This is a genomic window from Bradyrhizobium iriomotense (genome assembly GCF_018130765.1).
GTDB lineage: Bacteria > Pseudomonadota > Alphaproteobacteria > Rhizobiales > Xanthobacteraceae > Bradyrhizobium > Bradyrhizobium iriomotense_A.
In genome coordinates, this window is record NZ_JAFCJZ010000015.1 from 172193 (window position 1) to 228608 (window position 56416).

The 56416-nt window shown below is 64.2% G+C and carries 51 protein-coding genes and 1 pseudogene (1 of these 52 only partly in view); 20 read left to right on the top strand and 32 right to left on the bottom strand.

The genetic code is table 11. The features are described from left to right. The 3 genes from JQ635_RS24905 to JQ635_RS24915 all read right to left on the bottom strand — a co-directional run. Nucleotides 1–1020, bottom strand: the 5' portion of a protein-coding gene (locus JQ635_RS24905) for a cyclic nucleotide-gated ion channel (RefSeq protein WP_211412417.1). 87 nt of this gene lie to the left of the window's left edge; only the first 1020 of its 1107 coding nucleotides appear in the window; the start codon lies at nt 1018–1020; its stop codon lies off the left edge, out of view. Nucleotides 1021–1168: 148 nt separating this feature from the next. Continuing rightward, nucleotides 1169–1387 (bottom strand): hypothetical protein, encoded by a 219-nt coding sequence (locus JQ635_RS24910; RefSeq protein WP_211412418.1) that lies wholly within the window; start codon nt 1385–1387, stop codon nt 1169–1171. Nucleotides 1388–1647: 260 nt separating this feature from the next. Next, on the bottom strand, nt 1648–3093 hold the full coding sequence (locus JQ635_RS24915) for a TAXI family TRAP transporter solute-binding subunit (RefSeq protein ID WP_211412419.1): 1446 nt from the start codon (nt 3091–3093) through the stop codon (nt 1648–1650). 405 nt (nt 3094–3498) lie between these two features. On the opposite strand from JQ635_RS24915, the gene JQ635_RS24920 reads away from it, so the two are divergent. Together JQ635_RS24920 and JQ635_RS24925 are read left to right on the top strand one after the other, a co-directional pair. Continuing rightward, nucleotides 3499–3846 carry a DUF3307 domain-containing protein gene (locus tag JQ635_RS24920; RefSeq protein WP_211405462.1) on the top strand — a complete coding sequence of 116 codons (348 nt, stop codon included), beginning with the start codon at nt 3499–3501 and terminating at the stop codon, nt 3844–3846. A gap of 357 nt (nt 3847–4203) precedes the next feature. After that, nucleotides 4204–4602, top strand: a complete 399-nt coding sequence (locus tag JQ635_RS24925) for a hypothetical protein (protein WP_211412420.1) — start codon at nt 4204–4206, stop codon at nt 4600–4602. Here the strand turns inward: JQ635_RS24925 and JQ635_RS24930 are convergent. Both JQ635_RS24930 and JQ635_RS24935 read right to left on the bottom strand, forming a co-directional pair. Beyond that, nucleotides 4599–4922 (bottom strand): YkgJ family cysteine cluster protein, encoded by a 324-nt coding sequence (locus tag JQ635_RS24930; protein WP_246583724.1) that lies wholly within the window; start codon nt 4920–4922, stop codon nt 4599–4601. The genes JQ635_RS24925 and JQ635_RS24930 overlap by 4 nt on opposite strands. Further along, complete coding sequence (locus tag JQ635_RS24935) at nt 4919–5617, bottom strand: helix-turn-helix transcriptional regulator (RefSeq protein ID WP_183249310.1); 699 nt, start codon at nt 5615–5617, stop codon at nt 4919–4921. The genes JQ635_RS24930 and JQ635_RS24935 overlap by 4 nt, the downstream gene beginning before the upstream one ends. A gap of 113 nt (nt 5618–5730) precedes the next feature. Between JQ635_RS24935 and JQ635_RS24940 the strand changes: the two genes are divergently transcribed. Next, complete coding sequence (locus JQ635_RS24940) at nt 5731–5991, top strand: hypothetical protein (protein ID WP_211412422.1); 261 nt, start codon at nt 5731–5733, stop codon at nt 5989–5991. Between the two features lie 35 nt (nt 5992–6026). Next, complete coding sequence (locus JQ635_RS24945) at nt 6027–6755, top strand: glutathione S-transferase family protein (RefSeq protein WP_211412423.1); 729 nt, start codon at nt 6027–6029, stop codon at nt 6753–6755. 312 nt (nt 6756–7067) lie between these two features. On the opposite strand, the gene JQ635_RS24950 is transcribed toward JQ635_RS24945, so the two are convergent. The 10 genes from JQ635_RS24950 to JQ635_RS24995 form a co-directional block, all read right to left on the bottom strand. Further along, nucleotides 7068–8219 (bottom strand): ABC transporter substrate-binding protein, encoded by a 1152-nt coding sequence (locus JQ635_RS24950; RefSeq protein WP_211405420.1) that lies wholly within the window; start codon nt 8217–8219, stop codon nt 7068–7070. A gap of 79 nt (nt 8220–8298) precedes the next feature. Next, a complete protein-coding gene (locus JQ635_RS24955) occupies nt 8299–8718 on the bottom strand; it encodes an acyl-CoA thioesterase (protein WP_211412424.1) in 420 nt (139 codons plus the stop codon). A gap of 24 nt (nt 8719–8742) precedes the next feature. Further along, on the bottom strand, nt 8743–9504 hold the full coding sequence (locus tag JQ635_RS24960; protein ID WP_211412425.1) for an SDR family NAD(P)-dependent oxidoreductase: 762 nt from the start codon (nt 9502–9504) through the stop codon (nt 8743–8745). Between the two features lie 25 nt (nt 9505–9529). After that, the gene (locus JQ635_RS24965; protein ID WP_211412426.1) at nt 9530–11413 is read right to left on the bottom strand and encodes a feruloyl-CoA synthase; all 1884 of its coding nucleotides are present in this window, start codon (nt 11411–11413) and stop codon (nt 9530–9532) included. Then, nucleotides 11410–12219, bottom strand: coding sequence for a crotonase/enoyl-CoA hydratase family protein (locus tag JQ635_RS24970; RefSeq protein WP_183249324.1), 810 nt, complete (start codon nt 12217–12219; stop codon nt 11410–11412). The genes JQ635_RS24965 and JQ635_RS24970 overlap by 4 nt, the downstream gene beginning before the upstream one ends. Nucleotides 12220–12353: 134 nt before the next feature. Next, complete coding sequence (locus tag JQ635_RS24975) at nt 12354–13034, bottom strand: DUF2270 domain-containing protein (protein ID WP_211412427.1); 681 nt, start codon at nt 13032–13034, stop codon at nt 12354–12356. A 342-nt stretch (nt 13035–13376) separates the two neighbouring features. Next, nucleotides 13377–13835 carry a DUF3237 domain-containing protein gene (locus JQ635_RS24980; RefSeq protein WP_211412428.1) on the bottom strand — a complete coding sequence of 153 codons (459 nt, stop codon included), beginning with the start codon at nt 13833–13835 and terminating at the stop codon, nt 13377–13379. Nucleotides 13836–14038: 203 nt separating this feature from the next. Then, complete coding sequence (locus tag JQ635_RS24985; protein WP_211412429.1) at nt 14039–15358, bottom strand: TRAP transporter large permease; 1320 nt, start codon at nt 15356–15358, stop codon at nt 14039–14041. Nucleotides 15359–15360: 2 nt separating this feature from the next. Next, nucleotides 15361–15870 (bottom strand): TRAP transporter small permease, encoded by a 510-nt coding sequence (locus JQ635_RS24990; RefSeq protein ID WP_211412430.1) that lies wholly within the window; start codon nt 15868–15870, stop codon nt 15361–15363. A gap of 273 nt (nt 15871–16143) precedes the next feature. Continuing rightward, nucleotides 16144–17160: a TRAP transporter substrate-binding protein gene (locus tag JQ635_RS24995; protein ID WP_211412431.1), complete on the bottom strand. Its 1017-nt coding sequence runs from the start codon at nt 17158–17160 to the stop codon at nt 16144–16146. Nucleotides 17161–17413: 253 nt separating this feature from the next. On the opposite strand from JQ635_RS24995, the gene pobA reads away from it, so the two are divergent. Beyond that, nucleotides 17414–18583 (top strand): 4-hydroxybenzoate 3-monooxygenase, encoded by a 1170-nt coding sequence (gene pobA, locus JQ635_RS25000; protein ID WP_211412432.1) that lies wholly within the window; start codon nt 17414–17416, stop codon nt 18581–18583. A 310-nt stretch (nt 18584–18893) separates the two neighbouring features. Next, nucleotides 18894–19313 carry a PaaI family thioesterase gene (locus JQ635_RS25005; protein ID WP_211412433.1) on the top strand — a complete coding sequence of 140 codons (420 nt, stop codon included), beginning with the start codon at nt 18894–18896 and terminating at the stop codon, nt 19311–19313. A gap of 185 nt (nt 19314–19498) precedes the next feature. Here the strand turns inward: JQ635_RS25005 and JQ635_RS25010 are convergent, their stop codons facing one another. Further along, nucleotides 19499–20383 carry a LysR family transcriptional regulator gene (locus tag JQ635_RS25010; RefSeq protein ID WP_211412466.1) on the bottom strand — a complete coding sequence of 295 codons (885 nt, stop codon included), beginning with the start codon at nt 20381–20383 and terminating at the stop codon, nt 19499–19501. 122 nt (nt 20384–20505) lie between these two features. Here JQ635_RS25010 and JQ635_RS25015 point away from each other — a divergent pair, with 122 nt between their 5' ends. After that, nucleotides 20506–21135 (top strand): pyridoxamine 5'-phosphate oxidase family protein, encoded by a 630-nt coding sequence (locus JQ635_RS25015; RefSeq protein WP_211412434.1) that lies wholly within the window; start codon nt 20506–20508, stop codon nt 21133–21135. Nucleotides 21136–21312: 177 nt separating this feature from the next. On the opposite strand, the gene JQ635_RS25020 is transcribed toward JQ635_RS25015, so the two are convergent. The 3 genes from JQ635_RS25020 to JQ635_RS25030 are packed head-to-tail and all read right to left on the bottom strand — an operon-like array spanning nt 21313 to nt 24858. Next, nucleotides 21313–22044 carry an ABC transporter ATP-binding protein gene (locus JQ635_RS25020; protein WP_211412435.1) on the bottom strand — a complete coding sequence of 244 codons (732 nt, stop codon included), beginning with the start codon at nt 22042–22044 and terminating at the stop codon, nt 21313–21315. Next, entirely contained in the window at nt 22041–23810 is a 1770-nt protein-coding gene (locus JQ635_RS25025) for a branched-chain amino acid ABC transporter ATP-binding protein/permease (protein WP_211412436.1), read from the bottom strand. The genes JQ635_RS25020 and JQ635_RS25025 overlap by 4 nt, the downstream gene beginning before the upstream one ends. Nucleotides 23811–23817: 7 nt before the next feature. Next, entirely contained in the window at nt 23818–24858 is a 1041-nt protein-coding gene (locus tag JQ635_RS25030; RefSeq protein ID WP_211412437.1) for a branched-chain amino acid ABC transporter permease, read from the bottom strand. A gap of 177 nt (nt 24859–25035) precedes the next feature. Here JQ635_RS25030 and JQ635_RS25035 point away from each other — a divergent pair, with 177 nt between their 5' ends. After that, nucleotides 25036–25557 carry a MarR family winged helix-turn-helix transcriptional regulator gene (locus tag JQ635_RS25035; RefSeq protein ID WP_211412438.1) on the top strand — a complete coding sequence of 174 codons (522 nt, stop codon included), beginning with the start codon at nt 25036–25038 and terminating at the stop codon, nt 25555–25557. Between the two features lie 285 nt (nt 25558–25842). On the opposite strand, the pseudogene JQ635_RS25040 reads toward JQ635_RS25035, so the two are convergent. Next, nucleotides 25843–26017 (bottom strand): annotated as a pseudogene (locus tag JQ635_RS25040) (MOFRL family protein); the annotation flags it as partial. A 140-nt stretch (nt 26018–26157) separates the two neighbouring features. Here JQ635_RS25040 and JQ635_RS25045 point away from each other — a divergent pair. The 7 genes from JQ635_RS25045 to JQ635_RS25075 are packed head-to-tail and all read left to right on the top strand — an operon-like array spanning nt 26158 to nt 33562. Continuing rightward, a complete protein-coding gene (locus tag JQ635_RS25045; protein WP_211412467.1) occupies nt 26158–26427 on the top strand; it encodes a helix-turn-helix domain-containing protein in 270 nt (89 codons plus the stop codon). Between the two features lie 34 nt (nt 26428–26461). Then, a complete protein-coding gene (gene hyfB / locus JQ635_RS25050; RefSeq protein ID WP_211412439.1) occupies nt 26462–28468 on the top strand; it encodes a hydrogenase 4 subunit B in 2007 nt (668 codons plus the stop codon). Next, nucleotides 28465–29421, top strand: coding sequence for a respiratory chain complex I subunit 1 family protein (locus tag JQ635_RS25055; protein WP_211412440.1), 957 nt, complete (start codon nt 28465–28467; stop codon nt 29419–29421). Before hyfB ends, JQ635_RS25055 begins: the two co-directional genes overlap by 4 nt. 2 nt (nt 29422–29423) lie before the next feature. After that, nucleotides 29424–30086 (top strand): hydrogenase-4 component E, encoded by a 663-nt coding sequence (locus JQ635_RS25060; protein WP_211412441.1) that lies wholly within the window; start codon nt 29424–29426, stop codon nt 30084–30086. Beyond that, nucleotides 30083–31522 (top strand): hydrogenase 4 subunit F, encoded by a 1440-nt coding sequence (locus tag JQ635_RS25065; protein ID WP_211412442.1) that lies wholly within the window; start codon nt 30083–30085, stop codon nt 31520–31522. Before JQ635_RS25060 ends, JQ635_RS25065 begins: the two co-directional genes overlap by 4 nt. Nucleotides 31523–31525: 3 nt before the next feature. Continuing rightward, on the top strand, nt 31526–33034 hold the full coding sequence (locus JQ635_RS25070; protein ID WP_211412443.1) for an NADH-quinone oxidoreductase subunit C: 1509 nt from the start codon (nt 31526–31528) through the stop codon (nt 33032–33034). Nucleotides 33035–33037: 3 nt separating this feature from the next. Beyond that, a complete protein-coding gene (locus tag JQ635_RS25075) occupies nt 33038–33562 on the top strand; it encodes an NADH-quinone oxidoreductase subunit B family protein (RefSeq protein WP_211412444.1) in 525 nt (174 codons plus the stop codon). A 127-nt stretch (nt 33563–33689) separates the two neighbouring features. Here the strand turns inward: JQ635_RS25075 and JQ635_RS25080 are convergent, their stop codons facing one another. From JQ635_RS25080 to JQ635_RS25125, 10 genes are all read right to left on the bottom strand, one after another. Then, nucleotides 33690–34973 carry a glycerate kinase type-2 family protein gene (locus JQ635_RS25080; RefSeq protein ID WP_211412445.1) on the bottom strand — a complete coding sequence of 428 codons (1284 nt, stop codon included), beginning with the start codon at nt 34971–34973 and terminating at the stop codon, nt 33690–33692. 193 nt (nt 34974–35166) lie between these two features. After that, nucleotides 35167–36396 carry an ABC transporter substrate-binding protein gene (locus JQ635_RS25085; protein ID WP_211412446.1) on the bottom strand — a complete coding sequence of 410 codons (1230 nt, stop codon included), beginning with the start codon at nt 36394–36396 and terminating at the stop codon, nt 35167–35169. Nucleotides 36397–36563: 167 nt separating this feature from the next. After that, a complete protein-coding gene (locus JQ635_RS25090; protein ID WP_211412447.1) occupies nt 36564–37793 on the bottom strand; it encodes an ABC transporter substrate-binding protein in 1230 nt (409 codons plus the stop codon). 257 nt (nt 37794–38050) lie between these two features. Beyond that, on the bottom strand, nt 38051–39277 hold the full coding sequence (locus JQ635_RS25095; RefSeq protein WP_211412448.1) for an ABC transporter substrate-binding protein: 1227 nt from the start codon (nt 39275–39277) through the stop codon (nt 38051–38053). 120 nt (nt 39278–39397) lie between these two features. After that, complete coding sequence (locus JQ635_RS25100) at nt 39398–40633, bottom strand: ABC transporter substrate-binding protein (protein WP_211405446.1); 1236 nt, start codon at nt 40631–40633, stop codon at nt 39398–39400. Nucleotides 40634–40663: 30 nt separating this feature from the next. Continuing rightward, nucleotides 40664–41683, bottom strand: a complete 1020-nt coding sequence (locus JQ635_RS25105) for a branched-chain amino acid ABC transporter permease (protein WP_211405447.1) — start codon at nt 41681–41683, stop codon at nt 40664–40666. Between the two features lie 2 nt (nt 41684–41685). After that, nucleotides 41686–42564, bottom strand: coding sequence for a branched-chain amino acid ABC transporter permease (locus tag JQ635_RS25110; protein ID WP_211412449.1), 879 nt, complete (start codon nt 42562–42564; stop codon nt 41686–41688). Nucleotides 42565–42577: 13 nt separating this feature from the next. Beyond that, nucleotides 42578–43291: an ABC transporter ATP-binding protein gene (locus tag JQ635_RS25115; RefSeq protein WP_097660017.1), complete on the bottom strand. Its 714-nt coding sequence runs from the start codon at nt 43289–43291 to the stop codon at nt 42578–42580. Continuing rightward, nucleotides 43288–44085: an ABC transporter ATP-binding protein gene (locus JQ635_RS25120; protein WP_211412450.1), complete on the bottom strand. Its 798-nt coding sequence runs from the start codon at nt 44083–44085 to the stop codon at nt 43288–43290. The genes JQ635_RS25115 and JQ635_RS25120 overlap by 4 nt, the downstream gene beginning before the upstream one ends. A gap of 66 nt (nt 44086–44151) precedes the next feature. Continuing rightward, complete coding sequence (locus tag JQ635_RS25125) at nt 44152–45018, bottom strand: IclR family transcriptional regulator (RefSeq protein ID WP_183243060.1); 867 nt, start codon at nt 45016–45018, stop codon at nt 44152–44154. Between the two features lie 130 nt (nt 45019–45148). Between JQ635_RS25125 and JQ635_RS25130 the strand changes: the two genes are divergently transcribed. From JQ635_RS25130 to pimD, 5 genes are all read left to right on the top strand, one after another. Continuing rightward, nucleotides 45149–47245, top strand: a complete 2097-nt coding sequence (locus JQ635_RS25130; protein WP_211412451.1) for a 3-hydroxyacyl-CoA dehydrogenase NAD-binding domain-containing protein — start codon at nt 45149–45151, stop codon at nt 47243–47245. 145 nt (nt 47246–47390) lie between these two features. Beyond that, complete coding sequence (gene pimA, locus JQ635_RS25135; RefSeq protein WP_211412468.1) at nt 47391–49073, top strand: dicarboxylate--CoA ligase PimA; 1683 nt, start codon at nt 47391–47393, stop codon at nt 49071–49073. After that, a complete protein-coding gene (locus JQ635_RS25140; protein WP_211412452.1) occupies nt 49070–50257 on the top strand; it encodes an acetyl-CoA C-acyltransferase in 1188 nt (395 codons plus the stop codon). Before pimA ends, JQ635_RS25140 begins: the two co-directional genes overlap by 4 nt. Before the next feature lie 150 nt (nt 50258–50407). Then, the gene (gene pimC / locus JQ635_RS25145) at nt 50408–51598 is read left to right on the top strand and encodes a pimeloyl-CoA dehydrogenase large subunit (RefSeq protein ID WP_211412453.1); all 1191 of its coding nucleotides are present in this window, start codon (nt 50408–50410) and stop codon (nt 51596–51598) included. A 181-nt stretch (nt 51599–51779) separates the two neighbouring features. Further along, nucleotides 51780–52922, top strand: coding sequence for a pimeloyl-CoA dehydrogenase small subunit (gene pimD / locus JQ635_RS25150; protein WP_211412454.1), 1143 nt, complete (start codon nt 51780–51782; stop codon nt 52920–52922). Nucleotides 52923–53243: 321 nt separating this feature from the next. Here pimD and JQ635_RS25155 read toward each other — a convergent pair whose 3' ends face one another. Both JQ635_RS25155 and JQ635_RS25160 read right to left on the bottom strand, forming a co-directional pair. Beyond that, complete coding sequence (locus JQ635_RS25155; RefSeq protein ID WP_211412455.1) at nt 53244–54335, bottom strand: TRAP transporter substrate-binding protein; 1092 nt, start codon at nt 54333–54335, stop codon at nt 53244–53246. A 484-nt stretch (nt 54336–54819) separates the two neighbouring features. Then, the gene (locus JQ635_RS25160) at nt 54820–55908 is read right to left on the bottom strand and encodes a TRAP transporter substrate-binding protein (protein WP_211412456.1); all 1089 of its coding nucleotides are present in this window, start codon (nt 55906–55908) and stop codon (nt 54820–54822) included. Nucleotides 55909–56416 lie beyond the last annotated feature (508 nt).

Sequence of the window (56416 nt, forward strand, 5' to 3'; positions counted from 1 at the left end):
GACGAGGTCGAGCACCAGCAGCCGCGACACTTTCGTGGTCGAGACGTTGGCGCCGCGCAAATTGTTGCCGAGCAGCGCCATCTCGCCGAAGAAGGCGCCCTCGCCGAGCTGCACCTTCTTGCCGGGCAGGTCGACCTCGACCTCGCCGGCGGCGATGAAATACATGCAGTCGCCCTGCGCGCCCTTGCGGATGATCATGGTCCGCGCCGGCAGCTCCATGGTCCGCAGCATGTGGGTGACGTCGGCAATGGCGGCAGGTCCGAGCGCCGCGAAGAACGGCACCTTGCTGACCGATTCCCAGGTCTTGAGGAAATTGTCGCGCCGGGTCTCCGCGGCAAAGCCGGTCGCCAAAATACCGGTCCAGAGGCCGAACACGCCGAGGCCGGAGATCATCACCAGCGCCGCCACGATGCGACCCAGCGGCGTGACCGGCACGACGTCGCCATAGCCCGTCGTCGTCAGGGTTACGACGGCCCACCACAATGCCGCCGGGACGCTGCCGAACGTTTGCGGCTGCACATCCCGCTCCAGGAAATGTTCGGCGACCGAGGCGAGGAAGACCACCATCAGGAAGATCACGAGCACGCTGACCAGCGGCCCCGATTCCAGCACCAGCACGCGGCGGAGCTGTCGCAGGCCCGGAATGCCCGGCACCACCTTCAGCACCCAGAGCACGCTGAGCAGCCAGGCCGTCTTCGGCTCGATGCCGAGAACCAGCGCGGCCGGCACGGCCAGCGCCCCAATCGCGTCGACGATACCGGCGGAGGAGGACATGTAAAGCGCAAGGCGCCCCGTTCGCGCCATGTGGCGCAGCCGGACCAGCCATTCGAACACGAAATAGACGAGACAGGCCCAGAGCAGGCCGGTGACCCAGCCGCTCGCCTCATTGGCCCGGTTGTCCGTCAGCAGCACCATGCTGAGTATGCCGACGCCGACGGCCACATAGGCCGCCTTGGTCATGTTGCGGCCGGCTGTGGCGGCCGCAAACTGGGCCAGAGCGGAGATCAGCGGCTTGGACATGCGGGAAGGCGGCTCGGTCTTGGTTCTTGCGGGCCCGGCTGGGACCGCGGCGCCAAAGTGCCCGCCCGTGTCGGGGCCGTCAACGACGGCCGCGCGCGCTGCAGCATCGTCGAATCGGGGGAGAGGGGGCCGGCTGCGGGCCGAGCCGTTACCTGAAATGCGGTGGCTCGTCGTAGCCGCGGCGGCTGCTGAAGAACAGCAGGACCATCAGGCCGATGCCGACGATGACGGAGAATCCGGCCCCCAGGGCGAGGGCCACATAGCCTTCCGTCGGGATCGGGTCACCTTCGACCGCCATCGCGGAATAAGCGAAATAGCCCACCGCCGCCAGCATTCCCAGAAGGAAGATCATGAGGAGCATACGCATGGTGCGTGTCTCCGGTTGCATCAGGTAACCAAAGGTTGTGGATCGGACCGGTTCCAGGCGGCCGGCCGTTGATCGAGCGGGGCGGCGCTCGCCAGCAGTCTCGTGCCCCGGACGCAGCGCAACACGCAGTGATGCGCTGCAGAGCCGGGGCCCATGCAGCAGCGCACGGTGCGGCTTCCTGGGTCCCGGCTTGGCGCTGCAACGCCTTCGGCATTGCAGCTTGTCCGGGACACGAGAGCGGGGGACCCCGCCCCCTCCGATCAAGCGCTCTGCGCGGTCTTCACCACCACGACATTGCTGTCGTCGTGCGGGGGCGCTGCGGCGTCGCGGGCGGCCTTCTCGGCTTCGCTGGCGTGCCGCTTGAGGTAGTCGCGACGCATGCCGATCTCGTCGCGGACGAATTCGTAGCCGAGCTTGAAGGTGTCGAGCCCGTCGGTACTGATCGTACCGTCCCTGAGCCCGATGACAGCGCCGCGCAAGATGCCTTCCAGCTCGTCCTGCAGACATTCGAGCTGGTCCAGCGAATGGGCGTGCTCGATGCGCTCGCCGATGTCGAGGATGGCGGTGGAGAGCTCGCTGGCCTTCTCCGGCGCGATCCTCGTGATCTTGGCGTAGATCGCGGCGAAGATCGAGCCGATGACGCTGAGCGCGGCGGCGCCCAGATACATCATGTCGCTGTACTTATCCATGAACGACTTGGTGTCGTCATTGATGTAGTCGGCCGCGCCCTGATGCGCCATCACGAAGGCGTCCTTCTCGACGGAGGCCGGCTCGATCCTGCTGGCGAAGCCGCTGTCGAGCCCGAGCGCGGACTTGTTCTCGTAAATGGTACGCGCCAGCTCGCCCGCCGTGGTCGCCGACATCCTGGATTGCGTGACCAGCAGCCATTCGAGCCCGACCGTATCGAGATCGTCGTCGGGAATTTCAGGCGCGGCCGCCAGCATGCCAGCCGTCAGCGTTTCCTCGGAAATGCCGGGGAATTTGCGCGCCAGCGCCTTGACCTCGTCGATCGCGTTGAGCGTGAAGCCGCCGCGTTTGGCGACCTGCTCATAGCTCTTGTCCCGCACCGCTTTCGAGGCGTGGACGATGGCGATCACCGCACCGAAGCCGTTTGCCGGCGCAAACAGCTTGTCGAGCGTTGCGCCCTGCGGCGCCATCTGCACCTTCGCGGCGTCAGGTCCCTCGGGAATGTCGAGGATGCCACGGACGAAGGCGAGCGAGGATTCGTTCTCGGCGAGGACGGCGACCTTCTTCTTCTTCAACTCGGCGAGCGACTTGATCTTCTTGTTGCCGGGTCCGAGCAGGAGCACGAGGTCGTGCTCGAGAATCGCGAGCGTGCGTGCCCGCAGCGGCACCTTGGCGTCGGTGCGCAGCACGGCGAGGTCGGCCTGCCGGCGGTCGAACTGCGCGAGCGCCTTGGCGTTATCAGGGTTGTTGACGATCTTGATCCGGAAGCGCGAGGCGTTGGTCTTCAACACCGTGGCGAGCTTCGCGGCGAACAGCGCCTCGTCGCTGTTGGGGGCGCCGACGGCAAAGGTCAGGGTCTCCGAATTATGCACCAGGGCGCGGCCGCCCCAGACGGTGGCAAGCGACAGCAGCAGGGTCAGCACGACGTAAAGCAGCACCTGCTGCTGATTGGTCTTGATCACCTTGGGACGCCGCGGCGGCGATTCGGTCGGTGACGAATTGGGGCCTTCAGTACTCATGGCAGCACTCTTGGCCTTATTCTTCGGTGGCAGGCGGCTCGCTCGTGAGGTCACTGCGGACGCCCTGTAATTCGTAAACGCCTGAAAAAAGAACGAAATTCTCTGCCGTCGATGATAGCTCGAAGGTCGCGGAATGCAAATTTCGAGCCGAAGGTAACCTTACTCAGCGCGGGCGCGGCGACTGGTCATCCTATCACCAGTTAGCCACAGTTTGCGATTTTCCGGTTCCCCCTGGCTGCATTCCGCCGCGGGAGATGTCATAAATTGTCCGTCCCGGCGATTTGACCGGTCCAAGAAGAAGTTGCGCTGAACGCTCCAATCTTTCTTGTCACGTCAATGAGGGCGTCAGCTTTGTCGTTTCCTTCCATGTCCTCGGCGGTTCCGGTCGAAGCGCTCATTGGCTGGATGCTGCTGCTCACCTTCAAGCACATCATCGCCGATTTCGTCCTCCAGACCGCCTGGATGGCGCATGGCAAGGACCAGAAGCACGGCTGGGCCCTGCCGCTGCTGGTGCATTGCCTGGTTCACCTTGCGGTCGCGCTGCCGCTGATCGTGATCGTCGCGCCGAAATTCTGGTTCGTGGCCTTTATCGACTTCCTGATCCACATCACGATCGACCGCGCCAAGGGATTCGTCTCCGCCAATTTCGGCGTCGACCTTTCACATCCCTGGTTCTGGACCCTGATCGGCGTCGACCAGGCGCTGCACCACCTGACCGGCTTCGGCCTTTCCATCTTCATGGCGGCGAACTGATTGTTCGCACCTTGTCATTCCGGGGCTCGCGAAGCGAGAACCCGGAATCTCGAGATTCCCTGGTGCGCAACTGCGCACCATAGTTCGGTCCTGCGGACCGCCCCGGAATGACGGACGAGGCAGAAGGCGCTCTGGAATTGCTGCCTCCTCACCATGAGGGGGAATCTTTCCGCGTAAACAGACCTCATCCTGGCCCGCCGAAGGCGGGCGTCTCGAAGGATGGCCGCAGGGAAGCTGCCTGCCGGGTCCCTCTGATTCGCGGCCAGGGCACAAGAACCCCGGGTGACTACCGCCCAGCGTGGTTAACCTTTCATTAGAGAATTGCGCTGCATCTTCCGCACACGAGGGAGAACTGCAATGTTTTCAAGCCGCGACGCCTTTGAAAGCGATTTCTGCCCGGTTCGCGACGAGCTCCTTGGCGAGATGTATCGCGCCAGCGAGAGTGGCCTGCCGAGGCTGGTTGAGAGTGTTTCCCCTGACGCGCGCGCCCGTCTGGCGCTGTTCTGCTATCGCCGCAGCCATCTGCACTCGCTGGCGGTCGCGATCGCAGCGAGCTGCAGCGAGCGCGACCTGATCGAGAACGGCGGCCGTGTCGGCTCGACGCTCTACGCGTTGTCGCGTCAGAGCTCGACCAAATCGTCGCCGTCGCTGTCGGGCGGCCGCAAGCCGATCACGCTGTCGACCAAGCCGCTGTCGGTGCTCGCACCGCTCGATGACGAGATCGACGACGAGATCAGCGAAGCCGTTCCGGCCTAAGCAGACTCTATAACCGGCAGCCCGAACTTCCGCCGCGCCATCGCACATTCGGCGTCGCCGGGCATGCAGGTGCGGCACACCTCCGGCCGCACCGCGTAGATGCCGCAGGCCGTCGCCTTTCCGATCTCTCCCTGCAACGCCGCGCAGCGATCGCCCTCGCAGCGCATGCCGGACTGGCGGTCGTTGACCAGCGCTTCAGGAATCGCGGCAAGCTCCTCGTCGCTCTCGATCGAGAAGCGCGGCCAGTTCTGCGAATAGCCGCAGCAGGCGCCGCAACTCTGGCAGCAGCTCGACAGGTCGATCTCTTGCATCGTCGTCATGTGTCCTTCGGCGGACCCCAGACCAGGCTCTGCCGCCATCTCGCGCGCAGCACGTCGCGCCGTTCCGGATATCGTTCGTCGAGATAGGTCGCGTCCACCACGCGGTCGGTGCGGAAGCTGCGGAAGTCGCTGCGTAGCTCGCACCAGGCCGCGAGCAGGCGCACGGCTTCGAGATAGCCGACCGAGATCGGCCAGATCATGCGTTCGCTGGCGCGGCCCTGCTCGTCGCGATAGCGCAGCATGATCTTCTTGCCCTCGTGGATCTGGGTGCGCGTGCGCACCATGTCGAGGCGATCAGGCTCCCTGTTCCAGCTCGGCCGCGCCCGGCTCGCCGGCTCCAGCACGAAGGGGCGCAGGCGCTCGGGGACCGTGTCGGCGATCTTGGCCATCAGGTCTTCGGCCGCGCGCGCGAGCGCCGAATCGGCATGACCCGCAACCCATTGCGCGCCCAGCACCGCCGCCTCGATCTCGTCGGGTGTCAGCATCAAAGGCGGCAGGTCAAAACCCTTTTCCAGGATGTAGCCCATGCCGGCCTCGCCGCGGATCGGCACGCGCTGGCCGATCAGCGTCGCGATGTCGCGATAGATCGTGCGCTTCGAGGTCTCGAGCTCGGCCGCGATCGCGTCCGCCGTCAGCGGCTTCCGCGTGCGCCGGAGCACCTGGATGATCTGAAACAGCCGGTCGGCGCGTCTCATGACAATTCTCTTCTCGAACGACGGATCAGAAATCGGCGCGCGGCTGCTGACAGGATGTTGGCAGCAGGGGGGTTCTATACCGGGACAACACATCGACTGAAGAGGATTTGTCCATGATCACTCCAATCCATCTCGGCCTGGCCGCACCGCTGTGGCGGGCGCAGCTGTGGCAGGCCCGGGCCTTTGGCCGCCTCGTTTCGCTCGATCTCATGGCCGTTGATCTCCGATTTGCACTCGCAAGCGTGGTGGCGCGCTCGCTGACCCAGGCCGCGGACGCACTGGTCCGCCACGTCATGACCCGCGCCTGGCGGGGGGCCCGTTTCGCAGAAGATATCACGGCTGCTGCCACCATGGTGGCAGCAGCCCGTCACTAGGTTCCATCAAACTTGGCAGGTTCAGGAGAGCTTTCATGATCACGCTTTACGGCTTTGGCACCGGCTTCGGCCTGCCGGAAATCAGCCCCTTCGTCACCAAGACGGAGGTGCAGCTCAAGATGGCGGGGCTGCCCTACCGGAAGGAGCGCGCGATGCCGCCCGCCTCGCCGAAGGGGCAATTGCCGTTCATCGACGATGGCGGCGAGGCGGTGGCCGATTCCACCTTCATCCGCGCCCATATCGAGCGCCGCTACGGCTTCGATTTCGACGCCGGCCTCTCGCTGCAGGAGCGCGCGCAGGCCTGGGCGTTCGAGCGCATGATCGAGCACCATGTCTATTGGGCGCTGGTCGGCGCGCGCTGGGTCGATCCGGTCAATTTTGCCAAGGGCCCTGCGCATTTCTTCGACGGCGCACCGGAGCACAACCGCGAGAAGCTGCGCGAGGACGCGCAGTTCCGCGTCGCCGAGAACTATCTGCTCTCCGGTCTTGGCCGCCATGCGCCCGATGACGACGTCGATCTCGCCGTCCGCTCGCTGTTCGCGCTGTCGGTGCAGCTCGGCGACAAGGCCTATCTGATGGGCAACAAGCCCTGCGGCGTCGATGCGACAGCCTTCGGCGCGCTCGCGGGGATCCTGACGCCGTTCTTCGAGTCCGGACTGCGGCAGCGGGCCGAGGGATTTGCGAACCTCACGGCGTATGTCGACCGCATGATGGACAATTACTATCCGGAGTTCGCCTGGACCCCGCTGCGGCAGGCAGCTTGAAACTTGATGGGATGAGCCCCGGCTGGCGCTCCGACAAAGGTGCGTTCCCTCCCCCCTTGCGGGGGAGGGCTAGGGAGAGGGGTAGCCCAGCAAAAGGTGCCGGTGTTGTTGATCCACCGAAGGCGGTGCGCGACGGAAGGAATCCCCGTGTGGCACCCCTCTCCCTGCCCCTCCCCCGCAAGGGGGAAGGGAACGGAGAGAGAGCCGTAGTTGGCCAAACTCGTTTCGAGTTTGCGCTCGCGAATCTCAAAGCCAAAACAAAAGAGCCGGCCCATCGGGCCGGCTCTCGTCGTCTCACAATTGTCGCTATGCCTACTTCACCAGCGTGTACTTGCCGTTCTTCACGGTGAGCAGGATGCGCGAGCGCTCGTCGAGGCCGTAGCGGTCCTTTTCGGTGAAGTTGTAGACGCCCTGGCTTGCCGCCAGCTCCTTCTCGGAGAGCAGTGCCTGGCGGATCGCTTCGCGGAATTCCGGCGTGCCGGGTTTTGCGGTTTTCAGCGCGGTCGGGATGATGCGCTTGAGGATCTCGAAGGCGTCGTAGGAATGACCGGCGAACTGGCTGCGGCTGTTCGGGCCGTATTTGGCTTCATACGCCGTGTTGAGCGCGAGGCCCGGCTTCTTGGTGGCGGCTTCGTCCGGCTGGTCCTCGGGGTCCATGACGGGACCGGAGGCCATCAGCACGCCTTCCGCCGCTTTGCCGGCGATGCGGATGAAGTCCATGCTGGCAGCGCCGTGGGTCTGGTAGATCAGGCCCTGATAGCCGCGCTCGCGCAGCTCGGTCTGCGGCAGCGCGGCCGCGGTGCCGGAGGCGCCGACCAGGATCGCGTCGGGATTGGCGGCGACGAGCTTCAGCACCTGGCCGGTCACCGACGTATCCGGACGGGCAAAGCGCTCCTCGTCGACGATGGTCATGCCCATCGGCACGGCCTGCGCTTTCAAATCGTTGAACCAGAGGTCGCCATAGGAGTCGGAATAACCGATATAGCCGAGGGTCTTGATGCCCTTCGACTTCATGTGATCGTACAGCACCTTGCCGACGATCGGGATCGGCTGCGGCATCGCCACCGACCACTTCATGCGTTCCGGCGTGATCGGGAAGGGCGCCAGACCAAAGTGCGGGATGCCGGCCTCGTTGGCGACGTTGGAGACCGCAATCGTCGGCGGCGTCAGCGCCGAGCCCATGATGATGTCGGCCTTGGATTCGGTGACGAAGCGGCGGGCGTTGGTGGTCGCCGTGGTGGGATCGCCGCCATCGTCGAGCACGATCACCTTCAGCGGCACGCCGCCGATCTCTTTCGGCACGAATTCCAGCGCGTTGCGCTCGGGAATGCCGAGGGCGGCGCCCGGGCCGGTCGTGGTGGTGGTGATGCCGATGGTGATTTCGCTGGTCTGGGCCAGCGCGGGCAGCGCCGGCAGGGCGAGCGTCGCCGCGGCAATCGCGGCGGTCAGGTAAAAGCGTTTCATCTATTCCTCCCTTGACGTGTTTTCTTTGAAAGCAGAAATCGAACGTGAATTCAGCCCCGTCTTTTGGTGATGCGGCGATTTAGCTTCCCGTGAATTTGGCGACCATTTCCGCCGGAAACGGCGCCGATTTCAGCTTGTCGGGGTTGGCAGGATCGCGGCCGACCAAGACGCGGGTCTCGAACCCCTCGATCGCCAGCGCCGCGCCCTTGTAGACATTGTGCTTCACCTCGAAGCTCGAGCGCTTGATGCTCTCGATCTTCGTCTCGATGGTGATCCAGTCGCCATAGGTCGAGGGGATGTAGAACTTGGCCCGCGTGTCGACCATGGGGATGCCCACCAGGCCGTATTTGCGGACCAGGTCCTGCTTGGAGAAGCCGGCGACCTCGAACAGGGTCGAGGTCGAATCGTCGAACATCGCGAAATAGCGCGGGTAATAGACGATGTTGGCGGGGTCGCAATCACCCCACTGGATCTGGACCTCGCGCCGGTTCACGAACATGCGTGTGCGCCTCGCTCTGCGAAGTTACTTGGGCGCCATGCGCAGCGAGCCGTCGAGGCGCACCACTTCGCCGTTGAGGTACGCATTCTCGACCATGTGCAGCGCGAGTGCGGCGAACTCGTCGGCCTGGCCGAGCCGGCGCGGGAAGGGGATGGCGGCGGCGAGCGAATCCTGGGCTTCCTGCGGCAGGTTCGCGAGCAGCGGCGTCAGGAATAGGCCGGGCGCGATGGTCAGGACGCGGACACCGAATTGCGCGAGCTCGCGCGCGATCGGCAGCGTCATGCCGACGATGCCGCCCTTGGAGGCCGAATAGGCGGACTGGCCGATCTGGCCGTCATAGGCGGCGACGGAGGCGGTGTTGATGATGACGCCGCGCTCGCCGGTCGCCTGCGGCTCGAGCTTAGACATCTCGGTCGCGGCAAGGCGCAGCATGTTGAAGGTGCCGATCAGATTGACCTTGATCACCTTGTCGAAATCGGCGAGCGCCATCGGGCCGTCGCGGCCGACGACGCGCTTGGCAACGCCGATGCCGGCGCAATTGACCAGCACGCGCGCCGGGCCATGGGCCTTGTTGGCCTGCGCGACCGCAGCTTCAGCGGAAGCGGCGTCGGAGACGTCGCAGGTCACGGCGACGCCCTTGATCTCAGCGGCAACGGCTTCCGCAAGCTTGGCATTCAGATCGCACACCGCGACCTTGGCGCCCTGCGCCGCCAGCTTTCGCGCGGTCGCCGCGCCCAGTCCCGATGCGCCGCCGGTGACGATGGCTGCCTGATCCTTCAACAACATGGCGTTCTCCTTTGGCGATGATTTCTTAGCCGACCGATATCACACGGTCCGACGGATTGGCAGCGTAGAGCTCGTCGATCAAGAGGTTGCGATGTTCCAGCACCGCGCGCTGGTTGATTGAGCCCTTGTCGGTGACCTCGCCCTTGTCGATCGAGAGCGGCGCGTCCATCAGGATCGCGCGCGTGATCCGCGTCGAGGAGCCCGTGGCCGTCGACAGGAAGCGGGTCAGGCGCTCGCGGAAGGCCTCGCGCACCAGCCGGTCGCGCGCGGCGACGACGAGATCGTCGGGTGGCAGCGTCGGATTGATCAGGCGGCAACCGTCGAGGTCGAGCACGACCAGCGCAGAGACCTCGTCGCGGTTGATGCCGGCGATGACGACGTCGCGCACCAGCGGCGCGCAGGCCGCGGTGAGGCGCGCGCGCAGGGGGCCGACACTGACCCAGGTGCCACTGGCGAGCTTGAAGTCCTCGCTGACGCGGCCGTCGAAATCGAAGCCGGCGTTGAAATCATCGGGATCGGCGGGCTTGAGCGCATCGCCCATCTTGTAGAATCCTTCCTCGTCGAAGGATTTTGCGGTGATGTCGGGTTGGCGCCAGTAGCCGGGCATCACGTTCGGCCCCTTGGCGCGGACCTCCAGCTTGCCGTTGTTCGGCACCAGCTTGGCGTCATTGCCCGAGACGGGCAGGCCGACATGGCCCGAGCGGCTGGTGCGCGGATTCACCGACATGAAGAACGGCGCGGTCTCGGTCGCGCCAAGGCCGGTCAGCATCGGTACGCGATAGCCCTTCTCCTTCACCGCGAGCTCGTCGAGGCTGTTCCAGACGAACGGCGACAGCGCCGCGCCGGAGAAGAACATCGCATGAAGCCGGTCGAAGAACTTTGCGCGCAGGCCCTGGTCGTCGCGCAAATAGGGCAGCAGCGATTCATAGCCCTTCGGCACGTTGAAATAGACCGTCGGCGAAATCTCCTGGAGATTGCGCACGGTCTCCTCGATGCCGCCGGGCACCGGCTTGCCGGCGTCCAGATACATCGAGCCGCCATTGTACAGCGTCAGGCCGATATTGTGGTTGCCGCCGAAGGTGTGATTCCACGGCAGCCAGTCGATGATGACGGGCGGCTCGTCCTTGAGGAAGGCGAGCGTCTCACGCAGCATCACCTGGTTGGCGCAGATCATGCGCTGGGTGTTGATGACGGCCTTGGGATTGCCGGTCGAGCCCGACGTCAGCAGGAATTTTGCGATGGTATCAGGGCAGATCTTGCCATGCACCGCGTCGAGATCGCCGTGGATCGGCGTCGCCATGAGATCGGCGAGCAGGGTGACGTCGCGGCCCGGCACCGTGCCGTAGGAGGCCGCGATCTCGGTGCCGAGCGAGACGTTGGCGGCGAGCGCGTCGGCGAACTTGTCGGCGTCCTCGGCGAAGACGAGGCCGGGCGTCAAGAGCTTCATCAGGTAAGACAGCTTGCCGTAATCCTTCGACACCAGCGAATAGGCCGGCGACACCGGGCAAAACGGAACGCCCGCGTAGAACGCGCCGAACGCCAGCAGCGCGTGGTCGATCGAATTGCCGGAGAGGATCACGACCGGCCGCTCCGCCGACAATCCGCGCGCGACCAATGCAGAGGCAATATGCCGGCTCGCGGTGAGCAGCTCGGCATAGGTGATCTTGCGCCAGCCGCGGCCGCCTTCGCGCTCGGCCATGAAGACGCGGTCCGGCGTCGTCGTCGCCCAATGATGCAGGCGGTCGGTGATGCGGACCGGATAGTCGCCGAGCGGCTGCTTCGGCCGCAGGTAGATCGTGCCGTCGTCGCGGCGCTCGACATTGACGACGGGATCGCCGAACGAAATGGGCCGCAGCGGAGAATTGCTCGCGCCGCGCTCCATGCTGGAAGAGGACGGCTGCGCGCTCATGATTTGGGTTTCACCTTCGCGGTCTTGTGCTCGAGGAATTCGCGGATCCTGCGCTTGGCCTCCTTGTCGCTCTGCGCGACGGTGGCCATCAGCGATTCCATCAAGAGACCCGTTTGGGGATTGGCTTCCGCGATCATCGGCAGCGCCTGGAGCACGGCAAAATTCGTCAGCGGCGCATTGGAGGCGATCTTGGTCGCAAGCTCCAGCGCCTTGCCGAGCCCGTTGCCGGCCTCTGTCAGATATTGCGCAAAGCCGTAGGAGGCGCCTTCGGTCGCGCTGTAGACGCGCCCGGTCAGCATCATGTCCATCATCCTGGCAACGCCGATCAGCCGCGGCAGCCGCACCGAGCCGCCGCCGCCGACGAAGATGCCGCGCTGCCCCTCCGGCAGCGCGAAATAGGTCGAGGGTTCGGCGACACGGATATGCGCGGCGCAGGCAAGCTCCAGCCCGCCGCCGATCACCGCGCCCCTGAGCGCCGCGATCACGGGCACGCGGCTGTACTGGATGCGGTCGAACACCCGGTGCCACATCTGGGAATGCAGAAGGCCGCCGGTGGCGTCGTGCTCGGTCAGCTCGGACAGGTCGAGGCCTGAGGAGAAATGATCGCCGATGCCGTGGATAACGACCGCGCCGATGTCCTCGGGCAGGGACGCAAAACACTCGCCGATTTCCAGGATGATACCGTCGTTCAGCGCATTGCGCTTGGCCGGCCGGTTCAGACCCACGGTCAGAACCCGGTCCGCCCGCTCGATCCTCAAAAGCCCGGAGGCACCCGCGTCAGCGGTATCGGCGTTTCCCTGTGTCATTTGCGTCCTTATCAGAATAGTTATGTTGTATAACGAATTTCGGGGGAGTCAACTAGGGACAGCGTTCCCGCCCCAAGAGGGCGAGGACAAGGTGGCGACGGCCGCGCCGGGTCTGCGGTCGCAACACCCCGTCGCTAGCCCATCGCCACTCCGTCGCCCTTGGCGCCGTGCTCGCGCTGGTCGAGCCACAGCGTGCCGAGCGCAAACGCCAGCCAGCCGAAATCGTAGGCAAAGCCCATGATCAGGACGATCCCGCCGGGAAGCGGTCCGACGGCGGCACGATCGACGAATTCCGCCAGGTTCGCGGCCGGCGTCGGATGGATGGCAATCTTGCCGTAATAGGCGACCGCCTGGATGACGAGAATCCAAACATAGTTGCGACGCAGTCGCCGTCCTGCGGCGCGGACGAACGAGATGTGGTGACGGGGCGCGGTGTAGTCGCGCGCGAGAATGGCCTGCCAGCTATTGTCGCGTGCTTCGCCCGTGAACATCGGGGCGTAGAAATTCTTCTCCAGCCAGCGCGCGCGGGCTCGCCAGACGTTGAAATAGCGATAGCGCCTCGCCTCCATCGCGAGGAACACGGCGACCAGCAGGCCGACGAGCATGAGCGGCAGGGGCGACGCCCCCGGGCTCGAAAAAGTCGTCGACAGCGCGATCCCCATCGTGACGATCGCCCAGTTGGTCGTGTTGTCGAGCCGCGTTCGCCAGATGGTCGAGCGATAGACCTCGCCGCGGTAGAGGTGGGCAATAGCGCCTATTTCGGCAGGATCGAAGCGGTGCTGCGGGCTCGAGTCGCTGGAAGCCATGAGGGACATGGTGGCACTCCCCTGGTCTGCGCAACCTTGCGCCGGACCATCCTGAAACCAGCCGAGCCCTGGGTCAAAGGCGGATTGCGATCCGACTTTCACATCGCGTCGGGCACACGTCTGCCTTCTCGCGGTGCGTTTCACCCGTTGTGCCAGACAGCGCTCCCTCGAAATGCTCAGAGGGCGCAGGGTAGCCAGGCGCCGGCTGGTACCCGCGCCCCCTGTGCGCAAGAACCACAGGGGGCAAACCATAGGTATAGCTGAGAATACCCGGCCTCCCTTGCACAGTTGCAGGGAATTAAATGCCGGCTGGTTAACTTCGTTGGCCGTCCAAAGGACGCACGGATTCCCTCACATCACCTGATGCGCGTCGATCACCACGCGGTCCGCATGGCGCGCGGCGGAGGCCACGAAGATGTGCTGCATCAGCCAGCGATACTTCTCGTGACCCGTCTCGAATTTCGGTACGGTGCGGAAATAGATCAGCTTCGGATCGACCGGTTCGCCGCGCTTGAGCTTTTGCAAGAGCTCGACGGGCCCGAAGCGCATGCCCTTGTTCTCGACATAGACGACGGCGCCGTCGTCGGTCTCGAAGGCGTATTTGGCTTCGAGGTCGATCAGTTCGTTGGGACGGATGGTCTGGAAGTCGGCGCCGAACGGCAGCACCTTGCCGGTGACCGCACCCGTCACCTCGCCGCCCATGATCGGGATGATGCGGCGGACGCCGGTGCCGGTCTCGCCGGCGGTGATGACGTCGCCGATGCGCGCGGTGATGGTGAAGACGTATTTTGTTTCGAGGGTGGGGGGCATCGGTCACCTCTTAACTGACTATGACGAACGATACTGCGTCTTACCCTCCCCTGGAGGGGGAGGGTCGGCGCGAAGCGCCGGGGTGGGGTGATCTCTCCGCTCAGGCAGTATTCAATGTGGAGAGACCGTCACCCCACCCCGCTCGCGCTTCGCGCGATCGACCCTCCCCCTCCAGGGGAGGGTAAGTGGCGGTCTTCGATCAGCTAATGCGCCATCATCCGCGTCGGCAGCCAGGTCGCCAGCAGCGGGAAGGCGATCAGGATCACCAGCCGCACCAGATCCGTTGCCACGAACGGGATCACGCCCTTGAAGATGGTGGAGAACGACACGTCCTTCACCACGCTCTTGATGACGAAGACGTTCATGCCGACCGGCGGATGGATCAGGCCGAGCTCGACCGTCATCACGATGATGACGCCGAACCAGATCGGGTCGAAGCCGAGATGCATGATCACGGGGAAGATGATCGGCACGGTCAGGATGATCATCGCCATGGCATCCATCAGGCAGCCGAGCACGAGATACATCACCATGATCAGCGCCAGCACGCCGTAGGGCCCGAGGCCGAGGCCGGTCAAAAATTCCGTCACCTTTTGCGGCGTCTGCGTCACCGTGAGGAAATAGCCGAAGATCAGCGCGCCGATCAGCACGGTGAACACCGCGGCCGCGGTGCGCGTCGCCTGCAGCAGCGAGGCCAGGATTTTCTCGCGGTCGAGCCGTCCGGTGACCACGCCGATGATGAAGGCGCCGGTGGCGCCGACGCCGCCGGCCTCGGTCGGCGTGAAGCGTGGCAGGAAGGGGAGGCCGTAGAGGCCGCCGATCACGAAGACGAACAGCAGCACCGGCGCCCAGATGTCCTTCAGGCCCGCAAAACGCTCGCGCCACGGCAGCACCTTGCCCTTGGGCAGGAAGTCGGGCCGGAAATAGCCGATCAGGAAGATCGTGATCATGTACATGGTCATCGCCAGCAGGCCCGGGATGATGCCGGCGATGAAGAGTTTTCCGATGTCCTGCTCGGTGATGATGCCGTAGACCGCGAGCACGGTGGAGGGCGGCAGCATGGCGCCCAGCGTGCCGCCCGCCGCGATCACGCCGGTGGCGAACGACTGCGGATAGCCGAAGCGGCGCATCTCGGGATAGGCCACGGCAGAGAACGTTGCGGCGGTCGCGACCGACGAGCCGCAGATCGCGGCAAACCCGCCGCAGGCGCCGACGGTGGCGATGCCGAGCCCGCCGCGCAAGTGCCCGACAAAGCCGTTGGCCGCGCGGAACAGCTCGCGGCTCATGCCGGAATTGGAAACGAACGAGCCCATCAGCAGGAACATCGGAATGACGCCGAAGGTGTAGTCGGTGACCGTGCGCATCGAGGTCTGGCCGACCAGCTTCAGTGCGGCCGTCCCGTTGACGAGATAGGCGAAGCCGGACACGCCGACGAGGCCCATGGCCATGCCGACGGGCACGCGCAGCAGCATCAGGACGAAGAGGGAAACGAAGCCGATAACGGCGACGGCATCGGTGCTCATGATTACTCCGTCGCCTTCAGCTTGGGGTCGTGCATCTCTTCGGGATGGAAGATCAGCCGGTAAGTGCGAATCGCAATCAGCAGCACCGCCGAGACGTCGCCGATCCAGGCAATCGCGAAGAACGGCCAGGTCGGCATGTGCATGTCGAAGGTGAGGACGTTGTCGTTGTAGGTGCCGCGCACCTTGTCGAACAGCGTCCAGGTCTGCACGGTAACGACGAACAGCAGTACGAGGGTCGCGAACACGTCGATCCAGCGCTGATAACGCGGCCCGACATTGCCCCAGACCAGGTCGACCGTGATGTGGGTGCCGCGATAGGAGGTCGCGGCGATGCCCCAGAAGATCAGGATGCCGAGCAGCATGCGGCCGATGTCGAAAGAGTCAGGGATCGAATAGTTCAGCGTGTTGCGCAGCAGCACCGACAAGAAGATGTCGAGCGCGACGAGACCGACGAAGCCGGCCGCGATCCATTCGATCGTGTCGATAAAGCGATCCATCCAGGCGCGCTTCATGGGTGTGTCCTGTGTGATGCCATTCTTACTCTCGACCCGGCGCGCTCGTCGCCTCTCCCCGCTTGCGGGGAGAGGCCGACACGCGAAGCGTGGCGGGTGAGGGGGACTCTCCGCGAGTCCGGCTGTCACCGCCCCCGCGGAGACTCCCCCTCACCCCGACCCTCTCCCCGCAAGCGGGGAGAGGGGGAGGAAGCGTCGTGCGCTCCTAACAGCACACTGGCAGAACAACGGCGGCGAAATGCCCCTCGCCGCCGTGCTCCTTCCGACGCGAAGCTACTCCGCCAGCGCGTTGTACTTCTTCAGCGAGGCCTTCAGCTCGCCAAGCGCCGCATCGGGATCGGCGCCGGCCTTCTTGGCGCCGTCACCCCAGGTCTTGACCAGCGGCTCGGCCGCCTTCTTCCAGGCGGCAGTCTGCTCGGGTGAGAGCTTGTAGACCTCGTGGCCGGATTCCGCCTTGATCTTGTCGATGCCGGCATCCTCGAACTTGCCCCAGTGCTCGCCGACCGCGCCGGCCATCTCGACCGTGCAGTTCTTGTCGATCGCGGCCTTCTGCTTGTCGGACATCGAATTGTACTTGTCCTTGTTGATCACGAACACGAAGGTCGTGGTGTAGAGCGGCGCCTCCATGTCGTACTTGGTCACCTTGTCGATGCCGAACAGCACCAGGGAGCCCCAGGGGAAGGTGACGCCGTCGGCGACGCCGCGCTCGATGATGTCGCGCACTTCCGGTGCCGACGACTGCACATTGGTGCCGCCGAGCGAGGTGACGAAGTTCGCCATGGTGGCGTGCGCCGGGCGGATCTTCAGCCCCTTCACGTCCTCCGGCATGGCGATTTTCTTGGTCTTGGAGTGGAAGGAGGAGGGCGAGTGGACGAAGGCCAGGCAGTATTTGACGTCCTTCATCTCCTTCTCGGCATATTTGCGGTACCAGGCATCGAGCCCCATCGAGCCGCCCTTGGCGTCCGAGATCAGGAACGGCAATTCGCCGGCGCCGACGATCGGGAAGCGGCCGGGCTGGTAGCCGGGATTGACATAGGTGACGTCGGCGATGCCGTCGCGCGCCATGTCGTAATGGTCGAAGGCCTTGCCGAGCTGCTGGGCCGGAAACACCTTGCCTGTGATGGTGCCGCCGGAATCCTTGTTCACCGCGGCCACCCAGTCTTCCAGGGATTTCTGCAGCGGGTGCGAGGCCGGCACCCAGTGCGAGACCTTCAGGTCGAAGGTCTTGTCCTGCGCCAGCGCAGGGCTCACGCTTGCTGCCAGCAGCAAAGCCAGACAGGCCTTTCTCATCACGCGTCTCTCCCTCTTTTCAAAGCCGGGCTTCGATGGCCCGGGCTCATTATTTAACATGTTATATAATTGGCGGGCGCGTTCAAGCCGGAACTGGCGCGACATCTATGTCAGCCATGTTGCATGGATTTGTCGCTGCTAGCGCGACGCGCTCTCCTCTTTTGCCCAACAATTATATGATATAATTATCGTCTGCGGATCGGCGCGACAAGCGCGTCCGCGCCGCACCCTACAGAATCGGGAGGAGCAAGTATTGCGGACAAAAGTCGCAATCATCGGGGCCGGGCCGGCTGGATTGTTGCTTGGGCAACTGCTGCATCGATACGGCATCGACAATGTCATCCTGGAGCGGCAGAGCCCGGACTATGTGCTGGGACGCATCCGCGCCGGCCTCCTGGAGGAGGGAACCGTCGCTCTGCTCGATCAGGTCGGCGCCGGCACGCGGGCGCATGCCGAAGGCCTGGTGCATGAAGGCATCGAGCTCGCCTTTTCCGGCCGCCGCCACCGCATCGACATGAAGGCTGCGACCGGCAAGACGGTGATGATCTACGGCCAGACCGAGGTCACGCTCGACCTGATGAATGCGCGCAAGGCTGCTGGCCTCGTGTCGGTCTACGAGGCGAGGGACGTGCAGCCGCATGATTTCGACGGCAGTCACCCGCGCGTAACCTATGTGAAGGACGGCGTGACCCACACGCTCGATTGCGATTTCATCGCCGGCTGCGACGGCTTCCACGGTGTCAGCCGCGCCAGCGTGCCTGATACGGCGATCGAGGAGTTCGAGCGGGTTTATCCGTTCGGCTGGCTCGGCATTTTGTCCGAGACGCCGCCGGTCAGCCACGAGCTGATCTACTCCAACCACGCGAGAGGCTTTGCGCTCTGCACCATGCGCTCGATGAAGCGCAGCCGGCACTACGTGCAGTGCTCGCTCGACGACCATGTCGACCAATGGCCGGACGATCGCTTCTGGGACGAGCTGAAAAGCCGGCTCGACCAGGAAGCCGCCGACAGCCTCGTCACGGGACCGTCGATCGAGAAGAGCATCGCCCCCTTGCGCAGCTTCGTCGCGGAGCCGATGCGCTTCGGCAAGATGTTCCTGTGCGGCGACGCCGCCCACATCGTGCCGCCGACCGGCGCGAAGGGACTGAACCTCGCCGCCAGCGATGCGCATTATCTGTCGAGTGCGCTGCGCGAATTCTACGACGAGAAATCGAACGCCGGCATCGATGCCTATTCCGCCAGGGCGCTGGCCCGCGTCTGGAAAGCCGTGCGCTTCTCCTGGTGGATGACCTCGATGCTGCACAAATTCCCCGACACCGGCACCATCGGCGCCCGCATCCAGCTCGCCGAGCTCGACTACGTCACGCAGTCGCAGGCCGCAATGACGTCGCTGTCGGAGAATTACGTGGGGCTGCCGTTCTGACACGGTGCCGTAGGGTGGGCAAAGGCGCAAAGCGCCGTGCCCACGATCTTCCTATAATCGCGAAAGCTCGTGGGCACGCTTCGCTTTGCCCACCCTACGGGATTTCTCCACATCGTCATTGCGAGCGCAGCGAAGCAATCCAGATTGTATCCGCGGAAAGATTCTGGATTGCTTCGTCGCAAGGGCTCCTCGCAATGACGGGGGTGCCCATTTCAAACACCCGCGCAAATCCCGTTTAAAACTTTGTAGGCGGTGAAACCGTCATCCACATCGCGTTCAATGGCGGCAGCCACACATACGCGAGACAGCCATGACCTCCGCCGACATCCCCGACGGCTTCGAGCCGCTCCTTCGCAAGAGCCCTCTCACCGAGCCCTGGGAGCCGCTTTACTCAAAGAAGACCGACAAGGCCGTCATCATCGGCCTGCGGCTGGCAAAACCGCACACCAACGGCCGCGGCCTCATCCATGGCGGCCTCATCGCCGCACTCGCGGACAATGCCATGGGCTACAGCTGCGCGCAGGCGACGGGCTGGACCACGTCGTTCGTGACGGTCTCGCTCTCGGTCGATTTCGTCGGCTCCGCGGAGATCGGCCGGTGGTGTTCGATCGAGAGTGACGTGATCAAGACCGGCAAGACGATCTGTTTCGCGCAGTGCCTGGTGAGGGCCGACGACGCCGTGATCGCGCGGGCGAGCGGGACGTTTCGCGTGGTGCCGAAGAAGGGGTAGAGCCGCTCGTGAGGTGGGCCGCGATGTGACCTCTTGCTCCGTCATTGCGAGCGCAGCGAAGCAATCCAGACTGCCACCGGGGAAAGATTCTGGATTGCTTCGCTACGCTCGCAATGACGTGGAGATAGCGGTGCGGCACACTTCGCATTCGTGCTCCGGACGCACCGCGTCCGGGACACGAGTCATCACCCGAACCGCCACTCCGCCGTCTCCACCACGAGATCGATGAACGCGCGTACCTTGGCCGAGAGCAGGCGCGAGGTCGGGTAGACGATATGGATCGGCAGCGCCGGCTGCTCGTATCTCGCCAGCAGGATTTTCAGGCGCCCGCGCTTCAGCCCCTCGGCGGCCTGATAGGCCAGCACCCGCGTCACGCCGCCGCCGGCCTCGGCGTATTGCAGGGCGGCATCGGCGCTGTTGCTGGTGAAGCGCGGGGTCGGCGTGACCTCGATGTCGCGGCCGTCCTGCACGAAGTGCCAGCCGGCCGACGGGCCGAACTGGATGGCCTGATGTGCGCGTAACGCTTCCGGCGTCTTCGGCTCGCCATGACGCTTCAAATAGCCGGGCGCGGCCACCACGATCCGTCGCATCTCGCCGACCTGGCGCGCCACCAGCGAGGAATCGGCGAGATGGCCGATCCGCACCGCCGCGTCGACGGCGTCTTCCACGAGATTGACGAGGTTGTCCGACAATCTGAGCTCGGCGGCTACTTCCGGGTAGCGCTGGAGATAGGCGGTCATGACCGGCCCGACATGCAGCCGGCCGAAGCCGACGGGGGCCGACACCACGAGGCGTCCGCTCGGCCGGTTGCGCTCCTCCCGCGCGGAGCCGTCGGCCTCCTCGACATCGGCGAGGATGCGCCGCGCGCGCTCCAGATAGCGCGTGCCGACGTCGGTCAATCTCACCTGCCGCGTGGTCCGCTGCAGCAGCCGCACGCCGAGATGCTCCTCCAGCGCCGCGATCAAGCGCGTCACCGCCGAGGGCGACAGCCGCAGCTTTCGCGCCGCCGGCGCAAAGCCGCGCAAATCGGCGACGGTGACGAAGACGTGCATGGCTTCGAGGCGGTCCATGGCCATTATTGCATATATCGCAATGATGAAGTGTCAAGGCGGTCGATTGTTTTAAACGACGAAGGGGCCATTTTGGAGTGCGACAGACGCAGGAATGCGCCGGAATTTCAGGAGATGTTCCGATGACAGCCGCCCATACCTATGCCAGCGACGTGGCCTTCTCGCCCGCGGTGAAGGCGATCCAGGCGCGCAAGGGTTCGCGTGAGGCCTATGCGCGCAGCGAGCAGCGCGGCTGGCGCACCGAGGTCGACGAGAATCTCGCCGCGTTCCTCGCTGACGCCAACAGCTTCTACTTCGCCACCACCTCGGCCGACGGCCAGCCCTACATCCAGCACCGCGGCGGGCCCAAGGGCTTTCTCAAGGTGCTGGACAAGCAGACCCTCGCCTTCGCCGACTATGCCGGCAACCAGCAGTTCATCACCCAGGGTAATCTCTCGGAGAACCCTAAGGCCTACATCTTCGTGATGGACTACGCCCATCGCCGCCGGGTCAAGATCTGGGGCGAGGCGCACGTCGTCGAGGATGACGAGGCGTTGACGACGTCGCTGATGCCGAAGGGGTACCGCGCGCGGCCGGAGCAGGTCATCCTGTTCAAGATCGCGGCGTGGGACACTAACTGCCCGCAGCACATTCCGCAGAAGTTCGACGCGGGCGATGTCGCGGCCGCGCTGGCGGCGAGGGATCAGCGGATTGCGGAGCTGGAAGCGGAGATCGCGGCGTTGAAGGGGGAGAAGGCGGCGGGAGCATCGTAATGCGCCGCTCGTTTACCCTCCCCTGGAGGAGGAGGGTCGATCGCGCGAAGCGCGAGCGGGGTGGGGTGATCTCTCAACACGGGCACTGTGCGCGGGGAGAGACCGTCACCCCACCCCGCTTCGCATTTCGCTTCGCTCCATGCGAAGCGACCCTCCCCCTCCAGGGGAGGGTAAGAGTCACAATACACTCGCCCCTTCGTGCTGGAAGCCGAGATAGCTGGCCGCGACGCGCTCATTCGCGGCGACATCGCTGGCCTTGCCGCTGAGCACGAACTCGCCGAGCTCCATCACATAGGCCTGGTCCGCGATCTTCAGCGCGGCCTGCGCGTTCTGCTCGACCAGCAGCACCGACACGCCGGCGGCGCGCAGCTCGGTGACAATGCGGAAAATGTCGGCGACGATGATCGGGGCGAGGCCGAGGCTCGGCTCGTCCAGCATCAGCAGTTTCGGCTCGCCCATCAGGGCGCGGCCCATCGCGAGCATCTGCTGCTCGCCGCCGGAGAGCGTGCCGGCGAGCTGCTTGCGGCGCTCCTTGAGCCGCGGAAACAGCGTGTAGATGCGCTCGATCGAGGCTTTTGCCCGGCTCCGCTCGATGCGGAAGGCGCCGAGTTCGAGATTGTCCTCGACATTCATGGTCACGAACAATTCACGGTGCTCGGGAACGAGGCCAAGCCCCATCGCGACGCGATCCTCGATGTCGAGCCGGGCGAGATCCTGGCCGGCAAAGGCGACGCGGCCCTTCAGCGGCAGGATGCCCATGATGGCCGAGAGCAGCGTGGTCTTGCCGGCGCCGTTGGCGCCGACGATGGTGACGATCTGGTTGGCGCCGACCTCGAGCGAGACCGAGCGCACGGCCTCGACCTTGCCATAGGCGACATGGGCATCGGTGACGGACAACAGCGCGCTCATGCCGCCACTCCGAGATAGGCCTTGATCACTTCGGGATTGGTCTTGATCGTGGCGGGCGTGCCTTCCGCGATCTTGGTACCGAAATCCAGCACCACGATGCGGTCGGCGAGGTTCATCACAAAGCCCATGTCGTGCTCGACCAAAAGGACGGACATTCCGCCGTCGCGCAGCTCGCGGAGCAGTGCGGCGAGGCGCTGCTTCTCCATGTGGCGCAGGCCCGCGGCCGGCTCGTCGAGCAGCAGCAGCATCGGATCGACGCAGAGCGCGCGGGCGATCTCGACGATGCGCTGCTGGCCGAGAGAGAGACTGCCAGCAAGCTGGTGCATCTGATCGGCGAGGCCGACGCGCTCGATCTGGCGGGCGGCCTCGGCAAGCAGCTTTGCCTCATCGGCGCGGTCGAGCCGCAGCATCGAGGCGATCGGGCCCGAATGGCCGCGCAGATGCGCGCCGATCGCGACGTTCTCCAGCACGGTCATGTCAGGGACCAGCTTGACGTGCTGGAAGGTCCTGCTGATGCCGAGCTTGACGATCTCCTGCGGCGGCGCCTTGTCGACCTTGTTGCCGAGCACCGAGATCGAGCCTGATGTGGCCGACAGCACGCCGGTGATCAGGTTGAAGGTGGTGCTCTTGCCGGCGCCGTTCGGACCGATCAGCGCGACGATCTCCTTGGCCTGGACCTCGAAGGAGACGTTGTTGACCGCGACCACGCCGCCGAATTGTTTTCTCGCCTTTTCGACCTGGAGCAGCACGCCGGCCTCGGCGGGCGCGCGGGTGCGCTGCTCCAGCTTCAGCGAGGTGTCCGGTTTCTTGCCGCTGGTCCGCTCGGGCAGGAAGGACATCAGCCAGGGCCAGAGGCCGCCGGGGGCGAGCTGCAGCAGCGCCACCAGCATGATGCCGAACACGATGGTCTCGACCTGGCCGGAGCCGGGCAGGATCAGCGGCAGATAGCTCTGCAGCACCTCTTTCAGCACCACGACGATCGCCGCGCCCAGCACGCCGCCCCAGACATAGCCGGCGCCGCCGACCACCGCGATGAAGAGATATTCGATGCCGGCCTGCGCACCGAACGGCGTCGGGTTCACCGCGCGCTGCAGATGCGCGTAGAGCCAGCCGGAGAGGCCGGCCAGCACCGCGGCATGGATGAACACCAAGAGCTTGGCGCGCGGCGTGTGCACGCCGAACGCTTCCGCCGCGACATGGCCGCGGCGGAGCGCGCGGATGGCGCGGCCGGTGCGGGAGTCCAGCAGGTTCATCGTCAGCAGCGCCGAGAGGATCACGGCAACCCAGATCGCGTAATAGATCGAGCCGGGCGAGAGCATCCTGAACGTGCCGATCGACAGCGGCGGGATCGCCGAGATGCCGTCGTTGCGCCCCAGGAATTCCAGCTTGCTGAAGAGGTAGAACAGGCCAAGCCCCCAGGCGAGCGTGCCGAGCGGCAGATAGTGGCCCGACAGGCGGACCGTGATCAGCCCGAGCAGCACTGCCAGCGATCCGCTGACCACGAGCGACAGCGGCAGCGTCAGCCAGGGCGACAGGCCGTAGGCCGTCGACAGCACTGCGGTGGTGTAGGCACCGAAGCCGACGAAGGCCGCCTGCCCGAACGAGGTGAGGCCGCCGACGCCGGTCAGCAGCACGAGGCCCATCGCGACCAGCGCCGCAAGGCCGATATTGTCGAGCAGCACGATCCAGAACGGCGGCATGCCCGGGACGAATGGAATCGCCGCCATGACAAGTGCGAAGACGAGGATGGGAAGCCGGCTCTGCATCTTGGCCTCAGTCCTTCTCTTCTTCGACGGCGGGCGCAGCGAGCGAGCGCAGCAGCAGCACGGGGATCAGCAGCATGAAGACGATCACCTCCTTGTAGTTGGAGGCATAGAAGGACGAGAACGCCTCGACGATGCCGACGACCAGCGCCGCGACGGCGGTGAGGGGGTAGCTGACGAGCCCGCCGATGATCGCAGCGACGAAGCCCTTCAGGCCGATCAGGAAGCCCGAGTCATAGTAGAGCGTCGTGATCGGCACGATCATGATGCCCGACAGCGCGCCGATGACGGAGGCCAGCAGGAAGGCAATCTGCCCCGACAGCGTGGTGCGGATGCCGGCAAGCCGCGCGCCCAGCCGATTCACGGCGGTTGCGCGCAGCGCCTTGCCGTAGAGCGTCAGGCCGAAGAACAGCCAGAGCCCGACTATGAAGGCGATGGTGATGCCGTAGACGGTGAGGCTCTGGCCGGTGAAGCGCAGCGAGCCCGCGGTGAACGCGCCCGACAACACGGCAGGTCCGCGCTGGCCTTCGGCGCCGAAGAACAACAGGCCGAGGCCCTGCAGCGCAAGGTGAACGCCGACCGATGCGATCAGCAGCACCAGCACGGAGGTGTGGGCCAACGGCTGGAAGGCAATGCGATAGAGATAGAGGCCGATCATCGCCACGATCACCAGCGATAGCGCGATGCAGACCGCCACCGGCGGCTTCTGCGCGGCGAAATAGATGGTCAGCGCCAGCACGATGGAAGGCAGCACGATGTTGGTGATGAAGCTGCGGACGACCAGCCGCCCATGCAGCGCCTTGCGCGCCACGAACAGGTCGAAGGCGAAGGCGCCGATGCCGAGTGCCAGCGCGAGCTTCGCCGTGCCCGGCATCTGGCCCGCGGCCAGCGAGGCGTAGGTCAGCGCGCCATAGGTGACGAATTCGCCCTGGGGAATGAGGATGACGCGGGTGACGGCGAACACCAGCACCAGCGCCAGGCCGAGCAGCGCGTAAATTGCGCCATTGGTGATGCCGTCCTGCACCAGGAACAGCATGATAGTGGTGTTCAAGACCGGACGCTCCCCCTCAAGATTGGGGACCGGCCTCCGCAATTGCGGTGGATGGTCCCCACACAGCCATTGAAATACGCTGACGATATTTGATATGGTCCATAACAATTATCAAATATAACTTCAAGGGCGGGGAACGACCCGTCCTGAATTTAGCGGGATTACGAGCACGAGGCGATGACCGTTTCCAAAACCGCTGAAAAGTCTTCAGAAAAGCCTGCCGACGCGGCCAAGGGCCGCAAGGACGCGGGCGAGCCGCAGGCGGAAGCCCTCCAGCTCGGCGAGCTTTCCGAGCAGCTCGGCTATGTCCTGAAACGGGCACAGCTCAAGGTGTTCGAGAACTTCTTGCGCTGCATGGCCTCGCTCCAGCTGACGCCGGCGCAGTTCTCGGTGCTGCTGCTGGTCGAGAAGAACCCCGGCCGTAACCAGACCGAGATCGCCTCCACCCTCGGCATCCTCAGGCCGAACTTCGTGGCCATGCTCGACAATCTCGAGAGCCGCGACCTTTGCGCGCGGATCCGCTCCACCAACGACCGCCGATCGCACATCCTGGTCCTGACCGACAAGGGCAAGGCGGTGCTGGCGCGGGCCAAGAAGCTCGTCGCCACCAAGCACGAGGCGCGGCTGAACGATCTGCTCGGCCAGGCCAACCGCGAAGCGCTGATCGGGATGCTCTCGAAGATCGCCAACGAGTTTTGAGGCGGATCCTCTCCTGGAGGGGGAGGGTCGGCCGCGCGGAGCTGAAGTCGCACGTCTGCGAAGTCTTGAGCTCTCCCCCCATGGCACACTGCGCTCCCTCCCCCCTTGCGGGGGAGGGCGGGGGAGAGGGGTGGCCCAGCAAATGGCGTGCGATATATTCCACACTATCAGCAACAGCGGACTCGTGATGCGGACTCCGTCGAGAGAGCGTGCCGTGTGGCACCCCTCTCCCTAGCCCTCCCCCGCAAGGGGGGAGGGAACGCAGCGGAGCGTGGGGCAGACGCCTCAATCCACCAAAATCACCCTGATATCATTCACGTTCGTCAGCGTCGCGCCGGGCTGCAGCAGATCGCGTGTGGCCTCGAAGGAACGTCGTCGCGTCGTTGTTGTCGAGATAGGCCTGCGGCTGCAGCCCTTGCGCCTTCATCTTCGCGAAGGTCGCAGCATCGATCAGCGCGCCACACGCGCCCCGGAGGGCGTGAGTTCCGAAGACGTCGAACGGAATGATGCGTCGCATATAGAAAATGATGCTTGAAACGTCATTATGTGCGCCCTAAGCTTGGTTGATTGATCACCGCAACTGCCAGGGATGTCCTGCCCGTGATCACCGCCGCGCAGCTTCGAGCCGCCCGTGCCTTGCTCAGGATCGACCAGCGCGAACTCGCGCAGCGCTGCTCGCTGTCTCTGCCGACGATCCAGCGCATGGAGGCCTCCGAAGGGGTGATCCGCGGCAACGTCGATTCCCTGGTGAAGCTGGTCGAGGCGCTGTCGGTTGCCGGCATCGAGCTGATCGCCGAGGGGGCGGCGTCGAGTGCCGGGGGCCGCGGTGTGCGGCTGAAGTCCCCACCCCCGAGCGCAGGCGACCAATAGCGATGGCGACGCGTGCGCAGATCATGATCGAGGAGTGGCCATGATCGCCGTGGCGCTATGGTCAGTGGCGGTTCTGCTGGCGCTGGCGCCTGCGGGAGTCGTGCTGTCGACGCGCCCGCGTGGCTCGCTCATCCTTTACGGCGGATGCCTGATCGCCACATCGACGCTATGTGTCACGGCGCTGACCGATCTGCTCTATTTCCCTCATCTGGCGCCGAGCGTGACACTGCCGATCGGACTGCCCTGGCTCGGTGCCCATTTCCGGCTCGATGCACTGTCCGCCTTCTTCCTCGTCGTCGTTAATCTCGGCGGCGTCGCTGCGAGTCTGTTCGCGCTCGGTTACGGCCAGCACGAGGACTCCCCCGGCCGCGTGCTACCGTTCTATCCCGCCTATCTCGCAGCGATGAATGTCGTCGTGCTCGCAAACGATGCCTTCAGCTTCCTGGTCGCCTGGGAATTCATGTCGCTGACCTCCTGGGCGATGGTCGTGTCGCATCACCGGGAGGCCGAGAATGTCCGCGCCGGCTATGTCTATCTTCTGATGGCAAGTTTCGGCACGCTGGCGCTGCTGCTCGCCTTCGGCCTGCTCGCAAGCGGTGCCGGTTACGACTTCGATGCAATCCGGGCCTCGCATCCTTCCGCTGCGCTGACCGGCATGGTTGTGATCCTCGTGCTGCTGGGCGCCGGCTCCAAGGCTGGCCTGGTGCCGCTGCACGCCTGGCTGCCGCTTGCCCATCCCGCCGCACCCAGCCACGTCTCCGGCCTCATGAGTGGCGTCATGACCAAGGTCGCCGTCTACGGTTTCGTGCGCATCGTCTTTGATCTTCTGCCCGAACCGGTGTGGTGGTGGAGCATGGTCGTGCTGCTGGTCGGCGGCCCGACGGCGACGCTGGGCGTGCTCTATGCGCTGATGCAGCGCGACATCAAGCGCGTGCTCGCCTATTCAACGATTGAGAATATCGGTATCATCTTCACCGGCCTCGGGCTGGCGCTGGCTTTCAAGGCGGAAGGGCTCGACTGGGTGGCGGCGCTCGCTTTCACCGCGGCGATGCTGCACGTCTTCAATCATGCGCTGTTCAAAAGCCTGTTGTTCTTCGGCGCCGGTGCGGTGCTGGGAGCAACCGGCGAGCGCGACATGGAGAAGCTCGGCGGGCTGATCCATCGCATGCCGAAGACGGCGTTCGCGGTACTGGTCGGCTGCGTCGCGATCTCGGCATTGCCGCCGTTCAACGGCTTCGTTTCGGAGTGGCTGACCTTCCAGGCGATCCTGCTCTCACCGCAACTGCCGAACTGGGGATTGAAGCTGATCATCCCGGCGGTCGGCGGACTGCTGGCGCTCGCCGCTGCTTTCGCCGCAGCGTGTTTCGTCAAACTCTACGGCATCAGCTTCCTCGGCCGTCCCCGTTCGGATGTCGCCGCATCCGCGCACGAAACGGATCGCTTCTCGCTCGCCGCGATGTTCGCGCTAGCCGTTCTCTGCCTAGTCGCCGGCATCCTGCCCGGCCTCTTCATCGACGCGCTCGCGCCGGTGAGCAAGGCCATGGTCGGCAACGTCATGCCGTACCAGACCGGACTGGACTGGCTGACCATCGTGCCGATCGCGGAGAGCCGCAGCTCCTATAACGGCCTCCTGGTATTTCTGTTCGCGGCGCTCAGCGGCATGGCCGCAGCCTCCGCCATTCATCGCCTGGCGTCCGATCGCTTGCGTCGCGCCCCGGCCTGGGATTGCGGCTATCCGGATCCGAGCCCCACGATCCAGTACTCGGCCTCCAGCTTCTCTCAGCCGATCCGCCGCGTGTTCGGCAGCGTGATCTTCGCTGCGCGCGAGATCGGCGAGATGCCGCCGCCCCTGTCGCCTTCGCCGGCCCGGCTCACCGTCGACATGCGCGACCTGATCTGGGATGCGCTCTACGCGCCGATCGCCAAGGTGATCGGCGTTGCGACCGAGCGCATCAATATGCTGCAATTCTTCACCATCCGCCGCTATCTGACCCTGGTCTTCGCCGCGTTGATCGTGCTGCTCCTGGTGGTGGCGCTATGACCGCGCTTCGCGACATCCTCTCGCAAGGCGTTCAGATGTGCCTCGTGCTGCTGCTTGCGCCATTGCTAACCGGCTTCGTCCGCAAGGTGAAGGCGCGGCTGTTACGTCGGCGCGGTCCGCCGCTCTTGCAGCCCTATCGCGATCTCATCCGCCTGATGCGCAAGGACGTCGTGCTCGCGGACAACGCCTCCTGGCTGTTCCGCGTCATTCCCTATCTGATGTTCGCGGGAACCTGGGTCGCGGCCTCGTTGGTGCCGACTTTCGGCAACGGGCTCCTGTTCTCCTGGACCGCCGACCTCATCGCCATCATCGCACTGCTCGGCAGCGCGCGTTTCTTCCAGGCGCTCGCCGGCATGGACGTCGGCACCGCCTTCGGCGGCATCGGCTCCAGTCGCGAGGTGATGATCGCCTCGCTCGCCGAGCCTGCGATGCTGATCACCGTCTTCTCCGTCGCAATGATCGCAGGCTCGACCCAGCTCTCCAACGTCGCCGAATTCATGGGCTCGGACGCGGTCGGTCTGCGTGTGTCGCTGGGCATGGCGTTCGTGGCCCTGACCATCATGGCGCTGGCGGAGAATGCCCGTATCCCCGTCGATAACCCCGCCACCCATCTCGAGCTCACCATGGTGCATGAGGCCATGGTGCTGGAATATTCGGGGCGGCATCTCGCGCTGATCGATCTGTCGTCGCAGCTCAAGCTCCTGCTCTATGTCTCGCTGATCGCCTGCGTGTTCCTGCCATGGAGCATGGCGACCGCGGACGCGAGCGCTGCGAGGCTCGTTTACGGCGCGCTGGTCTATTTCGGCAAGCTGGTGGTCCTTGGCTTTCTGCTCGCCGTGTTCGAGACGTCGATCGCCAAGATGCGGGTATTCAGGATCCCCGAGTTCCTGGGCGCGGCGCTGATGTTGGCGCTGCTTGCCACCCTGTTGCGCTTCGTGTCCGGGAGCCTCTAGCGATGAGCAGCCTGCAATTCGACATCGCCCATCTGCTCGCCGGCTCCCTGGTGCTCGCGAGCTTCATGATGCTCTATCAAGATCGGCTCTATGCGCTGCTCAATGTCTATGCGCTGCATGCCGGCGTGCTGGCGCTGTCGGTGGCGTGGCAGGCCTATGTGCAGCACGCGCCACATCTCTACGTCACGGCGCTGATCGCTCTGGTCTTCAAGGCCATCATCATTCCGGTGGCGCTGCACCGGATCATCCGACGCCTCGGCATCCACCGCGAGATCGAGAACGTGATCGGCGTGGGCCTGACCATGATGGCCGGCATCGGCCTCGTCGCGCTGTCGATGGTGGTGATGCTGCGCGTGACCCCGGGCGCCGACGCGCTGGCGCGCGAAGACCTTGCCTTCTCACTGTCGGTGGTGCTGCTCGGGCTCCTGATCATGGTAACCCGGCGCAACGCCGTGAGCCAGGTGGTCGGTTTCATGTCGCTGGAGAACGGGCTGGTGCTGGCGGCGACCGGCGCCAAGGGCATGCCGCTGGTTGTCGAAATCAGCGTCGCTTTCTCGGTGCTGATCGCCTTCATCGTGATCGGCATCTTCCTGTTCCGCATTCGCGAGCGTTTTGACAGCGTGGACGTGCAGGCGCTCGATCGCTTCAGGGGAGAGCGTCGATGACGATCGATACGCTCGGTGCGATCCTGCTGATCCCGGTCATCTCCGCCGCGCTGCTCGCGATCCTGCCCGGCTACCTGCTGACGGCGAAGCTCAACGTCGTTGCAGCGCTCGCGACCTTCCTCACCTCGCTGTCACTGTTTGTGGTCGAGCCGACGTCGGGGCAATATCTGCTGCTTGACGACCTCAACAAGGTTTTCATCGTGCTGACGACCTTCGTCGGCTTCACGACATCGGTGTTCAGCGCGAGCTACATCCACCACGAGATCGAGATCGGGCGGCTGACGCCGGCCTTCCTGCGTTTCTATCACGCGATGTACCAGATGCTGATGTTCGCGATGAACCTCGCGCTCGTCGCCAACAATATCGGCCTGATGTGGGTGGCAGTCGAGATGGCGACGCTGACGACCGTGCTGATGGTCGGCATCTACCGCACCCATGAGGCGCTGGAAGCCGCCTGGAAATATTTCATCCTCGGTAGCGTCGGAATCGCGCTCGCGCTGTTCGGCACGATCCTGGTTTACATGGCGGCGCGCCCCGCGGTGGGCGAGGGGTTGGACGGCATGGTATGGACGGTGCTGGTGAAACACGCCGCACAGTTCGATCCGGCGCTGCTCAACGTCGCCTTCGTCTTCCTCTTGCTGGGCTACGGCACCAAGGTCGGTCTCGCACCGTTGCACGCCTGGCTGCCGGATGCGCATGCGGAGGGGCCGACGCCGATCTCGGCGGTGCTGTCCGGTCTGTTGCTCAATGTCGCGCTCTATGCGCTCCTGCGCTTCAAGATGATGCTCGCGGTCAACACCGAGGCGATCGCGCCGGGTCCGCTGATGGTGACCATGGGCCTGATCTCGGTGATCTTCGCTTCGCTGATGCTGTACCGCCGCCGCGACATCAAGCGCATGTTCGCCTATTCCTCGATCGAGCATATGGGCATCATCGTCTTCGCCTTCGGCATGGGCGGGCCGCTCGCGAATTTCGCAGGTCTGTTGCACATGACCATGCATTCGCTGACCAAGTCGGCAATCTTCTTCGCGGTCGGCCATATCGCGCAGGTCAAGGGCACACAGAAGATCGCCGATATCGGCGGCCTCACGGTGACCAATCCCGTGCTCGGCTGGGGCCTGATGCTCGGCGTCATCGCCATCGTCGGGCTGCCGCCGCTCGGCATCTTCATGAGCGAGTTTCTTGTGGTGAGCTCGACTTTCGCCCGCGCGCCCTGGCTGACGGTGATCCTGGTGCTCGGCATCATCATCGCGCTCGGCGGGCTTTTCTTGCGGGTCGGCGCGGTGATGTTCGGCGAGCCCAAAGGCAAGACCGCGCCCGCGGAAGCCTCCTACGTGCCGATGTTCACGCACCTCGGATTGGTACTGATGGCCGGCATCTATCTGCCGCCGGGGCTGGTCACCGGCTTCCAGAACGTCGCGAAGCTCCTGGGGTAAGCGATGGGCATCCTCGACAGCATCCCCCATGTCAATGCGGTGTTGTCGCACCGGCCCTGGCCGCGCGCGGTCGTGACGGAGGCGGGCTGGCAGGCGGCGATCGATCGGCTGGTCGAAGGAGGCCTCACACTGCTTGGCTTCTGGGGCGAGCCGACCGCGGTGCATATGGCGATGCTCGATGGAGGCTCGGCCGAGATAGCGGTCGTCACCTACGAGTGTGCGGCGGGCACATTTCCAAGCGTCGCCAGCCGTCATCCGCCGGCGCTTCGGCTGGAGCGGACCATACATGATCTGTTCGGGCTTGTTCCGACTGCTGCTGACGATCTGCGGCCGTGGCTCGATCACTATGCCTGGGGCAAATCCTATCCGCTCTCCGGCCGCAACGCATCGCGCGACGCGCGGCCATACCAGTTCCTGCCGGCCGAGGGCGAGGGGTTGCACCAGGTGGCGGTCGGCCCGGTCCATGCCGGGATCATCGAGCCCGGCCATTTCCGCTTCACCGCCAATGGCGAGCATGTGGTGCGACTGGAGCAGTGGCTCGGCTACACCCACAAGGGCATCGAGTCGCTGATGCAGGGCGCGAGCCTCGAGGCCGCGGCGAAGCTTGCCAACCGCACCTCCGGCGACAGCGCGGTGGCCTACGCCTTCGCCTTTGCCCGCGCGGCGGAAGCCGCGCTCGACATCGAGGTGCCGCGGCGCGCGACGTATTTGCGGGCACTGATGGCGGAATTGGAACGGCTCGCCAATCATTTCGGCGACATCGGCGCGATCTGCAACGATGCGTCGTTCGCGCTGATGCACGCCCAGACCGGCATTTTGCGCGAGCGGACCCTGCGCGCTGCGGGTGCTGCGTTCGGCCATCGCCTGATGATGGACGTCGTCGTTCCCGGTGGCGTGGCGCGCGACATCGCGCCGGATGGTGTCACGGCGCTGCGAACGCTGCTTGCGGAAATCAAGAAGGTATTCCCGCGCCTGATCGAGCTCTACGACAACACCGCATCGTTGCAGGATCGCACCGTCACCACGGGTATCGTGAAGGCGGACTATGCGCGGCAGTTCGGCGCCGGCGGTCATGTCGGCCGCGCCTCGGGCCGCGATTTCGATGCACGCCGCACGCTTGCTTACGCGCCCTACGATCAATTGTCGTTCGAGGTGCCGGTGCTGGAAGCCGGCGATGTCAATGCGCGGGTCTGGATCCGGATCCGCGAGGTCGAGCAGAGCGTCGAACTGATCGGGCAGATCCTCGACCTGATGGGGCCGGGCGAGATCAGGAACACACCGCCGGCGGGGCGCGGCGGATGCGAAGGCCTGGCGCTCACCGAGGCCTTCCGTGGCGACGTCCTGGTATGGCTGCGGCTCGATGGCGCGTTGCGCGTCGAACGCTGCCACCTGCGCGATGCGTCGTGGTTCCAGTGGCCGCTGCTGGAAACCGCGATCGAGGGCAACATCATCGCCGACTTCCCGCTCTGCAATAAGTCGTTCAACTGTTCCTATTCGGGCGCGGACCTCTAACCCATGCGCAAGACCCTGCTCGAAAGCCTCACCCATGGTTCGCTGACGGAGCCCGCGCCGGCGCCGGACGATTCGGCGCTGGCGGAGCTCGCCACGAAAGTCGATCGCGCCGCCCAGGCCCGGCTTGGACGTTCTCTTGCCATTCGCGAGGTCGACGCCGGGTCGTGCAACGGCTGCGAACTGGAGATCCACGCGCTGTCCAACGCCTTCTACGACATCGAACGTTTCGGCCTGCGCTTCGTCGCCTCGCCGCGCCATGCCGACGTGCTGCTGGTCACGGGTCCCGTGACGAAGAACATGCGACAGGCGCTGGAGCGGACCTACAACGCGACGCCCGATCCGAAATGGGTCGTCGCGGTCGGCGACTGTGCGATCGATGGCGGCATTTTCAGAGGCAGCTACGCCTGTGTCGGCGGCGTATCCGAGACCGTTCCGGTGGATCTGCACATCAAGGGCTGCCCGCCGTCGCCGACGGACTTGTTGAAGGGCCTGCTCGCGCTGCTGGAGCACGTCAGCGGCAAGCGGTAAGCCGGGCCAAGCAGCGGTGGCGAGTCCTAAAGCGCGATGAGATTGGGATGAATCGTCATCGCGCTTTAGGTCGTTGTTTACGCATGATCTTTCCGGAAAACCGTTTCGCACTTTTCCGGATCATGCTTTAGTCCACCAGGATCACCCTGATATCGTTCACGTTCGTCAGCGTCGGTCCCGGCTGCAGCAGATCCCCCGTGGCCTCGAAGAACGTCGTCGCATCGTTGTTGTCGAGATAGGCCTGCGGCTGCAGCCCTAGCGCCTTCATCTTCGCGAAGGTCGCAGCGTCGATCAGCGCGCCGGCGGGGTCGGTCGGGTGGCCGGCACCGCCGTCGGCGCCATCGGTGTCGCCGGCGAGCGCAGAGATGTCGGGCGTGTCCTTGAGCAGCTCCGCGAGCGCCAGCGCGTATTCCTGGTTGGGCCCGCCGCGGCCATTGCCGCGGACGGTGACCGTGAGCTCGCCGCCGGAGAGGATCGCGATGCGCTTGCCTTGCGCGCGCGCCTCAAGCGCAAGCCTGGCGTGATCGGCGGCGACCTCGCGCGCCTCGCCCTCGAGATCGGCGCCGAGATCGATGGTCTCGTAGCCGGCCTCGTGCGCGAGCTTCACCGCGGCATCCAGCGATTGCTTGGGTCGCGCGATCAGCTCGAACGAGGCGCGCGCGAAGGCGGCATCATCAGGCTTGGCGCTTTCGTTGGCGGGATCGTCGAGCGCGCGGCGCACGGCGTCGTCGATATTGAGCTTGTACTTCGCCACGATCGCGCGCGCATCCGCCAGGGTGGTCGGATCCGGCACGGTGGGCCCGGAGGCGATCGCGGAGGGATCGTCATGCGGCACGTCGGAGATCGCGAGCGTGACGATCTCGGCGGCGTTCCTGCCGGCGCGCGCGAGCCGCCCGCCCTTGATGCGCGACAGGTGTTTCCTGACGACGTTCATCTCGCCGATCGGCGCGCCCGAGCGCAGCAGCGCCTTGTTGACCGCCTGCTTCTGCGCAAAGCTGATGCCGTCCACGGGCGCGATCCAGTTCGCCGAGCCGCCGCCGGTGAGCAGCACCAGCAGCAGATCGTCGGGGCCAGCCTCGCCCGCGAGCGCCAGCGTGTCGGCCGCGCCCTTGAGGCCGGCCTCGTCGGGCACGGGATGGCCGGCTTCGACCACGCGGATGCGGCGCGTCGGCACGCCATAGCCGTGGCGCGTGGTGGCGATGCCGACCAGCCGCTCCGGCGCGAGCTTGAGCGTGTCGAGATAATGCCGTTCCGCCGCCGCGGCCATTGCGCCGGCCCCCTTGCCGGCGGCAAGGCAGATCACGCGTCCCCTGGGTGCGGGGCGCAAATGTGGCGCCAGGATTGTGCTCGGATGGGCGGCGGCAACGGCGGCGTCGTAGAGCGCGCGGAGCAGGGGACGTCGGTCGGTCATGACGAAGGCCTTCGGCGGACGGGAGAAGCTTGCGGCAAATGCGCCGGGTCACATGCCTAGCGCATCGGGCGCGAAAGCGTAAGCAGACTTTACCATCATTCGATTGTGCAATCGCGTCATCATAATCGGCGGGCAAGCAAAAACCCCCTGCGATCGTCTCGCAGGGGGCTGATACGTCGTTGTTTATGTCGGCCTAACCGCTGACATCGCCGTTGATGACGTCCCCGAAGCGCTCCCAGCTCTCACCCTTGAAGCGCATCAGCTGAAGTTGCGAGATCGGAGCGAAGTCGCTCGGACTGGTATTGATCTTGACTCCCGGCAACAGGCCGATGAGTTCGACGTCCTTCAAGCTGGCCGCCTGTTTCATGACGTTCTGGCGCGTCAGGTCGTCACCACACGCCTTCAAGACGCGTGCAAGTCCTTGCGACACGATGTAGGCGTACATCACATTGAAGTCGGCGCGATTGGCCTCTGGATAATATTTGTCGAGGAATCCGTTCCAGGCCTTGACCGCGGCATCGTCTTTCCATTGCGGATCAGTGGGGTCCTTGAGGTAGATGGACGAGATGATGTCCTGCGCGTTCTCGAAGCCGGCAGGCTTGATCACGCTGCCGATCTGGGCCGAGACGTTGTTGAGGAAGTGCAGCGGCTTCCAGCCGATCTCGGCATTCTTCTTGATCGCCTGCGCCGCGAATTTCGGCGTGCTGATGTTGAAGAACACGTCGGCGCCGGTCGCCTTGAGCTTGACGATGTGAGAGTCGATGGTCGGCTCCGAGACCTCATAGCTTTCCTCGGCGACGATCATCGCGGCGGCCTTGCTGCCGAGCCCGTCCTTGAAGCCTTTCAGATAGTCCTTGCCGTAATCGTCGTTCTGATAGAGGACGGCAATCTTGGCGTTCGGATTGTTCTTCAGGATGTATTTCGCGTAGATGATGGATTCGCTCTGGTAGTTGGGCTGCCAGCCCATGGTCCAGGAAAACTCCTTCGGATCATTCCACTTGGTGGCGCCGGTGGCGACGAACAGTTGCGGCACCTTCTTCGAATTCATGTATTTGTGGATCGCCGAATTCGGCGGCGTGCCGAGCGAGTTGAAGATCAACAGCACCTCGTCGCTCTCGACCAGCTTGCGCGCCTGCTCCACCGTCTTTGGCGGCGAATAGCCGTCGTCATAGGAGATGAAGTTGATCTTGCGGCCGTTGATGCCGCCTTCCGCATTGACCATGCGGAAATAGGCTTCCTCCGTCTTGCCGATCACGCCGTAGGCGGAAGCCGGTCCGCTGTAGGGCATGATGTTGCCGATCTTGATCTCGGTGTCGGTCGCGCCGGTATCGTACTTCTTCTGGGCCGATGCAGTGGAGGCCGAGGCCGCAATGAGCGCAAGCGCCAGTGACGCGGCCGCAAGTTTGCCGGTGACAGCGGGCATTCCTATCTCCCTATTTTCTTGGTGTGTGCGCGTCAATTTCTTGGATTGATTTTCTTGGGCTGCGCGGCGGGGATTGAATACGATTTGCCCGAAAGCTTCAAGGAAAAGCCCTGCGAGGAGGTCGCAGGGGCTGCTTCTTTAGTAGTCACTGCCGGGCTGGCCGACCTTTAGCCGCTGACGTCGCCGGAGATGACGTCGCCGAACAGCTCCCAGGTCTCGCCCTTGAAGCGCATGAGCTGCAACTGCGAGAGCGGAGCAAAGTCGGTCGGGCCGGTATTGGCCTTGACACCGGGCAGCAGGCCGGCAGGCTCGAAGTCCTTGATGCTTGCCGCTTGCTTCATGATGTTTGCGCGCGTCAGATCGTCGCCGCAGGCCTTCAGCACGTGCACGAGCCCCTGGGCCACGATGTAGCCGTACATCACCGACGCATCGGCGCGGTTGGCTTCCGGATAGTATTTATCCAGGAATTCATTCCAGGCCTTCATCGCCGGATCGTCCTTCCATTGCAGATCAGTCGGATCCTTGTAATAGTTCGAGGAGATGATGCCTTGCGAGGCTTCGAAACCGGCAGGCTTCATCACACTGCCGATCGAAACCGAGACGTTGTTGAGAAAGTGGGTCGGATTCCAGCCGATCTCGGCGTTCTTCTTGATCGCCTGTGCCGCGAATTTCGGCGTGGTAATGTTGAAGAAGACGTCCGCGCCGGTCGATTTGAGCTTGACGATGTGGTTGTCGATGGTCGGCTCGGATGTTTCATAGCTCTCTTCGGCGACGATCATCGAAGCCGCCTTGGCGCCGAGACCGTCCTTGAAGCCCTTCAAATAGTCCTTGCCGTAGTCATCGTTCTGGTAGAGCACGGCGATCTTTGCGTTCGGGTGGTTCTTCAGGATGTATTTGGCGTAGATGATGGACTCGCTCTGGTAGTTGGGCTGCCAGCCCATGGTCCAGGGGAAGTTCTGCGGATCGTTCCATTTGGTGGCGCCGGTGGCGACGAACAGCTGCGGCACTTTCTTCGAGTTCATATATTTCTGGATTGCGGTATTCGGCGGCGTGCCGAGCGACTGGAAGATCAGCAGCACCTCGTCGCTCTCGACCAGCTTGCGCGCCTGCTCCACCGTCTTTGGCGGCGAGTAGGCGTCGTCATAGGAGATGAAATTGATCTTGCGGCCGTTGATGCCGCCTTCCGCGTTGATCTTGCGGAAGTAGGCTTCCTCCGTTTTGCCGATCACGCCATAGGCCGAAGCCGGCCCGCTATAGGGCATGATGTTGCCGATCCTGATTTCGGTGTCGGATGCGCCGGTGTCGTATTTCTTTTGTGCCGATGCCGCCGTGGACAAGGTGGCAGCCAGCAGGAGGGCAGCTGAGAAGGCCCCCAACCGCACATGCATTGCAGGCATCTTGATCTCCCTGGGTAGGTTTGAATGTGTCTATTATTTTTGATTGGGGGCGATCGTTGCTCGTCGCTCCGTCGCACATTCAATACCCATCCATCGCCGCCAGCAAGAAGAACGCCCTGCACAACTGTCGCAGATGCGCCATCTGTTGGAAGCGATGCGGACTTTTCCGGGCGCGTGAGCTCTGTGCGCTGTTAATCAGCTGCGCAGAAGTTGCTCCTTACAGGAGCGGCTATCTTGAATTGCGCGGCCGCGCCACCTCAGTGGTTCATCTCGCTCGAAATGACGTCGCCGAACAGCTCCCATTTCTTGCCCTTGAAGCGCATCATCTGGAGCTGCTCGATCGGGGCGAAATTGTCAGGTGCGGTGTTGATCTTGATGCCGGGCAGCAGCGTGTCGGGCTCGAATTCCTTGATGCTGGCGGCCTGCTTCATGACGTTCTCGCGGGTGAGATCGTCGCCGCACATCTGCAGCACCTTCACCATGGTCTGGGCTGCGGCATAGCCGAACACCACGCCGGCATCGAGCTTGTTGGCCTTGGGCTCGTACTGTGCGAGGAAATTGTAGAACTTCTTCATGCCGTCGTCGGCGTTCCATTGCGGGTCCGAGCCGTCCTTGGTGTAGGTGGCCGACAGGATGCCTTGCGAGACCTCGAGGCCCGCCGGCTCCAGCACGCCGCCGACCGAGGCCGAGACGTTGGAGATGATGTGGACCGGATGCCAGTTGATCTCGGCCGCCTTCTTGATCGCCTGTGCCGCAAATTTCGGGGTGGTGATGCTGATGAAGACGTCGGCGCCCGAGGCCTTCAGTTTCACGACGTGCTCGTCGATCGCGGGCTCCGAGGTGTCGTAGCTCTCTTCCAGCACGATCATCGAGGCCCTGGGCCCGAGGCCCTCCTTCAGTCCCTTCAGATAGTCCTTGCCGAAATCGTCGTTCTGAAAGAGCAGGCCGATCTTGGCGTCCGGCTTCTCCTTCATGATGTACTTGGCGTAGATGCGCGCCTCGCTCGCGTAGCTCGGCTGCCAGCCCATGGTCCAGGGATACTGCCTGGGGTCGTTCCACTTCGAGGCGCCGCTCGCCACGAACAATTGCGGCACCTTCTTCTCGTTCATGTATTTGCGGATCGCGCCGTTGGTGGAGGTACCGAGCGAGCCGAAGATCAGGAGCACCCCGTCGCTCTCGACCAGCTTGCGCGCCTGCTCCACCGTCTTCGGCGGGGAGTAGCCGTCGTCGTAGGAGATGAACCTGATCTTGCGGCCGTTGATACCGCCCTCGGCATTGATCTTGTTGAAATAGGCTTCCTCGGTCCTGCCGATCGCGGCATAGGCGGAGGCTGGCCCGCTATAGGGCATGATGTTGCCTATTCTGATCTCGGTATCGGAAGCGCCGCTGTCGTATTTCTTCTGCGCCCGTGCCGGGCCGCTCACCGCAGTGCACAACGCGAATGCGGCCAAGAGGGCCGCAATCTGAAATCGAACGGCAGTCATCTTTCTCCTACCCCGGCTGGATCGGCGCCGCATTGAACAAGATTGACGGGCGACGTCAACAAAAAGCCCCCGCGATCGCTCGCGGGGGCCTATCGATGCCAGGACTATGACGTCAGCGTGTCACTCGGAGGCGACGTCGCCGCTGATGATCTCGCCGAACAGTTCCCACTTCTCGCCCTTGAAGCGCTGCATCTGCAGCTGCGCGATCGGGGCGAAGTCGGTGGCGCTGGTGTTGATCTTGACGCCGGGCAGCAGGGTGTCCGGGGCAAAATCCTTCAGCGAGGCCGCCTGCTTCATCAGGTTGGCGCGGGTGAGGTCGTCACCGCACATCTCCAGCACCTTGGCCAGCGTCGAGGCCGCACCATAGCCGTAGACCATGGCGGTGTCGGACTTGTCCGCGCCCGGCATGTACTTGTCGACGAACTCGTTCCACTTCTTCATGCCGGGGTCGTTGTTCCACTGCGGATCCGTGGAGTCCTTGGCATAGGCCGCCGACAGCACGTCCTGCGAGGCCTCGAAGCCGGCCGGCTTCATCACGCTGCCGACCGAGATCGAGACGTTGGTCAGGATCTGCAGCGGCTTCCAGGTGAGCTCGGCGGTCTTCTTGATGGTCTGCGCCGCGAATTTCGGCGTCGCGTAGATCAGCAGCACGTCGGGGTTGGCGGCCTTGATCTTGACGATGTGGCCGTCGACCGACGGCTCCGAGACCTCATAGCTCTCTTCCATGATGATCATGGACGAGGCCTTGGCGCCGAGGCCGTCCTTGGTGCCCTTGAGGTAGTCTTTGCCGAAATCGTCGTTCTGGTAGAGGATCGCGATCTTGGCGTTCGGCTTCTCCTTCATCAGCCATTTCGCGTAGATCTGCGCTTCGCTCTGGTAGGAGGGCTGCCAGCCCATGGTCCAGGGGAAGTTCTTCGGGTCGTTCCACTTGGTCGCGCCGGTGGCGACGAACAGCTGCGGGATCTTCTTGGCGTTCAGGTATTTCTGGATCGCCGTGTTCGAGGGCGTGCCGAGCGGGTTGAACACGGCCAGCACTTCGTCGCTCTCGACCAGCTTGCGGACCTGCTCGACCGCCTTCGGCGGCGAATAGGCGTCGTCATAGGTGACGAAGTTGATCTTGCGGCCGTTGATACCGCCCTTGTCGTTGATCATCTTGAAATAGGCTTCTTCGGTCTTGCCGATGATGCCATAGGCCGACGCCGGACCGCTGTACGGCATGATGTTGCCGATCTTGATCTCGGTATCGGAAGCGCCGGTATCATATTTCTTTTGGGCAAATGCCGCGCCGGAGTTGAAAGTGAAGGCTGCCGTTGCCGTGACCAGCGCGGCGGCTCGCAGTGTTCTTCCAAAAGACAATTCGGGTCTCCTTTGTACGATTAATGGATTTCAGTTCTTTCTGAGCTTTCCAGCGAGTTGCTGGCCCAGGATTGCGATCTGCCTTGCGCCGTGCGGCACGAGGTAGATGACGAGGAACAACAGCACGCCGAACACGGCGCCGGAGAGGCCCTTGGAGATGCTCTCCGCCATGTTCGGCACGAAGATGATGAAGGCCGCACCGACGAACGAGCCGGGCAGCCAGCCGACGCCGCCGACCACCATGCCGAGGAACAGCGAGATCGCGAGCGTGATGGTGTAGCTGTCGGGGGCCACGAACTGCACCGCGATGGCGCCGAGCGAGCCGGCGATACCGGTGATCGCCGCGGACACGCCGAAGGCCAGCGTCTTGTAGAGCGCGACGTTGACACCCATCGAGGAAGCCGCGATCTCGTTGTCGCGGATCGCCATGAAGGCGCGGCCCGACCTCGAGCGCAACAGGTTCACCGAGAAGATGTAGATCGCGATCGTCACGACGAGCGTGAAATAGTACAGCCACATGTCCTGCGACATCGGCAGGCCGAACGGCGCGTCGGGCTTGGTGACGACGAGGCCCTGCACGCCGCCGGTCCAGTGCTCGAGGAAGTTCAGCTTCAGGAGCTGCGGCATCGCGGTGGCGAGCGCGAAGGTCGCGAGCGCGAGATAGACGCCCGACAGCCGCAGGGCCGGTTTGCCGAAAAGGTAACCGAATCCAAAGCAGACCACCGCGGAAATCGGAATGGTAAGTGCGTAGTTGATGTTGGCGTGCTCCATCAGCACTGCCGAAGTATAGGCGCCGACCGCGTAGAACGCGCTCTGGCCGAGCGAGAACTGGCCCGAGCCGCCGGTCAGGATGTTCAGCGCCAGCACGGCGAGCCCGTAGATCAGGAGCATCGTCATCTGGAAGATGACGAAGTTCTTGACGAAGACGGGGACGATCACGAGCGCGGCGAGCACCACCAGCGAGGTGCCGGTGCCCAGCGTCATGGCCCGCTTCGGAACGGCCTCGACCGCCTGGTGGCCTTCTGCAACGACTTCTTCTGCAGCGCTCATGATCAAACTCGCTTGACGATGTGCCGGCCGAACAGGCCAGCGGGTTTGACGACCAGGACGGAGATGATCAGCGCAAGCGCGATCGGGAGTTTCAGCTCGTTGCCGACGCCGGGGATGTAGGTGCCGGCGAGGTTCTCGAAGACGCCGACCAGGAAGCCGCCGACCACTGCGCCGAACGGGCTGGTGAGGCCGCCGAGCACCGCCGCGGCGAAGCCGTAGATCAAGACGCCGCCCATCATGTTGGGCTCGAGGAACACGACGGGGGCGATCAGCATGCCGGCGATCGAGCCGATCGCCGAGGCCATGCCCCAACCCAGCGCGATCATCCAGCTCGTGTTGATGCCGACGAGGCGGGCCGATTCAGGCACCGAGGCGGCCGCGCGCATCGCAAGGCCGATGCGGGTGTACTGGAAGAAGAAGTAGAGGCCGAGCAGCAACAGCACGGTGACGCCGATCATGCCGGCCTGGTGGGTCGAGATCAGCTGGCTGCCCAGGAACGGTGCGGAGCCGAACGGGGTCGGGTACTGCTTGATGGTGAAGTCCCAGATCAGGCCGGCCGAGGAGTTGATGATCGCGAACAACGCGATGAAGCCGGCGACGTTGGTCAGTATTGGCGCCTTGGCTAGCGGCTTGAACAAAATGCGCTCGATCGCGATGCCGCCGACGAAGGAGAACGCCAGCGTGATGACGAAGGCGGCCCAGTAGGGCACGCCCCACTGCATCAGCTGCCAGGAGATGAAGGTCGAGAACATCGCCATCTCGCCCTGCGCAAAGTTGAGATGGTCGATCGCCTGGTAGATCATGACCACGGCGAGCGCCATGCAGGCGTAGATCGCGCCCGTGGCGATGCCGGCCAGGACCTGGTTGGTAAACAGCTCCATTGTCCCGGCTCCCTCAGTAACCCAGATAGGATTTGCGGATTTCTTCGTTGTTCGCGATGTCCTTGGCATTGCCAGACATCACGATGCGGCCGGTCTCGATCACATAGGCCTGGTCGGCGAGCTCGAGCGCGAGCTGGGCGTTCTGCTCGACCACCAGGATCGACACCTTGTCCTCGCGGTTGATCTTGCCGAGGATGCCGAACAGGTCGCGCACCACCAGCGGCGCGAGGCCGAAGGAGGGCTCGTCCAGCAGCATCAGCCGCGGCCGCAGCATCAGCGCGCGGGCGACCGCGAGCATCTGCTGCTCGCCGCCGGAGAGCGTGCCGGCCTGCTGGGTGTGGCGCTGCTTCAGCACCGGGAAATGCGCATACATGCGCTCGATATCGGAGACGATGCCGGCGCTGTCCTTGCGGGTGATGGCGCCGAGCTGGAGGTTCTCCTCCACCGTCATGTTGGTGAAGGTGCCGCGGCCCTGCGGCACATGGGCGATGCCGAACCGCACGATGCTCTCGGTTGAGCGGTTGTTGAGCGGCTTGCCGTCGAACTCGATGCCGCCGGTGGAGCGCACCATGTTGCAGATTGCGCGCAGCGTCGTGGTCTTGCCGGCGCCGTTGGCACCGAGCAGCGTCGTCAGCGAGCCCTCGTTGAGCGAGAAGGACAGGCCATGCAGCGCCTGGACCTGGCCGTAATAGGCGCGCAGGTCCTTGACGTTGAGCAGTGTCGTCATTGGTCCTTGCTCCCGAGATAGGCCTTAATGACGTCGGGGTCCGCCTGCACCTGGGCCGGCGTGCCTTCCGCGAGCTTCTTGCCGAAATTCAGCGCGACGACGTGGTCGGCGATCGACATCACGAGGCCCATGTGATGCTCGACCAGCAGCACCGTCATGTGCCGCTCGTCACGGATTTTGCGGATGAGGTCGGCGAGCACATAGACTTCCTCGTGGTTGAGGCCGCCGGCGGGCTCGTCGAGCAGCAGGATCTTCGGATCGGCAGCCAGCGCGCGCGCCAGCTCGACGCGCTTCTGCGTGCCGAAGGGCAGGCCGGACACAGTGGTGTGAGCGACGTCCTCGAGGTCGAGATAGGCGAGGATCTCGTGCACCTTCTTGTTGACGCTGGCCTCGCTGCGCCGGACCCACGCCAGTTTCAGGGAGTCGCTGATGATGTCGCTGGAGGTTTTCGAATGGGCGCCGACGCGGACATTGTCCATCACCGACAGGTTCGGAAACAGCGCCACGTTCTGGAAGGTGCGGCCGATACCGATCTCGGCGATCCGGTGCGGCGGACGCGACAGGATGCTGACGCCTTCCATCAGGATGTCGCCAGACGACGGCTGGTAGAGCCGCGAGAGGCAATTGAAGAGCGTTGTCTTGCCGGCGCCGTTGGGGCCGATCAATCCGAGGATCTGGCCCTTGTGCATGTCGAAGGACACGCCGTTGAGCGCGATGATGCCGCCGAACACGACGCTGACGTCGCGAACCGCGAGCAGGGGCGATGTACCCTGCGCGAGCTGTGCCTGCGTCATCTCGTCTCGCCCACGATGTTCAGTGGGCGAAGGGGCGATGCGAACCGCTCCCTGCAACGACAAAGGCTATCTGAACCCCTCGGCCACACGCGCAACTTTTCCTCCTGATTTCAGCTTTTTGCTGACTTCTTTTTTGGAATGCGGCATCAGACCACCGAGTGCCGCTTCGATGTTCCTTACCATCGCAAGCAGACGCGGTCCAATGTCGTTGATCAAACGCTCTTCCGTGAAACGGAATGCGGGCGCACCGCAATTGAATGCGTAAGGTCCGGTTCCGTCGTTGAGCTTGAGCGCGACGCCGGCGGCGCCGATGTCGTCGTGCCAATCGCCGACGGAAATCGCAAAGCCGTATTTCGCGACGGTCTCGCCGGAACGTTCGAGGCCGTCGCGCATCTTGGGCCAGCGGCTGCCGTAATGTTCACGCAGGATGCGCGACACCTCGGCGCGATTGTCTTCGTCGAGCGCCCAGAAATAGGCGCGGCCCATCGCGCTGGTTGCAATCGGCACACGCGAGCCGACGTCAAGTTGAACGCCGACCGTCTCGCTGCCGCGGCTTTGCCCGAAATAGATCATGCTGTGACGGTCGCGGCCGCCGACGGCGACCGCGCCGCCGGTCGCGCGCATCACTTCCTCGCGAAACGGCTCGGACAAATGCCGAACGCCGAGATTGGCGAGCGCGGCGTAGCCGAGCGACATCGCGGCGGGCGCGAGCTGGTACTTCTCGAAACGGGGAACCGGCGTCAGGTAGCCGAGCTTGGTCAGCGTATAGGTCAGCCGCGATACGGTCGGCTTCGGCAGATTGGTCCGCGCCGCGATCTCCTGATTGCCGAGCAGGCCGTCATTGGGTTGGAATGCGCGCAATACGTCCAGTCCGCGGGAAAGCGCGACGACGAAATTCCGATCGGTCGCAGTCTTCTTTCCTGTACGCTTCATCCCTGATCTGCTTCTTGCGCGGAGTCGTTGACAACGTCCGTGCTTCAAAATAACCCTGCCGTCAAGATGCGGAATTAAATTCCGCACCGCGAAATCGAACAAAAGTAAATCCCCACCAAGGAGGGAAGCCGTGAGCGAAGTGGTCAAGCTTGAGCGTCATGACGAAATCGGGATCGTCACGGTCAACAGTCCTCCGGTCAATGCGCTGAGTGCCGCGGTCCGCGGTGGCATCCTGGAATGCATCAAGGCTGCGGTCGCCGATCCCGCCATCAAGGGCATCGTGCTGACCTGTGCCGGCCGCACCTTCATCGCCGGCGCCGACATCACCGAATTCGGCAAGCCGCCGAAGCCGCCCGGCCTCAACGAGGTGCTGGCCGAGATGGAGAATTCGCCGAAGCCGATCGTGGCCGCAATCCACGGCACCGCGCTCGGCGGCGGCCTCGAGGTTGCGCTCGCCTGTCATTTCCGCGTTGCGGTGAAGGAGGCCAAGCTCGGCCTGCCTGAGGTGAAGCTGGGCCTCTTGCCCGGCGCCGGTGGAACCCAGCGCCTGCCGCGCGCGGTCGGCCCTGAGCTTGCCGTCAAGATGATCGTCGGTGGCGACCCGATCGGGGCCGCGGAAGCGCTGAAGAACGGCCTGATCGAGGAGATCATCGAGGGCCCGGCCTCCGGCGGCGAGGCTTTCGTCCGCAAGCTGCTGGCCGAGAAGCGTCCGCTGCGCCGCCTGCGCGACGACGATTCCAAGATCGCGGCCGCCAAGGCCGACCGCTCGATCTTCACCAATGCGGTCGCCGCCATGACCAAGAAGTCGCGCGGCCTGGAGGCGCCGTTCGCGGCGGCCGACGCCGTCGGCTACGCCATCGACCTGCCGTTCGACGAAGGTCTGAAGAAGGAGCGCGAGGGCTTCCTCAAGCTCGTCGCCAGCGACCAGTCCAAGGCGCAGCGCTACGCCTTCTTCGCCGAGCGCGAAGCCGCCAAGATCGCGGGCGTGCCCGAGGGCACCAAGTCGCGTCCGGTTAACCGTGTCGCCATTCTCGGCGCCGGCACCATGGGCGGCGGCATCGCGATGTCGTTCGCAAACGCCGGCGTTCCCGTCACCCTGATCGAGACCGGCGAGGAGCAGCTCAAGCGTGGCATGGGCATCATGCAGAAGAACTGGGAGGCGACCGCCGCGCGCGGCGGTATTCCCGCGGATGCACCGGCCAAGCGCATGGCGCTGATCAACGGCGTGGTCGGCATCGAGAATGTCGGCGATGCCGACCTCGTGATCGAAGCCGTGTTCGAGACCATGGCTGTGAAGAAGGAGGTGTTCGGCAAGCTCGACCAATACGTCAAGCCGGGCGCGGTGCTCGCCTCCAACACCTCGTATCTGAACATCGACGAGATCGCGAAGTCGACCAAGCGTCCGCAGGACGTGCTCGGCATGCACTTCTTCTCGCCGGCCAACGTCATGAAGCTGTGCGAGATCGTGCGCGCCGACAAGACCGCGCCGGACGCGCTCGTGACGGCTGTCACGATCGCGCGCAAAATTGCAAAAGTGCCGGCCGTGGTCGGCGTCTGCGACGGCTTTGTCGGCAACCGCATGCTGGCCCAGCGCGGCAAGCAGTCGGAAAAGCTGTTGTTCGAAGGCGCGCTGCCGCAGCAGGTCGACGCCGTCGTCACAAAATTCGGCATGCCGATGGGGCCGTTCGCGATGGGCGATCTCGCCGGCCTCGACATCGGCTGGCGCTCGCGGAAAGATCGCGGCATCAAGTCGGAGATCGCGGATGCGCTCTGCGAAGCCGGCCGCTTCGGCCAGAAGACCGGCAAGGGCTATTACAAATACGAAGCCGGCTCCCGCGCACCGCTGCCCGATCCTGAGGTCGAGAAGCTGATCGACGAGACGCTGCTGCGCCTCGGCCGCAAAAAGCGCGCCGTCAGCGACGAGGAGATCCTCGAGCGCATGATGTACCCGATGATCAACGAGGGCGCCAAAATCCTCGAAGAGGGCATCGCGGCGCGTCCCTCCGACATCGACGTGGTTTGGCTCTATGGCTATGGCTGGCCGATCTATCGCGGCGGCCCGATGTTCTGGGCCGACACCGTCGGCCTCAAGCACATCGCCGATCGCCTCGCCTTCTACGCCAAGGAGACCAACGACCCGAGCCTCGAGCCCGCCCCGCTGCTGAAGAAGCTCGCGGCGGAGGGCAAGACGTTTGCGTCGCTGGCCGCGGCGTCGAAAGCGGCGTGATGGGGCCTTGCACTCTCGGCGTCATTCCGGGATGGCCCCTAGGGCCAGGCCCGGAATCCATTTCGCCTTTGAGTGCGCTGCCTGATGGATTCCGGGCTCGCGACTTCGTCGCGCCCCGGAATGACCACTGAGTGTGATGCAGAAAATGACCCATCCCGGCGAACAGTTTTACCCCGAAGGCGTGCGGTGGGACGATTCCATCGCCCAGGGATCGCTGCCTGACCTCTTGTCGAAAGCCGCCGCCGACTACGGTCCGCGCACCGCGCTGGAATTCCGGGAACGTCCGATCACCTATACCGAGCTCGCCGCGATGGCCGATCGCGCCGCGGCTGCGTTCCTGCGCGAAGGCATCGGCAAGGGCAGCTCGGTCGCCCTGTTCCTTGGCAACACGCCGGACCATCCCGTCAATTTCTTCGGCGCGCTGAAGGCGGGCGCTCGCGTCGCGCATCTGTCGCCGCTCGATGGCGAGATCGCGCTGACGCACAAGGTCTCCGACTCCGGCTCGCGCCTGCTCGTCACCTCGAACCTCCAGGCCTTGCTGCCGACCGCACTGAAATTCCTGGAGAAGGGCCTGATCGACAAGCTCGTCGTCTGCGAGGACGACAATTGGGGCAAGGTCGGCACACCGCAGGCCGCCATCCCCGACGATCCCCGCATCGTCACCTTCAGGACTTTCGTCGAAGGCGTCGCCGCGCCGGCGCAATGGCCGTCCGTGACGGCCGACGACGTCGCACTGCTGCAATATACCGGCGGCACCACCGGCCTGCCCAAGGGCGCGATGCTGACGCACGGCAATCTCACCTCGGCGGTGTCGATCTACGACGTCTGGGGCAAGCCGGCCCGTGCCGCGCGCGGCGATGTGGTCGAGCGCGTGATCTGCGTGCTGCCGCTGTTCCACATCTACGCACTCACCGTCGTGCTGCTGTCCTCGCTCAGCCGCGGCAATCTGATCTCGCTGCATCAGCGCTTCGATGTCGAAGCCGTGATGCGCGACATCGAAATCAAGCGCGCGACGTACTTCCCGGGCGTGCCGACCATGTGGATCGCGATTGCCGCGCTCCCCGACCTCGACAAGCGCGACTTCTCCTCGCTGGCGACGATCGGCTCCGGCGGCGCGCCGCTGCCGGTCGAGATCGCCAATTTCTTCGAGCGCAAGGTCGGCAAGAAGCTGCGCAGCGGCTGGGGCATGACCGAGACCTGCTCGCCCGGCACCGGCCATCCGCCCTCAGGTCCCGACAAGCCCGGCTCGATCGGCCTGATGCTGCCCGGCATCGAGCTCGACGTCGTCGCGCTCGACGATCCCAAGCGCGTGCTGCCGCCGGGCGAAGTCGGCGAAATCCGCATCAAGGGCCCGAACGTCACCAAGGGCTACTGGAACAAGCCGGAGGGATCCGCGGATGCCTTCGTCGACGGCCGCTTCCTCACCGGCGACATCGGCTATGTCGACACCGACGGCTATTTCTTCCTGGTCGATCGCAAGAAGGACATGATCATCTCCGGCGGCTTCAACGTCTATCCGCAGATGATCGAGCAGGCGATCTACACCATTCCGGGCGTGCACGAGGTGATCGTGCTCGGCATCCCCGACCAGTATCGGGGCGAAGCCGCAAAGGCTTTCATCAAGCTCAAGCCGGACGCAAAGCCGTTCACGCTCGACGAGCTCCGCACCCAGCTCGCCGGCAAGGTCGGCAAGCACGAGCTGCCGGCCGAGGTCGAGTTCGTCGCCGACCTGCCGCGCACGCCGGTCGGAAAATTGTCGCGCCACGAATTGCGCCAGCAGCAGAAACCGTCACAATCCACCCAAACTGCATCAGGAGGTCGTTCTTGACCGACGCCGTCATCGTTTCCACCGCCCGCACCCCGATCGGCAAGGCCTATCGCGGCATGCTCAACGCCACCGAGGGCGCGACCCTGCTCGGCCACGCCATCGGCGAAGCGGTCGCCCGCGCCAAGGTCGACCCGAAGGAGATCGAGGACGTGGTGATGGGCGCAGCGCTCCAGCAGGGCGCGACCGGCGGCAACATCGCGCGCAAGGCGCTGCTCCGCGCAGGTCTCCCGGTCACCGTCGCCGGCACCACCATCGACCGGCAATGCGCCTCGGGCCTGCAGGCAATCGCGCTCGCCGCGCGCTCGGTGATCTTCGACGGTGTCGAGATCGCGGTCGGCGGCGGCGGCGAGTCGATCTCGCTCGTGCAGAACGACAAGATGAACGGCTTCCACGCCCAGGATCCGGCGCTGCTCAAGATCAAGGGCGAGGTCTATATGCCCATGATCGACACCGCCGAAATCGTCGCCAAGCGCTACGGCATCTCGCGCGAGAAGCAGGACGAATATTCGCTGGAGAGCCAGCGCCGGACCGCCGCCGCCCAGCAGGGCGGCAAGTTCAAGGACGAGATCGCGCCGATCACGACGCAGATGGCGGTCACCGACAAGGCGACCGGCACTGTCTCGATGAAGGAAGTCACGCTGTCGCAGGACGAGGGCCCGCGCCCCGAGACCACCGCTGAAGGCCTCGCCGGCCTCAAGCCCGTGCGCGGCGACGGCTTCACCGTCACCGCCGGCAATGCCAGCCAGCTCTCCGACGGCGCCAGCGCGTCGGTGATCATGAGCGACAAGGAAGCCGCCAAGCGCGGCCTCAAGCCGCTCGGTATCTTCCGCGGCTTCGTCTCGGCCGGCTGCGAGCCCGACGAGATGGGCATCGGCCCGGTCTTTGCCGTGCCGCGCCTCCTGAAGCGCCACGGCCTCACCGTCGACGACATCGGCCTCTGGGAGCTGAACGAAGCCTTCGCCGTGCAGGTGCTCTATTGCCGCGACAAGCTCGGCATCGATCCCGAGAAGATCAACGTCGACGGCGGCGCGATCGCGGTCGGCCATCCCTATGGCATGTCGGGCGCGCGCCTCACCGGCCACGCTTTGATCGAGGGCCGACGCCGCAAGGCGAAGTATGCGGTCGTCACCATGTGCGTCGGCGGCGGCATGGGCGCGGCGGGACTTTTTGAGGTGTTGCAGTAGTTGGTGTCGTCCCGGCGAAGGCCGGGACCCATACGCCGCAGCAGGCGTATGGAACGCAAATGGTAATGGCCTTCGCAAACCAACGAAGGCCGGTAGTTATGGGTCCCGGCCTTCGCCGGGACGACGATAAGAAGCTCACAGGAGGATCCGATGGATCTCGCATTCACGAAAGAAGAGCAGGCGTTTCGCGAGGAAGTGCGGTCGTTCTTCCGCGACAACGTGCCGCCGGATACGCGGCGCAAGCTGGTCGAGGGCCGCCATCTCACCAAGGACGAGATGGTGACGTGGTGGCGCATCCTCAACAAGAAGGGCTGGGGCGTCAGCCACTGGCCGACGCAGTATGGCGGCACGGGGTGGACCTCGGTGCAGCACTACATCTTCAACGAGGAGCTGCAGTCCTATCCGGCGCCGCAGCCGCTCGCCTTTGGCGTCAGCATGGTCGGCCCGGTCATCTACACCTTCGGTAACGAGGAGCAGAAGAAGCAGTACCTGCCGCGCATCGCCAATGTCGACGACTGGTGGTGCCAGGGCTTTTCGGAGCCAGGCTCGGGATCTGACCTTGCCTCGCTGAAGACGAAAGCCGAGCGCCGTGGCGACAAGTGGATCATCAACGGCCAGAAGACCTGGACCACGCTGGCCCAGCACGCCGACATGATCTTCTGCCTCTGCCGCACCGACAACAATGCCAAGAAGCAGATGGGCATCTCCTTCATCGTGTTCTCGATGAAGTCGAAGGGCGTCACCGTGCGCCCGATCCAGACCATCGACGGCGGCCATGAGGTCAACGAGGTCTTCTTCGACGACGTCGAAGTTCCCTACGAGAACCTGATCGGCGAGGAGAACAAGGGCTGGGATTACGCAAAATTCCTGCTCGGCAACGAGCGCACCGGCATCGCCCGGGTCGGCGTCTCCAAGGAGCGGCTGCGCCGTATCAGGGATCTCGCCGGCAAGGTCGAGTCCGCCGGCAAGCCGATCATCCAGGATGCCGCCTTCCGCGAGAAGCTGGCGGCCTGCGAGATCGAGCTGAAGGCGCTCGAGCTGACCCAGCTCCGCGTCGTCGCCGATGAAGGCAAGCACGGCAAGGGCAAGCCCAATCCGGCGTCCTCGGTTCTCAAGATCAAGGGCTCCGAGATCCAGCAGACCACCACCGAGCTTTTGATGGAAGTGATCGGCCCCTTCGCCGCGCCTTATGACGTGCACGGCGACGACGGCTCGAACGAAGCCATGGACTGGACCGCCCAGATCGCGCCGAGCTACTTCAACAACCGCAAGGTCTCGATCTACGGCGGCTCCAACGAGATCCAGCGCAACATCATCGCCAAGGCGGTGCTGGGGCTGTGATGTCTCCCTCTCCGCGGAGGCGGGGAGGGCAATTTTTTCCACCGTCATTCCGGGGCGCGACGAAGTCGCGAGCCCGGAATCCATCGGGCCGCACATGCTGAGGTGAAATGGATTCCGGGCCTGTCCCTTCGGGCCATCCCGGAATGACGAAGTCAGATGATCCGGGTACGAGGAAACAGAAATGGATTTTGACCTGAACGAGGAGCAGCGGCTTCTCAAGGAAAGCATCGACGGCCTGCTGACCGATTCCTACGATTTCGAGCAGCGCAAGAAGTACATGAAGGAGAAGGGCGGCTGGAGCCAGGCCGTCTGGGGCAAGCTCGCCGAGCAGGGCCTGCTCGGCCTGCCCTTCAGCGAGGCCGATGGCGGCTTCGGCGGCGGCGGTGTCGAGACCATGATCGTGATGGAAGCGCTCGGCAAGGCGCTGGTGCTGGAGCCGTATCTGGCAACCGTCGTGATCGGCGGCGGTTTCCTCCGCCATGCCGGCAGCGACGCGCAGAAGGCCGCGCACGTGCCGGGGATCATCGACGGCAGCAAGACGCTGGCCTTTGCCCAGCTCGAGAAGAACTCGCGCTATGATCTCTTCGACGTCTCGACGACCGCGAAGAAGAAGGGCGACGGCTGGGTGATCGACGGCGAGAAGTTCGTCGTGCTCAACGGCGAGAACGCGGACACGCTTGTTGTCACCGCGCGTACCAAGGGCGACCGCCGCGACAAGACCGGCATCGGCGTGTTCCTGGTCCCCGCCAATGCCAAGGGCGTCACGAAGAAGTCGTATCCGACCCAGGACGGCCTGCATGCCGCCGACATCACCCTGACCGGTGTCGAGGTCGGCGCGGATGCCGTGATCGGCAATCCCGAGGACTCTCTCGCGCTGATCGAGCGCGTGGTCGATGAGGCCCGCGTCGCACTCTGCGCCGAAGCAGTCGGCCTGATGGACGAGTCGCTGAAGACCACCGTCGAGTACATCAAGACCCGAAAGCAGTTCGGCGTCGCGATCGGCTCGTTCCAGTCGCTCCAGCACCGCGCCTCCGACATGTTCGTCGCGGCCGAGCAGGCGCGCTCGATGTCGATGTTCGCCACCATGGCGAACGACTTCGAGAACGCCAAGGAGCGCTCCAATGCGATCGCCGCGGCCAAGGTGCAGATCGGCAAGTCGCTGAAATTCGTCGGCCAGCAGTCGATCCAGCTCCACGGCGGCATCGGCATGACCATGGAGGCGAAGATCGGTCACTATTTCAAGCGCCTCACCATGATCGAGAACACCTTTGGCGACACCGACTATCACCAGCGCCGCGTCGCGGATGCCGGCGGGTTGATCTAGCGCGCGACGAGGTGGTGAGGCTTGATCGCTGCAACGATGGAGGTGCGCTCCCTCTCCCGCTTGCGGGAGAGGGTCGGGGAGAGGGTGCTTCCGCAATGGGACAATCCCCAAGAGGAGAAAGCCCTCACCCGGCGCTTCGCGCCGACCTCTCCCGCAAGCGGGAGAGGTGAAGGAGCCGCGGCGGTCGATTCGACCTAAGCCATTCCGAGCTAGCCGCACGGACGATCGTCATCCCCCGCGAATGCGGAAAGACCAAAGCAAAAGCCCCGGAGACATCTCCGGGGCTTTCGTCGTTCCTGACATCGTTCGCCGTCCGACGCCTCACGTCCGCGTGCGCATCCGCATCATGAAGCTGTCGTAGCTGAGCTCCGCGACCTGCATCCAGGCCAGCGATTCGTTCCGGAATGCCGACAGGCTGGTGTACAGTTTGTTGAAGTGCGGGTTGGTCTTGCTGAGATCGGCGTAGATCTCGTTCGCGGCATTGTAGCAGGCCTCGAGCACCTCCTGCGGGAACGGCTTGAGGATCGCGCCGGCCACCAGCAGGCGCTTCAGCGCGGGCGGGTTGACGTAGTCGTATTTGCCGGTGACCCAGGTGAAGGTGTCGCGCGAGGCCATCTCGATCGCGGCCTGGTAGTGCTTGGGCAGCGCGTTCCACTTGTCGAGATTGAAGATGTTGTGGCCCTGGCCGGTGCCTTCCCACCAGCCCGGATAATAGTAGAACTTCGCCACCTTCACGAAGCCGAGCTTCTCGTCGTCATAGGGGCCGACCCATTCGGCCGCGTCGATCGTGCCCTTCTCCAGCGCCGGATAGATGTCGCCGCCCGCGATCTGCTGCGGCACGCCGCCGACCTTGGCGATGATCGAGCCGGCGAAGCCGCCGATGCGGAATTTCAATCCCTTGAAATCCTCCATCGACTTGATCTCCTTCCGGAACCAGCCGCCCATCTGGGCGCCGGTCGAGCCGGTCGGCATGCCGATCGCGTTGTATTCCTTCAGGAGGTCGTTGAGCATCTCCTGTCCGCCGCCGAACAGCAGCCAGGAAATATGGGCGCGCGTGTTCAGGCCGAACGGCAGCGATGTGCCGAAGGTGAAGGCGGGGTTCTTGCCCCAGTAGTAGTAGAGCGCGGTGTTGCCCATCTCAACGGTGCCGTTCGACACAGCATCCAGCACCTGCAGGCCCGGGACGATCTCGCCGGATGCGAACGGCTGGATCTGGAATTTGTTGTCGGTGACCTCGGCGACGCGCTTGCAGAAATATTCGCAGCCGCCATAGAGCGTATCGAGCGCCTTGGGCCAGCTCGCGGCGAGCCGCCATCTTGTCTCCGGCGAAGATTGCGCGATCGCCGGCGCGGCAATCGCTGTGCTTGCCGCCAGCCCGGCACCTGTCACTTTCAGGAATTCACGACGTTTCATGCCTATCCCTCCGTTGCGCCGATGTCCTCGACTAAGGGAACGATCTTGCTGTCGTCTTGACTTCGCCGATAACCGACGTGGTGTTATGACGATTGTTTTTGGCGTTTCCGAAGGCCCTTCAGGGCTCTTTGTGGATCCCGCGCATCGCGGTTCCGGCGTGAAGATGACCGGTCGCCTCGCGATAATCAAGCGCCGTCGGGACGCTCGCAGTTGCGAAGGCAGCGGCGCACTCGTTTTACCCTCTCCCCTTGTGGGAGAGGGTGGCTCGCCGCGAAGCGGCGAGACGGGTGAGGGGTTCTCTCCGCGAATTCAAATGAGAGTTGGCTTCGCGGAGAGATACCCCTCATCCGGCGCTTCGCGCCACCTTCTCCCACAAGAAGGGGAGAAGGGAAGAACGACATCACCGTGCCAAAACAAGAAAGCCCCGGAGATGCTGCCATCTCCGGGGCTTCTCATTCTTTAGTCGTGTGAGCCGCTCAGCGCCTCACGTCTTGGTCCGCATCCGCATCATGAAGCTGTCGAAGCTGAGCTCGGCGACCTGGAACCAGGGCAGGGCTTCACCGCGGAAGGCGGTCAGACTCGCATACATCTTGCCGAAATGCGGATTGGTCTTGGAGAGATCGGCATAGATCTCGTTGGCGGCGCTGTAGCAGGCCTCCAGCACCTCCTGCGGAAACGCCTTCAGGATCGCACCCGACACCAGGAGCCGCTTCAGCGCCGGCGCGTTCAGCGCGTCGTACTTGCCGGTGACCCAGGTGTAGGTGTCGCGCGAGGCCGCATCGACCGCCGCCTGATAGTGCTTCGGCAGCGCGTTCCACTTGTCGAGGTTGAAGACGTTGTGGCCCTGGCTCGTGCCCTCCCACCAGCCGGGGTAGTAGTAGTACTTGGCGACCTTCACGAAGCCGAGCTTCTCGTCGTCGTAGGGGCCGACCCATTCGGCGGCATCGATCGTGCCTTTTTCCAGCGCCGGATAGATGTCGCCGCCGGCGATCTGCTGCGGCACCGCGCCGAGCTTGGCCATGATCGTGCCGGCAAATCCGCCGATGCGCATTTTGAGGCCCTTGACGTCGTCGAGCGTCTTGATCTCCTTCCGGAACCAGCCGCCCATCTGCGCGCCGGTGGCGCCGGTCGGAATGCCGTAGGCGTTGTGCTCCTTCAAGAGGTCGTTGACGAGATCCTGTCCGCCGCCCCACAGCAGCCACGAGATCTGCTGACGCGTGTTCAATCCGAACGGCAGCGCGGTGCCGAAGGTGAAGGCGGGGTTCTTGCCCCAATAATAATAGAGCGCGGTGTTGCCCATCTCGACGGTACCGTTCGAGACCGCATCCAGCACCTGCAGGCCCGGCACGATCTCGCCGGCCGCGAACGGCTGGATCTGGAAGCGGTTGTCGGTGATCTCGGCGACGCGCTTGCAGAAATATTCGCAGCCGCCGTAGAGCGTATCGAGCGCCTTCGGCCAGCTCGCAGCGAGCCGCCATCTGACTTCGGGCATCGATTGTGCGACAGCCGGCGCAGCAACAGCGCTTGCGGCCAGGCCCAATCCGCCTGCCGTCAGGAATTTACGACGTTCCATGCACTTCCCTCCGTTATGCCGATGCTTCGACCTTAGGAGAACGATCTTTGGGGTCGTCTTGTCTTGGTCGAGATCGACGTTGTTTTGTTGAGACTTGTGAGGCGTTTCCGAAGGCCCTGACGGGCTCTTGTTATTGGAATTCCGATCATTGCGGTTCCGTCAGCAAGGATGACCGTTCGCCTTGCGATAATCAAGCCTCATGCCGTCCTCGCAATTGCGAACGCGGGCCAGACGAAAGTCGGGGATTGGTGAACTGCTGCTTGATTGGGCAACAGCGGCGGCGCGCTTGCGGAGAGAAGTGAAGGCGCTCGTCGTTGGGACCGGATTCACTGTCGTCAACGGAGGTACGTTCCCTCCCCCCTTGCGGGGGAGGGCTAGGGAGAGGGGTAGCCCAGCAAAAGGTGCCGATTGTTCAGGATACACAGAGTGCGATGTGCGACGGATAGAATCCCCGTGCGGCACCCCTCTCCCTGACCCTCCCCCGCAAGGGGGGAGGGAACGGAGAGAG

Coding starts and splice junctions, on each gene's coding strand:
- JQ635_RS25070 (WP_211412443.1), top strand. CDS start 31,526: ATGGGCATCCTCGACAGCATCCCCCATGTCAATGCGGTGTTGTCGCAC.
- JQ635_RS25020 (WP_211412435.1), bottom strand. CDS start 22,044: ATGAGCGCGCTGTTGTCCGTCACCGATGCCCATGTCGCCTATGGCAAG.
- JQ635_RS24950 (WP_211405420.1), bottom strand. CDS start 8,219: ATGAAACGCTTTTACCTGACCGCCGCGATTGCCGCGGCGACGCTCGCC.
- JQ635_RS24980 (WP_211412428.1), bottom strand. CDS start 13,835: ATGCCCCCCACCCTCGAAACAAAATACGTCTTCACCATCACCGCGCGC.
- JQ635_RS24920 (WP_211405462.1), top strand. CDS start 3,499: ATGCTGCTGCTCACCTTCAAGCACATCATCGCCGATTTCGTCCTCCAG.
- JQ635_RS25075 (WP_211412444.1), top strand. CDS start 33,038: ATGCGCAAGACCCTGCTCGAAAGCCTCACCCATGGTTCGCTGACGGAG.
- JQ635_RS24965 (WP_211412426.1), bottom strand. CDS start 11,413: ATGAGCGCGCAGCCGTCCTCTTCCAGCATGGAGCGCGGCGCGAGCAAT.
- JQ635_RS25010 (WP_211412466.1), bottom strand. CDS start 20,383: ATGGACCGCCTCGAAGCCATGCACGTCTTCGTCACCGTCGCCGATTTG.
- JQ635_RS24910 (WP_211412418.1), bottom strand. CDS start 1,387: ATGCGTATGCTCCTCATGATCTTCCTTCTGGGAATGCTGGCGGCGGTG.
- JQ635_RS25015 (WP_211412434.1), top strand. CDS start 20,506: ATGACAGCCGCCCATACCTATGCCAGCGACGTGGCCTTCTCGCCCGCG.
- JQ635_RS25095 (WP_211412448.1), bottom strand. CDS start 39,277: ATGACTGCCGTTCGATTTCAGATTGCGGCCCTCTTGGCCGCATTCGCG.
- pimC (WP_211412453.1), top strand. CDS start 50,408: ATGGATCTCGCATTCACGAAAGAAGAGCAGGCGTTTCGCGAGGAAGTG.
- JQ635_RS25065 (WP_211412442.1), top strand. CDS start 30,083: ATGACGATCGATACGCTCGGTGCGATCCTGCTGATCCCGGTCATCTCC.
- JQ635_RS25125 (WP_183243060.1), bottom strand. CDS start 45,018: ATGAAGCGTACAGGAAAGAAGACTGCGACCGATCGGAATTTCGTCGTC.
- JQ635_RS25085 (WP_211412446.1), bottom strand. CDS start 36,396: ATGCCCGCTGTCACCGGCAAACTTGCGGCCGCGTCACTGGCGCTTGCG.
- JQ635_RS25060 (WP_211412441.1), top strand. CDS start 29,424: ATGAGCAGCCTGCAATTCGACATCGCCCATCTGCTCGCCGGCTCCCTG.
- JQ635_RS24985 (WP_211412429.1), bottom strand. CDS start 15,358: ATGAGCACCGATGCCGTCGCCGTTATCGGCTTCGTTTCCCTCTTCGTC.
- JQ635_RS25160 (WP_211412456.1), bottom strand. CDS start 55,908: ATGGAACGTCGTAAATTCCTGACGGCAGGCGGATTGGGCCTGGCCGCA.
- JQ635_RS24945 (WP_211412423.1), top strand. CDS start 6,027: ATGATCACGCTTTACGGCTTTGGCACCGGCTTCGGCCTGCCGGAAATC.
- JQ635_RS25005 (WP_211412433.1), top strand. CDS start 18,894: ATGACCTCCGCCGACATCCCCGACGGCTTCGAGCCGCTCCTTCGCAAG.
- JQ635_RS24970 (WP_183249324.1), bottom strand. CDS start 12,219: ATGACACAGGGAAACGCCGATACCGCTGACGCGGGTGCCTCCGGGCTT.
- JQ635_RS25035 (WP_211412438.1), top strand. CDS start 25,036: ATGACCGTTTCCAAAACCGCTGAAAAGTCTTCAGAAAAGCCTGCCGAC.
- JQ635_RS25055 (WP_211412440.1), top strand. CDS start 28,465: ATGACCGCGCTTCGCGACATCCTCTCGCAAGGCGTTCAGATGTGCCTC.
- JQ635_RS25025 (WP_211412436.1), bottom strand. CDS start 23,810: ATGCAGAGCCGGCTTCCCATCCTCGTCTTCGCACTTGTCATGGCGGCG.
- JQ635_RS25080 (WP_211412445.1), bottom strand. CDS start 34,973: ATGACCGACCGACGTCCCCTGCTCCGCGCGCTCTACGACGCCGCCGTT.
- JQ635_RS24955 (WP_211412424.1), bottom strand. CDS start 8,718: ATGTTCGTGAACCGGCGCGAGGTCCAGATCCAGTGGGGTGATTGCGAC.
- pimD (WP_211412454.1), top strand. CDS start 51,780: ATGGATTTTGACCTGAACGAGGAGCAGCGGCTTCTCAAGGAAAGCATC.
- JQ635_RS24915 (WP_211412419.1), bottom strand. CDS start 3,093: ATGAGTACTGAAGGCCCCAATTCGTCACCGACCGAATCGCCGCCGCGG.
- JQ635_RS25090 (WP_211412447.1), bottom strand. CDS start 37,793: ATGCCTGCAATGCATGTGCGGTTGGGGGCCTTCTCAGCTGCCCTCCTG.
- JQ635_RS24990 (WP_211412430.1), bottom strand. CDS start 15,870: ATGAAGCGCGCCTGGATGGATCGCTTTATCGACACGATCGAATGGATC.
- pimA (WP_211412468.1), top strand. CDS start 47,391: ATGACCCATCCCGGCGAACAGTTTTACCCCGAAGGCGTGCGGTGGGAC.
- JQ635_RS24975 (WP_211412427.1), bottom strand. CDS start 13,034: ATGTCCCTCATGGCTTCCAGCGACTCGAGCCCGCAGCACCGCTTCGAT.
- JQ635_RS24925 (WP_211412420.1), top strand. CDS start 4,204: ATGTTTTCAAGCCGCGACGCCTTTGAAAGCGATTTCTGCCCGGTTCGC.
- JQ635_RS24935 (WP_183249310.1), bottom strand. CDS start 5,617: ATGAGACGCGCCGACCGGCTGTTTCAGATCATCCAGGTGCTCCGGCGC.
- JQ635_RS25155 (WP_211412455.1), bottom strand. CDS start 54,335: ATGAAACGTCGTGAATTCCTGAAAGTGACAGGTGCCGGGCTGGCGGCA.
- JQ635_RS24940 (WP_211412422.1), top strand. CDS start 5,731: ATGATCACTCCAATCCATCTCGGCCTGGCCGCACCGCTGTGGCGGGCG.
- JQ635_RS24930 (WP_246583724.1), bottom strand. CDS start 4,922: ATGACGACGATGCAAGAGATCGACCTGTCGAGCTGCTGCCAGAGTTGC.
- JQ635_RS25115 (WP_097660017.1), bottom strand. CDS start 43,291: ATGACGACACTGCTCAACGTCAAGGACCTGCGCGCCTATTACGGCCAG.
- JQ635_RS24995 (WP_211412431.1), bottom strand. CDS start 17,160: ATGAGAAAGGCCTGTCTGGCTTTGCTGCTGGCAGCAAGCGTGAGCCCT.
- JQ635_RS24960 (WP_211412425.1), bottom strand. CDS start 9,504: ATGTTGTTGAAGGATCAGGCAGCCATCGTCACCGGCGGCGCATCGGGA.
- JQ635_RS25120 (WP_211412450.1), bottom strand. CDS start 44,085: ATGACGCAGGCACAGCTCGCGCAGGGTACATCGCCCCTGCTCGCGGTT.
- JQ635_RS25105 (WP_211405447.1), bottom strand. CDS start 41,683: ATGAGCGCTGCAGAAGAAGTCGTTGCAGAAGGCCACCAGGCGGTCGAG.
- JQ635_RS25110 (WP_211412449.1), bottom strand. CDS start 42,564: ATGGAGCTGTTTACCAACCAGGTCCTGGCCGGCATCGCCACGGGCGCG.